We start from the raw sequence: 57,671 nt of genomic DNA on the forward strand, positions 1-57,671 counted from the left end.
AAGGGCTGTTTTCCCATGGTCCGTCTACCGATTTGGAGCGAGCTACCACCGCCATGTGGCTGGTGGGTGCCCCTGCAGTACCGCCCTGTGCATTCAGAAAATAGTAATATTCGCCAATCTTCTTCATCTTCGGACCTTCAAGTGCCATGCCTTCCACCGTCCAATGCTGTGGGATAGGCCAGCCATCATACACTTTCTCCAACTTTCCAGCTACAGACAGCCCGTCATCCGTCAATTTCACCCGATGCCCACCGCTAAGAAACAACCACCGCTGGCCAGTACTCTCATCCACTACATGACAAGGGTCTATCCAGTACCCAATCTTCAAGTCCACCGGTTCACTCCAAGGCCCCTCAGGTGAATCGGCATAAACCACATGATTGCTGAAGCGATCATTACCCTGTGACACAGTGAAATAAATGTAATACTTTCCCTGATACTTACAGATGTCCGGCGCCCATACAGAACCCAAATAACGGGTCAACGCTACACTAACAGGTTGCCAGTTTACAAGGTCGCGTGAGTGGAATATAGTCAGTCCGGGGAGATAGTTAAAGGCGGAGTGTGTCATATAGTAATCTTCTCCACTTCTGATGATAGTAGGATCCGGATAATCACCGCCAAGAATGGGATTCCTGAAAGTATATTTCACATCCGCCATCTCCTTGCTGTCCACCCAGAGATTCTCTACATCTTTGCCCACACGGAACAAAGGACGTTCCTCGGCCTTCTTCGGCGTAATGTGGATGTTTTTGAAATAGATATTCTGTGCATGGCGCACATAAAAACCGAATGCTGGCAAACCGTTCCGACGGAAATCCTGTGCATCGGGATAACCACCTTCCAATTCCGGCACTTCCAATGTTGCCATCTTTTGAGTGCCGCCACCCACAGTTTCAATATCCATGTTGCGAATGACAACGTTTTCTACCGGATATTCCTTGATACCCGAAATCAGCGAGCCTTGCAGACGGTTGTCCGTACCTTTGATGTTCTTGATTACCACGTTCTTCAAATATCCGGGATGCTCCATCTTCTCGTTGAGCCGGCGTCCGCGATTACCGATACGGAGAAAGATGGGGCAACGGCTACGGTTTATCTCTATATCTTGTATCAAGATGTTCTCGATGTTTCCTCCGTCCACGGTAGCCAATGTGATACCGGTACTGCAGTCATCGCGGTTACGAAAAGACTGGGAAGCATCCGGAAGGCCACCCAGCACCAACTTGCGAGCGATGATGTTACGGTAATCGCCTTGAGTATCTGTACCCAGTTTAAAAGCATTGCAGGTGGAGTAGAAGGTAGAGTTTTCTATCAGTATGTTTTCGCAAGGTTTGGCACTGGCACTTTTCAGACACATGGCATCATCGTGCGAACTGAAAAAACAGTTTCTTACAATGACATTCTTACACCCGTCCGGGTCAAGTGCGTCATTGTTGTGATTGGCATGGTTAAACACGGTAATGCCATCGAATATTAAGTCGCGACAATAAATATAACTTTGCATCCATGCGGCAGAGTTGCGCAGGGTGATTCCTTTCAGGACCACGTTGTTGCACTCTATCATGCGGATGCCGAAAGGACGTCCTTCCAATGCTCCGATGGTCTCTGGTCCCGGAAAATTCTTTGCTTCGCCGCGAAAGTATATCTCACCCTCCCCGCAAATGCCCACACGTTCCGCCCGTTCGGCATAAATCAGCGAAATGCGGTATTTGTGTATCACGTTCATCACACTTTGAAAGCGTTCCACCTTGTCTGGATAATCTTTCAAATTCGTGCTACCCAGTAAGCGAGCACCTTTGGCTACCTCCAGCATCACACCGGATTTCAATTCTATAGTGCCCGTCACGTATTCTCCTCCTGCTATCCGTACGGTTCCTCCACCTGCGACAAAGCAAGCGTCGATTGCCTTCTGTATAGCAGTGGTGTTCAGCGTACTCCCATCACCTATTGCTCCATACTTCCGTACATCGAATATAGAAACGGGGACTATCCAAGGTTTCAGATGCTTGGTTAGTGAATCTGCCACTAAGGTCAGTTTATGTACTAATTTAGTTTCTAAAGAAACACCATTTTGTCCTTGCAGATTATAAGGACAGAAAATTATAGAACATATTGCAATAAAAAAATTTCTTATCATCAATCTCATAATAACACATTTGTTGTACCCTTACTGATTATCTTTCCCGACAAAACTTTCAGTTTCTCCCCATTTATCACTAGGAATAGAAAATATAGCTTCCGGTATCAGCCTCAGTCACAGCCGGAATCTAATATTCCCGACTCGCTGCCCGGTGATTATTCGGTTCCAACAAAACTCATGAACCAAAGTCGGCGAAATACAATCCCCCCAAAACAAACCGTATTTCGCCGACAAATAATACTACATATACTTTATAACCTATTGAGTATCTTATTCTGTCTTGTCTTCATCAGCCACGGCATCCTCCCAATTCTCCCACATCGTGATGTTTGGATCGTAACCATCGTAGCCGAAATTCTGACGCATTTGCCTGCCTGTGTTTTTCTTGATGTCCTCGTTGGGAACCGGCCAGTACAGGTTGTGCTTACCTATTTCGTAGTTGAATACACGTCCATTGGCATTGATTGGTTTGCCCGTGTTGTACAAGCCACTGTAATGCACTATCCGCTGATACCAATAGCTACCCCCGTTGGCATCAGTACCTTCTTGCCGATCGTAAGTATTCACATCATAAACATTCCCCCATTCATCAGGCTTTCCACTCAGTGCAAGGCAGTAGGAGACACGGCTTAGTTCCACCTGACGCAACTCTTCGAGATAGAGTTCACGGGCACGTTCGTTCATGATGTCTCCGATGGTAACAGTGGTGTAGTGTTGTTCGCAATGTGCCCGCTTCCGCACTTCATTTACATCGTCTGCCGCACCGGTTGCATCGCCCATGTAGAATTTAGCTTCGGCGCGGAGCAGGTACGTCTCAGCCAAACGATAGATATACCAGTCGGCGATAGACCCTTTGGTTGCGCCTTTGAAGTTGTTTTCTTGCGGCTTGCCTTCAGCTACTACATCCTTTAAATAGATTTTATACAGAGGAAAATCGAACCAGGAACGGATGGTGTCTTGCGAACAATCCGGACGTACCTCTGCGTACGTCTTGCCATAATAAGCCGATGCCGGGTCATTGTATTTCAGCGAATCCATGGGGAACCAGTTACCCACCTTAGCACTATGGCGCAAGTCACCTTTATCGTCCATACCATTCACCTGCCACAAAGTGTGGGTGGCGAAGTAAGTGGGACGGATATTGGCTATACCACGACCTATGACCCGCACAAAGTCATACTTTTTGTTATACTTGGCGTTGTTACGGGCAAAATTCGTAGCACCAGGTTTCCCATCCGGTCCCTTGATTTTAGCATCTGTCCAAAACGGTCCGAAGGCACGCATAGTATGAAATTCATTTAAGGATTCTCCCGATCCACGGCTGACAATGCCATAGATTACCTCCTTATTGGCACTCGTCAGCTTGTTCTCTGCACGATGCAAATCCCAGATAACATTACGGGTTATCTTCCAAGTTTCAGGCTCCCCACTCTCTACAAAAGTACCGAAAGGTTCTTTCATCAGTTCATAACCGGATTTATCTATAAGGATATCAGCCTGTTCTTTTGCCTTTTCCCATTGCCCGGTGGCCAAATAGCACTTTATCAGGAGTTGGCGGCATGCGCCCTTGTTCACTTGGCCGACCATATCCATGTCCTTTTGCTCGGGCACCCATTCCACGGCAAACTCCATATCTTTGGTTATCATATCCAAAATGGCCTTGCGGTCAGTAGTAGCGTAATTCTGTTTAGGTACTGAAATGACTTTGGTCAGCAGAGGAATGTCCTTGAACTGGAACACCAGATTCAGGTAACGGATTGCACGATGAAAATATGCACGGCCTATATAGGCATTCTTGGTGGCTTCTTCAAGCCCTTCCACCCCGTTGATGTAGGTCAAAATCGTATTGGGAAACTTGATGCCGGAGTAATAAACATCATTCCAGAACCATCCGGTCTGGTCGCGCATGTTGGTAGGTGTCAGCGTACCGTTGATGTCACAAAAAGGATTGCTTTCATCCGTTTTCCCGTTAGCCGCCAATTCCGAAAGGCGATATTCCAAGGCAAGAGCATTGCTTTCACCGTTTATCCAAATGTCACGTAGTTGCTTGTCGGCAGCTGCCATGGTGGCTTGCAGACCGGCTTCTGTGGTAAATGTGGTTGTCGGGTCATAGAAGGAAAGCGGTTTAGGCTCCAAAAAATCCGAGCATCCGCAGAGAAGAAGCAGGCCGCATGCAGCCGCTGTTAAACCAGACAGTCCTTTTTTCTTATTGTTTAATCTATTGTTGTTCATAATGAGTGCTGTTTTATAAAGTTACATTTATACCTAAAGAATAAGTGCGAGGTGCAAGACCACCGGTCTCTATGTCGTTCAGTTTCCAATGAGACATGGTCCAAAGGGCAGCATTACGGATGGTGCCATAAACCTTCAAATTAGAAAGTCCCCATCTGGAAACAATGGATTTCGGGAAGGTATACCCAATCGAAATGTTTTCGAGACGGATGAACGAGCGGTCAATATACCTTGCCGGTGAATTTACTCCCGTAGGTCCTTTAGAATTGAGCCGTGCATACGTGTTGGACTGATGCTCCGGAGTCCAGTATTCTTTTATACTCTGATTCAAGCCATAATCTATTTCTGAAGCGTTCACTTGGTTCAGGTAGGAGGTGTCTTTCATCTTGGAACCGATACAGGAATAGAGATTGAAGGAGAAGTCGATATTTTTCAGGATAGTGAAGTTGTTCCGCATGGAAAGAATGTAAGGAGAAGTAGTTTGTCCCAAGAACTCCTTATCCTTGTCGTTATAAACAGGGGTACGACTGCCATCGGAATTGATGATGTCGTCTTCCGTGTAGTTGTTGGCCACTTTGGGGTCACCCGGTAGCTGGCCTACTTTCTTAGCTTCTTCAATCTCGTCGGGTTGCCAGATACCGGTGACACGGTAATCCCATATCGCAGCGATGGGGCGTCCTATCCACCATTTGCCATATTCGTCTTTTTCCTTGCTACCCACAATGTTTCCGTTGGCATCGAGCACATCTTCATATTCGCCATAAAGGTGCTTCACTTTATTATCCATGTAAGCAAAGCTGAAACTGGTGTTCCACTCAAAGTTCTTTGTTGCCATATTCTGTGAGTTGATGATTAGTTCCACACCTTTGTTCTGTACCTCTCCCAAGTTGGTGGCAATGTCATTGAAACCGGTGAAAGGAGGAAGCGTACGCCCCATAATCATATCCTTGGTTTTTATCACATAGCCTTCCAAAGAACCGGTGATGCGGTTGTTCTGGAAACCGAAGTCCAAGCCCACGTTGTAGGCCTCGCTCTTTTCCCACTTCAGGTTGGGATTTGCCATACGACCGATTTTCAGGTATTCCATCTCTTTCAGATTACCCGAAGCATCCAAGTAACCAAACATTTTGGCGCCGATATCGAGTGTGGCAAGTGCCAGATAGGGGTCGTTAATGGCACGGTTTCCGTTCAATCCCCACGAGAGTCTCAGCTTACCCATGCTCATGGGTTCCCATTTAAAGAACTTTTCGTTGGTAAAAGTCCATGCCAGGGCTACAGAGGGGAATGTGGCCCAAGGTTCTTTCTCTCCGAAGGCCGAATAGGCATCTCGGCGGATGGATGCAGTAATCATGTAGCGGTCGTCGTAAGAATAGAACAGGCGCCCCAACAGCCCTACAGCTGTGCGATAGCTGTCAGACGAGGAAAAGCTGCTCTCCAATTTTCCTGCCGTATTCACATAGTGGAATCCCAATACATCAGTGGGCTGGAAATTACGGGCGGCAATACCTTCCGACCATGACTGGTGTTTTTCAGCTTCCTGTACCAAAGTCAGCATGACATGGTGTTTTTTAACGAAAGTATGGTCCCATGACAAGGTGTTATTGATAGACCAGTCGAATTTTGAAGCTGTATTGCGGTTGGCACCGTGGCTTACCGCATCCCAATCGGGATGTTCGGATGACTGGAACCAGCGGTCGTAGAACCACTGGAGGCGCGGAGAAGCATTGAATGAATAGTTAATGTTAAACGGCAGTTTCAGTTTGGCTGTGAAAATGGAGTTCAGCACGTAATATCCCTTTTCAAGTTGCTCATATTGATGGTTGAAGTCGTAGTTATAACCCATGTTGTAGGTGTTCTTCTCACCCATGGGATGTACGGCAAGGTTTCCATCTGCATCGCAGTAGTTGGCAAAGGGACTGTTGGCGAGTGTGGAGCCTTCATTCAATGCCAGGTCGCCATCACTACGGCTTTGGAAGTTGACATTACCGCTGACTTCCAGCCAGTCAGTAATGTTGGTAGTCAATTTCATATTGGCACGGATGGCTTGGTATTCAGTACCCCGAATGACCCCTTCATTACGAAGATAGCCTACGGACATATAGTAGTTCATTTTCTCGCCCGCTCCAGAGACACTGGCATTATAATCCTGGTTGATACCGGTTTGATAAGCGCTGTTGTACCAGTCGTATGTTCTTCCGGCAAGGAAGTTGTCACGTATCAACTGGTCTGTCTGGGTCAACACACGGTCAGCATAAATACCGAGGTCTGACTGCCCTTCGGCATTGACCGAATAGTTGCGCCAGTCTTCGATGGAAACATCGGCAGGCAAGCGGTCGGGACGGTCATAATAACCGGGCTTGATAGTTCCCGTCTGGTAGGCCTCGTAACGCCCGGTTTCGGGATTCATTCCGTAAGTAGCGGTCTTGTACCAGTCTTCACGGTACTTCATATAACCGTCACCATCATATACTTCTTTATAATTGGCTTTAGTTACGAAGCCCACCTTTGCACTGAAGTTAATGACAGGTTTGCCCATCTTTCCTTTCTTGGTAGTGATGATGACCACGCCATTTGCCGCACGGGCACCATAAACGGCTGCTGCCGAAGCATCCTTCAACACGTCTATCTGCCCGATGTCTTCAGGATTGATTTCAGACAACTCACCATAAAATGGCATATTATCAAGGATAATCATCGGAGAGCCGTCCGTCAGGCTGGACAGCGAGCGGTCGCCACGGATTTCGAGTGAGCCGCCGCCTTTGGCCGACGTGTCGAGCCCCACCTTCAGACCCGGTGCGCCGCGAAGCACGTCTTGCACGGTCTTGGGGGCTTCGTTCTGCATGGCTGTGGGGCGTATCTGTACGACGGAGCCGGTGACATCTTTCCGACGCATTGTGCCGTACCCCACAACAACCACCTCGTCTAGCATCTCGCTGTCTTCCGTCAAGGTCACATTCAACGGTTTTCCCGGTACAGCCTTTACCTCTACGGTTTTATAGCCGATGTAGTGGATTTCCAAAGTGGCACCCGGTTTCACTTTGAGCGAGAAGTTTCCATCAATATCAGTAATAGTTCCATTTCCTCTGTTTCCTTTTTCAATAACATTGGCACCGATGACGGGCCCCATGGCATCACTGACCGTACCTTTCACTATGACTTGCTGTTGCTGCACAGCCTGCACAGTAGTCACGCCGTCCTCTGCCCACAGGGCAAGCGGGTGGCTCGCTACGAGACCGGTACAAAGCAGTAAGACGGCTGTCGCTTTACTCGGAAGTCTGAATGAGTTTGATTTCATCATTTCTTAAATTTAATTAGGTTAAACATTTGGGTTAATTCCTTTTAATTTCCTCTTCTTAAATAAGAAGTTCTTCGGACTTCAGACAAAAAAAACGCTTAATATCAGTGAAGCAACTGACTAGCTTAGTCAAAGATCTCGACTACCTATGGTCGAAGTTTTCGCTTACCTTAGTCGAGAGCTTCGTCCGAAGTATGCCCGAAGAAATATGTTATCCTGAATACTTTCTTATACCTTAATTATACCTATACCTTACTTGTCTATATTGCTTACACAATAAATGATTTTTATCCTAACGGATTCTCTTCCAAATTCCCGTCACTGCCATCCGGTTTCTCCGTAGAACCACCAGCTTCGGGTGCCTCGCCTATATAAATGGTATGAGAGGTACTACGGGGTGTTTTCAACAGAGCACCGCCACCGCCTCTGTACTGTGTGGTCACTGTAAGCATATACTCGCCGTCTTCCAACGATGCAGGCAGCAAGATAATGAGTCGCGAAGGCTCGTTCAGCACAATCATGGCGTTGTCTATCTTTGTCACAGTTCCTGTGATAGCGGAAGTCAGCATAACGCCCACCGAAGGGTCAGTACCTGCCACCGTGAGGTTCTTGCCGAAAAGGGTGAAATTGCGACCTGCCGTGGCGCTGAAGTCCGTTGCGCGAGTAGCGGCATCCCGTCCGCTGCCGATGTAGAATTTTGTGGGACGTTCTCCCAACACGTCCACACGTGTATCCTTAATAGCCTCGCGAAGCGTCTTGCCCTGAGTGAACGAGACATAAATGCTGTTGGTTACTGCATTCCAGGCGTTCTGCTTCGCTACGCCGCGAAACTGTGCCACACCACGAAACAGCCCAGTGTTCACACTCTCACCATTCATCAACGCTTCGGCTATCACCTCTTCCATCAGTTCGATGCCTAATGCCATCGTCTCGCGCCGCACACCAGGATTCTTTGCCACCATGCGGTCCAAGATAATATTCTTGTCGATGCTACGGGTGGTCTCCAGTTGGAAAATCTTGTCCGTCTTGTCATCGGTAGTCACCGTGTTGTCTACCAACCATGCCCTTAATACATTTTTTGCCATACTTTCATAGTCTTTTTGTTAACATTGGTAATATAATATTGCATTATTGATATGATAAAATTATCTATTATATCAAAATAGAATAAACTAATATGTCATATCAACGCTGCAAATATATAGAAAATGAGAGGTACGAATGAGAGGTAAATCTTCCTTATGCCGCTACTATTCTTTCTAAATATTTATCGAAGCATGACGACAGATGGAAAAACAATAACGGTAACGATGGAAATCTTTCACAAAGCGATGGAAATCTTTTTTTCTTCGACACAAGTATGGCAGACAATACTCTTCATTTCCATTTTTTTGTTCCTTTCACCATGAAACATTATCTTTGCCATTGTCAAAGCAATATTTGTCTACATAAAAAGAAAAGATAATAAAAAATAGCCTAATCGAATATGTTATGGCAAAAGTACTAATACTATTATTTCTTACAATTTCATGTATACCCATCATCGCACAGTCTGACTACTTGTTTAAGAACATCAGTAGTCGCGATGGGTTATCGAATGATTTTGTACGGGATATGGACGTGGACGGAAAAGGGTTTATTTGGATTGCCACTGAAGAGGGACTGAACCGATGGACTGGCAACGGAAATACCATATACCGGGAAAACAACTCCGGATTGGCAAGCAATGAATTGACAACCGTGTACTATGATGCGAAGAGCAATAGCGTATGGGCAGGCTCCAGACAAAAAGGCATAAGCATATTCGACTGCCATACATCGCAATTCAGCCACCTGAGTACCAAAGAAGGACTTGCCAGTGATGCTATCACAGATATCATGCCTGCTGGTGATGAAGGTTTATGGATTACTCATGTGGATAACGGAATAAGTTATTACAACCGAAATACGCACAAGATATATGTCTATAATTCTTCTACACTATCAGGATTGAAAGACTGCAATCGTTGTTGCAGAGATGACAACAACGGTTATTTGTATGTAGGACATATTACTGAAGGGATGAGCATAATCAACCTGAAAAATAAAACGGTGAAAAAATTCTATCATGATGCCCAAAATCCCCAAAGTTTGCCAGGAAACAATGTACGAAGCATTTACATAGACCATAAAAAAAATATATGGGTAGGGACAAATGGTGGGCTTGCATTATTTAATCCGATGACAGAAGAGTTTACCTCCTTTCGCCATGAAGACGACAATCCCCAATCTTTGGTTGGAGACAATGTACATCATATCACGGAAACAACAAACAATGTATTGTGGATAGCCTCGGATTTAGGAGGAATCAGCACACTCGACTTAAACAATTTTGAGCTAAAGAGACAGGAAGACCAATTACACCTTGAGAACATCACTCACATCAATAGCGGACTTTCATCCCCCAACACGCGTGTCATAATGCAGGATAAATTCGGCCATATCTGGATAGGTAACCATAGTACTGGCGTTGACTTCATAGAGAACAACCGCCCCCTTTTCCATACCCTGCCCTTCTATAGTGAAAAGGATGGAGTGAAAACACCCAGCCGAGTGTATAGCATAGAAGCGAATAGCGGAGGGGAAATATGGCTGGGAGGAGAAAATACGTTAACCTGCTGGCAGGGCAACAAAGTAAAAAAGCAATGGAATGTTTCTTCACACTTGTCACATGCTTATTCCGTTATTTATAGTATGAAACAAGACAGCCAAGGTAGACTTTGGATGGGTATTGATGACGAAGGAGTACTACGCTATGATCCCAAGAATGATACTTTCAAGCGTATTGATTTGGGTATGGAGAATATAGATGTACGCACTTTTTACGAAGATGAACAAGGACAAATGTGGATAGGAAGTGAGGAAGGAGTCTATATCAGCCACCATGATAGCATCCAAAGATGGAATGTACCGGAGTGGAAACGGTGGAATCCGATTGCATTCGCTCTTATGCAAGATAAACAACGAAAAATATGGATAGGGACATTGGGAGTAGGAATCTACGTTGTTGATGCAAACCATAAACAATTGACAAGACTGTATGACGGCAATCGCCTGCGTACCAATAACATCAATCAAATTTACCGAGACCGGGATGACGGACTGTGGATAGCTACATATAATGGACTGGTCTATGTGAAAGATACCGACCAACCGGAACAGACTATATTATACGATGAGGCGTATGGACTTGCCGACAACCATATCCGAGCCATCCAGCAAGACAAACTGGGTAATATTTGGGTAAGTACCTATACGGGGATTGCCTGTTTTAATGTTTACCGCCAGAAATTCTACAATTATGATTATCACAACGGGATACCTGCAGGAGGCTTTATCGAAGGCTCGGCAACTATCTTGCCGGACGGAACTATCTGCTTCGGTTCTTTACATGGTGTCTGTTCTTTCAATCCACAACTTATCAATAATACGGATATTGTCTCCCCTATCCAACTCATCGCTTGCGAAAGTTTTGACCGTAAGGTAATAAACAGAAAAGCAGAAACAACAGTTCCCAATGACAAAGGGGTAATCAGCCTGCCTTATTACCGCAATACATTCCGCTTTTTATTCACCGTACCAGATTACGCACAAGAAGGTCTAGTTGAGTATGCCTACCAAATGGAGGGACTGGACAGAACGTGGTATGATACCGAAGGAGAACAACAAATAACCTTCCGAAACATAGATCCGGGTAAATATATCTTCCGAGTTAAAGCACGGCTGAAAAATGGTGAATGGGATGAAAAAAATACTGCATCCATACACATTGTCATTAATCCGCCGATTTGGGCAACATGGTATGCCAAATCATTATATACCTTATTAATATTGTGCATTATTTATCTCATCTTCCGTTCATACAAAAAAAGACTGCTGCTGAAGAGTTCTTTAAAGGTGGAGAAAAACTCGCTGGAGATGGAAAAGAGAAATCGGCAGAAAGAACAAGAACTGCACAATGAACGGCTTCGCTTCTATACAAATATCGCACATGAATTACGTACTCCGCTTACGCTGATTATCGGTCCGTTGGAGGATTTAAAGGATAACAAAGGCATACCCGCCGCTTTCCGTACAAAAATACAGACCATATACCGCAGTGCCGTGCAACTGCTCAATCTTATCAACCAACTGATGGAATTCCGCAAGACCGAAACTCAAAACAGACAACTGACTGTGGGTAAAGGCAACCTGAGCAATCTGATTACAGAAATAGGATTGAGATATAAGGAGCTGAATCAAAATGAGCATGTAAGAATCAATGTCAAAGTGGAACCTGTACAGGAAAATATCTATTTCGATGCGGATATCATCACGATCATACTTAACAATCTGTTGTCCAATGCCATCAAATACACTCGGGCAGGACATATCACACTCTCCATGCACCGAATAAAGGCAAATGGCATAAGCTATGTAGAAATGATAGTGGCAGATACTGGCTATGGAATTGACGCAGAGTCCTTGCCGCACATTTACGACCGATACTATCAAGCGAAGGGCAAGCACCAGGCTTCGGGTACCGGTATCGGGCTGGCATTGGTGAAGTCGCTCGTTGATTTGCACCACGGTTCACTGGAGGTGGAAAGTGCCGTGGAGAAAGGAACGACTTTCCGCTTCCGCATACAAACCGATTACAATTACCCCGAGGCATTGCACAAGGAAGAAAAAGTGGTTACTGTTGTAAAGGAAATGGCAGAAGATGCCGAACCGGAAAGTGCATTCCCTATTCTGTTGGTGGTGGAAGACAATGCTGACATCCGGGAATATATAGCCAATGAATTACAAGATACATATAAAATATTGCAAGCCAATAACGGAAAGGAGGGTCTGATTTTGGCGTTAAGATACACTCCAAATATTATAGTGAGTGACATCATGATGCCGGAAATGGATGGCATAGCCATGTGCAAGGGCATCAAGGAGAACATGAATACCAGCCACATCCCTGTCATCCTCCTTACAGCCAAGGACTCCATACAAGATAAAGAAGAGGGGTACGACAGTGGAGCCGACTCTTACTTGACCAAACCTTTCAGTGCGAAACTATTGAGGAGTCGCATCAAGAACTTGTTGGAGATGCGGAAACGCCTTGCCCGGCAAATTGTGGAAAATGTTCCGTCTACGGTGGTCAAGAACACCGAAAAGCGACAATCTACTTCATCCCCTCATCCGCAATTGAACAGATTGGACGAAGCCTTTCTCTCTAAATTGACTTCATTGATAGAAGATAATCTGGATGTAGAGAAAATAGACACCGCTTTTATGATTGATTGTATGAACATGAGTTATTCTGCCTTCTATCGTAAAGTAAAAGCTTTGACAGAACTTAGTCCCAATGAATTTGTTCGAAAGATTAAGCTAAGAAATAGTGCACATCTATTACTTACAGGAGAACATAATGTGTCAGAAGCCGCCTCAATGACCGGCTTTAACAATATGGCACACTTCCGCGATTGTTTCAAAAAAGAATATGGCATTCCTCCATCCGAATATCAGAAACGATATAGACAGGGGTAAACTTGATACCGGAGGAGGGGCAGAAAGAAGTTAGGAAGTTAAGCCGATACATTGCTGCCAATATATTGTCTATTGACTTTAACTTCTAAGCTCGCCCGGAGCGGGCGACAACTTCTTCTAACTTCTTAGCCCTTGTGAATATTATTCATTCTTGACAACACAATAGCACAGCCTTCAGCGCCATCTTTTCCGTGGTTTTGTCACCATATCCGGCCGAATATGAGAATAACAAATACTATCCAATGTAAGTCCTGTAATATGATGGCTCTGATTGGGGACTCCCTTGGAATTATCCACTACAATGTTTCGAATAGTAATGTCCTTGGGTGGCAACCTTTCGTCACCGCACAACTCATAGACAAAATCCGCGGAACCACACCGAATGTCCTTCACATGAATTCCCTCGATACGGGTAAGACGTTCCTCATAAGTAGGAACCAACTCCCGCCATTGATAGAGAATATCCATGTCCAACCCAACCAAATATTCAGTATCCTTGCACGTAACATCTTCCAAGTAGATGTTTTCCACAATTCCACCCCGCCTTCGGTTGGTTTTGATAAAGAATAAGCAATGCACAGATGCGGGTACATCACAATGATGCATATAAACGTTTCGCACACCTCCAGACAGTTCACTGCCAATGCCCAATAGAGTATGTCCTTCCATTACCTGACAATTACGTACAACGATATTCTCACAAGGGGTGCCCAATCTCCACGCATCTCGGTTTCGCCCCGATTTAATAACTACAGCATCATCTCCCTGGTCAAACTTGCAATTCTCTATCAGGAAATTACGGCTCATTTCCAAATCTATGCCATCGTTGTTGTGGCCGTTCGCCTTGACATCAAGACCACGGACAATGCCACCCTTGCACATATAAAGGTGTATAGTCCAAAAGGGACTTTCCCTGATCTTAAAGCCGTCAAGCAACACATTCCTGCAACGGTTCAGATGAATCAGATGAGGACGGAGGTTATTCTCACCAACAGCCATTTGCCTTTCTTCCACAGGAACATCAGTGGAAGCCATTGTATATAACTTCCTCAAAGCCTCCATGTGAGCTTGCGGACGGGCAAACCATATTCTCCATGTATCCATCTTGGGAGCCAATACTCCTTTTCCTGTAATGGCGATGTTTTCGCAATCAGATGCATAAATTAGCGGAGAGTAGTTATAACACTCCATGCCTTCCCATGAGGTCATTACCGCCGGAAGATAATCCGAAGGAGTGTCTGTAAAACGCAATACCGCTCCTTCCTCCATGTAGAGGTTTATATTGCTTTTCAAGTGGATAGGACCAGTCAGCCATTCTCCTTTGGGAATGACTACACGACCGCCACCTACCAAATGACAGGCAGTGATTGCCTTGGCTATTGCCTTTGTATTCAGTTTTTTTCCTCCTGCCTTAGCTCCATATTTGGTTATCAAGAAATCCCTCTGTGGGAATATACACAAAAATACAGAGTCCATAGGGAAAGGAGCCTCTACCTCCACCGGCTGAAGCTTCACCCCTTCAGCCCATGAGCAAATGGGAAAGAAGATAACAAGAAGCAAACCAGCAAATAAATCTTTTAATGTTGTCATTCTTACTGCTATTATAAAAATTAGTGTACTTTTATCGTTATTGTTTGTTCAGGAAGGCCTTCTACGCAAACCTTTACGCTCATCATCCCCTTACTTCGTCCAGCCTGTATCACCAGCATGCACCTGCCCTGATAAGTAGGAAGCTCATGGCTGTTGAAACGATATGCTCGACGCATTTCTCCACTATCTATCCCCAGCAATTTTCCAGTGCCTTCCACTGTTGCATTTACCACACGGTCGTTTATCCTTACAGGCACCCCATTTTCATCAAATAATTGTAAAGCAATGAAAGCAAGGTCTTGTCCGTCTGCTTGCAATACGGTTTTGTCAGGTGTAAGTGTGAAACATGCTGCTTTAATTTTACTTGTCTGAATGCTGTCGCGGCACACCTCTTTACCATCCTTGTATCCGATAGCAACCACCTTCCCAGGTCGATAAGGCTGATTCCAAATAATGGTATTATTCAGATAGTCTTTCGGTTTGCGCGGTCCATATTTCTTTCCACGTGGATCTATCAGTACCACTTCGTCACAATTAGATGGGGTATGAATTGGCAACACACGTGAATCGGTATATGGAAAAGTCCAGTCATGCACCATAGGCGGTGTCTGCCAGTGGTCCTTACCCGGATCTTCATCTATGCTATAGTCCACGACAGCCATTTTCAAGACAGGCTTGTCTGTCCACATCGCACGTAAATAGGCGGCACGAGGCTTCTCGTCCATGCACATATCGAAAAGCGTAGCAGCCCATCCCTTACTCGGCCAACCCATGCTTTCTCCGATATAATCGACTCCGGCCCAAACAAACGATCCACAAAAGTAATCATTTTCCATCACATAATTCCACGGATTCTTGGGAGAGTAATCCCTTGCCTCATAAGGTCTCAATCCGCTATAATAGGGATAACTTTCACTTATCAGGCCGATTCGTTCAGGATGCTTTTTCTTGTCCTCTATATAAGATAGTTCGCTATAATTATACCCTACCACATCAGTTACTGAAGCAAACTTATCTTGGTATGCCGGTGCCAGTGCCAACATGGTTGGACGTGTCGGTTCTAATTTATGTACGAAGTCACGCAACAAGGTGGCACGTTCCACACCCACGTTGTCCTTACGGGTGGCTTCTGCCAATTCATTGCCGATACTCCAAAGGACGATGGAAGGATGGTTACGGTCGCGCACAATCATGTCACGAATATCTTGTTGCCAACATTCATCAAAGAACTGCTCATAATATCCCGACTTCCACTTGTCGAAAGCCTCGTCAACGACTAAGAAACCAATGGAATCACAATAATTCAAGAACTCCGGTGAAGGCGGATTGTGTGAACAGCGGATGGCATTTGCTCCAAACTCCTTTAAGATAGTCAGACGGCGTTCGTATGAACGGTTTGGAACGGCAACCCCCAAGCATCCAGCATCCTGATGCAGGCACGCACCTTTCATCTTGATATTCTTCCCGTTCAAGAAGAAGCCTTTGTCCTTATCGAAACCGATGGTCCGCACCCCGAAACGGGTCGTGTAACGGTCTATCACCTTTCCCTTTTGTTTCAATATTGTTTCCAAACGATAAAGATAAGGTTTTTCCAAATTCCACAATTGTGGGTTGGACAGCGTGAAAGACTGTGCAATATCTTTTGTCCCGTTTTCCGGCATCACAACCTCTGTTCGGGCTGCATACTGCTTGCCGTTTATCTTCAACAGATTGCCTTGTGCATCCACTATTCGTTGCATAATTTCTATTTCACCGGTCAATGCCGAAGTATTGGCTACAGTTGTTACACAAGATACGATGGCCGATTCTGCCGACACTCGGGGAGTGGTAATATATGTACCCCACATCTTGACATGTATCGGATTGGTTACTTGCATCCATACGTGGCGATAAATACCCGAGCCAGTGTACCAGCGCGATTTCTCCGAATGATCTACCTTCACGCTCAATGTATTCTTTCCTCCATATTTCAAGTAAGGAGTCAAGTCAGTTTCAAATGAAGTATATCCGTAACGATGGTAATCTACCTCCTGTCCGTTCAGATAGATGGTAGCTTTATGATAGATGCCATCGAACACAATGCTGACCCGCTTACCTTTGTAAGACGCAGGCACATTGAAATCTTTCTTATAATAACCTATACCCCCCGGCAAATATCCACTTTCAGGACCCACCTCTTCGTTAAAGTCCAGTTCAATACTCCAGTCATGCGGAAGCTGGACAGGTTTATAGATACCTTGTTCTCCCAAACGGAACTGCCAATCGAAATCAAAATTCTGCCGGATACGTTCGGCAGACCATCCTATTGTCCCGGTAAACAAGAATAAAATGATTATTAATAAATTACGTTTCTGCATAAGTGATTAATATTATGATATGTTTCAACTCTTTCATAGTATCTGTATTTCATCGATATTTCCTGCAGGAGCTGGCACAACAACCCTATTAGGACGATAATAGTTACCTGTCGTTTCCAAATGAATGGTATTGTTTTTCCCCTTCTGCAACGGTACAGAAATACTGAAATAATTATATTTAGTGCCTCCTCCTGTAGGTTCCAGTTTTATCCGATAAGATTTCCCGTTCACAGTCAGAATATGGCTGGCCTGCCGGTTGTCCTCCAAAGAATAACGGATGCGGATGATATGTTCGCCCCCTTCCTTACCGTCCAGTTGTTCCCAAGTAATATATGCACCCTCATGAGAAGGCAATTTCACATAACCATTCCCGGCAAACCCAATATTCTGGATGTCATATTCCGCAACAGCATCCGAACTGAGCGATACAAACTCTGCCTGGACTATCTGATAAGGTTTCGGGAACAAGGTCCCTTTGCATTTCAGTAACACGGTAGTGCCTGCCTCCACGAATACCGACGGATTTTTGTCAGATGCCGTGTCGAACAATTCCGTTTGTCCCAAGCTGACGTTACCTTGTCCCACCCACTGATTACCTTTATCGAAATAACCATACGATGCGCTTTCCACTTGCATGCCAACAGGCAATGTGAAACGTCCTCCACCGGTGCTCATCAAAACTACCTCCGTATCACTACGCAGAATACTGATACCTTGCGATGTCGGATAAATAGGGGAGTATGATATTCCGCTGTTGGCAGTACTCGTACCTCCATCAACGCCTTCCCAATTGTGTACAAACAATCCGTAACCATGCGTCTTGGTAGCAAGGTCCACCGGGTCGCTCTGTAAAATCTTGTTCATGCGCCGTATGTCGTCCAAGTGCCCTACCAGCGGAACAATCTTGTTCCCATTCCTGCCATAGAGCGCTTCTATACTATAATAGTCGAAAGCAGCATTGCCCGACAAGGCAGCCAAATGCATCTGGGCAGAGATAGGAATACCCGAATTGGTTTCCATAATCATCCGGAAATTCTTGCCAACGTATGGGACATTGTTACGCATACTGGCAATGAATGAGGCATCCGAAGCAAAATGATGCCGGTAAGTGTCAATTCCTACAAAATCAAGATTAGTCTTTTCCCCTGAAAGCCTGTGGGCTTCATTCTCTTGGATCCGTCCGGCAACGTTCCAAAACACACAATTGGCACGGGTCCATACAACATAATCCGATTGTTTCACCGCACCGGCCACTCCATTCAGATAAGAAATAGCTAACGAATTGGGAAACGTGGTTCGCATCCCAATGAATTCATTATTGATTTGCACACCGATTACAGGATGCTTCTTCTCATTGGCAGCATCCCAATCGGCTATGTGGTTCATTACTTCTTTCAACACATAGGTTTCCCTTTCGCGCAAACGGTCATCTGCAATATCCAACGTGTAGTCAGACATATCTCTCCGGATGGTAAATTCACTAGTTGTTTCTTTAGAAGATGGTGAAGGGGAATAAAGCACATAGTCCGGTGTGCGTAAGTGTACGGCATTTTTATTAGGACGTCCCAGCCATTGCACATGCCCTCCGCTGTTTGCACCAAACCAGAGCATTTCCATTTTTAACCCATATTTATTCACCAGCTTCAGATAACTGTCCAGGATAGTCCAATCGAACCGGTCCTTTTTCGGCTCCACCTCATACCAATGTACCGGAACAGACACTGTATTGAATCCGTCTGCCGCCACTTGCGCAACAAGTTTTTCACACAAGTCCATGCTCCATTCTTCAGAATATCTCAGCAAATCCAGCCGCAACTGTATATTGGTCATATAAAACGGCGTACCTGTCACCCGAAGCACATACTTCTGTGTACCTTCAAGGCTTGTGTCTACATTTGAAATGACCTGTTGCTTCCTTTCTGTAGGAACAACATTTTTCGCGTTTGCCATTGCCGACCAGTTCATGCAGCAATAGCATAATGATAATACTACCAATCTGTGTTTCATACTTATTTCAATTCGTGACATTAATAAAGTTATACATGATATTGTTTCTGCAAAATTATAGAAGGAAGAAGATATGAATAGGTGGAAAATCCGTCTAAAAGGGATGGAATACTACCTAAATACCGGACTAATAACAGAAAGGTTGCTAATCTGCTCTTATAAACGATATTTTCTCCTACCTATTGGCAGAATCAAGTTCGAGATAAATTCCACCAACGGGATGTTCCTTTAGCTGTGCTGGATTATCAAAAAAAACTTATTCTTATAGTTCCCCCATACGGATTGAAATCAAAGACCTGTTTATCATCCCGTTTTTTTTACTAACAGTCTCTTTCCGTTTTGATACACCTTCACTTTTCCCTTTCCTTTCTTATTCAGCACCATTGTCAAAGGTTCATTAAATAATTCCTTGTCCAGTAACAAACGAGGTATAACTGCCCACTGCGATTCCTTTTTCACAATATCCAGTTGTACATTCCTCCGCTCTTTAACATATGCCGCTACCTCGCGAAAAGTACCTACCCAAATATCGTATTCCTGATTTTTCACTCTACGAAAATGTTCCCATAATATATCCGGGGAAGTGAAGGCATCATAACCGGTAGAAATTCCATGTATCATAGTCACTCCCCAATCATTGGAAATCATGAGCTCCTTTACCCATTTATCCAGCGATTCAACCGTTGATTTTGATTTCTCACCTCCTATGGCATATTGTTTGATACGTGTACCTATTCTATTTTCTGAAACAATCCGCCGTACATCTTCATTATAAGAATTAAACGGATAACAGAAGGTTAGCGGCCTTTCGCCTATTTCAGCCTGAATAATGCTATCATTCCTGCCAACTTCCGCTTTCACTTCTTCCAGACTAAGATGCCTCAAATCTGCATGTGACCAACCGTGACTGGATATTTCATGCCCTTTATCAAACATTTCTTTCATTTGCGTCCAAGTCATACGTGGTTTATCTTGCTGCTCCGTCACATTCTCTATCCCTTTTCCCCATATCCAAAAAGTCCCTTTGAAACCTACTTTTTCCATTTCCGGGAAAACAAGCGTATAGTGTTCTTCCAGACCATCATCGAAAGTATAGCTGATAGCACATTGCTTATCGTCCTTATAATCTGCCACATATACTTCCGAATCGTGAGAACGCATATATGCAGCTAGTTCCGGCACAACTTTGGCAACAGCTTCCATCGCGATTCCCGCCACCACCTTTCCACCAGAAATGTTCAGATGGGTGTTATCAATTTTTCCTTTTGGGCAGAAATCATATATTCCCGTAGGTACCCACATGAAAAGGCTTTTTGACTTCTCTACCCCCATACTGACTACCAAATCATACGTCAGCTTATTCAAATCTACAAAAGGAACATCCATTTCTTTTGCCACTCTTCTTGGTGATTCCAAATACTCTCCATGAGTGTCTACCAATGTGCTTCCCTCCGTCTCATAACTGCCTTTATGCCCAATGGTCCCTTCCGGTGGAAAATTCCGGCGCACAATTGAATTAAACAGCACCGGATAAGCTCCCTTTGCTCGCGTCTCCCTTACAAATCTACGCAAGTTTTCATCGAAAGTGCTTCCGGGAATAGTATGTAGCTCTTCGGCAGATTTCTCATCATTATGACCGAACTGGATAAATACATAGTCTCCGCTCTTCAATTTGGAGAGTACGACATCCCAACGTCCTTCATCGATAAAACTCTGTGAACTCCGACCATTCATGGCATGATTGTCCACCCGTACATCGCCAATCAAAAATTCAGGAAGCATCTGTCCCCAACCACGTTCAATATTTCCATTCTTCAGACTTTTATTCGCCATAGTAGAATCACCTATCATAAAAATGGTGATTATATCCTTCTTTCCGCTAGTAAAAGCGGAAAAGAAAAGAAGCGCACAAAATACATATAGTAATTTCGAATTCAACTTTCTCATGATATATTTTTTTACAAGAAAGAACATAAAAATAAGATATATGATAATGTACAATTACAGTTCATACGGCAATAGCATAATGATAATACTACCAATCTCTATTTCACATTTATTTCAATTCGTGATATTAATAAAGTTGTACATTATATGGTTCCTGCAAAATTATAGAAGGAAGGGGATATGAATAGGTGAAAAATCTGTCTAAAAGGGATGGAATACCACCTAAATACCGGGCTAATAGCAGAAAGGTTGATAATCTTCTATAAAAGATATCTTCCCTTATGGTGGTAGTCGGATTCTCAATTAAGACAGAAATAGAGACGAGGATAAATTCATCTCTATTTCTGTCTTGACTGGGAATATGTTTTCCAAACACCATATTCTATTCTATCACACGTATGCTGTTAAGCATATCTATTTTTCAGCTGAGGCATCAGCCTTGATTGGCCAGTATGGATTCTGATAAATGACGGATTCTTCTACATTGGTACCATCCGGTGAAGTCAGCAGGAACTGCTTTATAGGTATCGGATACAGATAATGAGCCATGTTCCAAGTAAATCCACCATATCCTATCTGGTTCGATGTCTTTTGGAATGGGCAAAGATATTCGCTGTAGCTAGACGGCGATACATTGGAGTTGCTTGTACCATCGGATACCAGAGCCGATGTACCGTCACTATTGTCATACCAATGCTCCATCGGCGTATTCCACAAGTGAAATCCTTGGGGTACATAGGGGCTGGTTATCAATTGATCCATTGCTCTCCAACGGCAGACATCCATGTTGCGCAAAGCTTCGGCCAGCATTTCACACCGCCGTTCGCGACGGATGTTATACAATGTCTTGTCAGTAAGTAGCTTTCCACCGGAATAAGCCCCCCAATCGTTCTCTGCTTCCTTATCCATCTCGGTAGCTGCAATGGTGGCATCGATGTCCGTGCTTATCCCGGCGCGACTGCGAATAGCCTGCCAGTAGCCGAGAGCAGTGGCATCTAGTGTCCCAGTCCTTTCGTAGCTTGCTTCCATATAGTTAAGCAAGGCCTCAACAGCCCGATAGCACACCAATGCAACGTATCCCTTAAGCTGTATGCAGTATTTTGAATTGAGTGCTCCGCCTTTGCGCAAAGCATATCCGGTGGTATAAGCACGTTGCATATCGCCTACGATAATATTAGGTACGGGTTCTATCAAATTGAGGCTCTGTCCGGGCTGGTCATCCCACACGATGTTCGTTTGCCCGGGCTCTTTCAAAAAGAGAGACAAACGACTGTCACGGTTGGTACGGACATCGGCTATCGTCTGGTCGCCCATATAGTAGCCATCACCGTCCGCGTACGTTCCATGTGTATATACGGGAGTACCGTCAGCCATCAGGAAATTCTGTACAAAAGAGCGAGTAATTCCAACGCCCCAATTCCCCATGTTGGCTGCCAAGGCAATATCATTTCCCTTGTTCATTGTATATTGTCTCCACAGCAGCACTTCGGGATAACTGGACAAATCTTCATCGCAGAACATGTTATAGTAGGGATTCTCCGGATCGTCCGCAGCCTGTTGCAGCATTCCGGTGTTGGCGGTCAGCTGCCCTTTGTATTTCTCGGCCACTTCCTTAGAGGCGGCCATTGCCTCATCCAAGAAAAAATTTATCTCGTTATCTATGTTTCCGCTCGGATATTCATAATTGGCATTGTATTCTTTGCTTTTACCTGGCCATCCTTCGCCATTGGGAACAAAAGCTGTCCCTTTGAAATATTTCAGGAATGTCCCTTCATATAGGGCTACACGTGATTTAAGCAGCAGTGCCAAGTCGCGGTTAATCCGGGTGGTGGCAAAGTCTATCCCATCCATCAACGTGGCAGCCTTGTCTAGGTCGGAAAGGATAAAACGAGCCACCTCGTTGCGCGGACTGCGTTTACTTGCCTCGGTGGTAGCCTCCATGTCATCTGTCAGTGCATGTTCAACGATAGGGAAATCTCCGAACTTCTGGTAGCGGTTAAAGTAATCGAGCGCACGAAGAAAGTAGATTTCGCCTATGTAGTGGCGGATAGATTGTAAATTGCCCGAAATCTGGTTCTGCGATCCATCTAAATTTTCACCGAATTTAGGAAGGACATTATCCAAGAAGTAATTCAATTGATAAATATTCTCGAATTTCCAGTTGCTATCGTCCTGCGGTACTTTCCACAGTGTTTTAGTCAAGCGATTAGGAGTATCAGAAGCTATCTGATTGTCCGTATGTTTATCTTCGGCATAAAATCCGTAGCTGTTTTTGCCGGAAGAGGGCAATATGGCAGAATAAAACTTATCGGCCCATGACTGCAACTGGCTAGCATCGGTAAAATATATTTCCGGAGAGATGGACGATTCCGGTTCCCGATCTAGGAAATCCTCACAAGAGATAAAAATGCTGCCACACAAAATAGATGCAGCTGTCAAAAATAGATGTCTTATCTTCATTGTATTCTAAATTTATAAAGTTAAACTTAAGCCAAAAGACCACGTGCGTGACAACGGATAAGCATTTCCTCCATTACCGCCGCTAATGGTTTCCGGATCGAACAACTTGGTCAAACCAGTCCCGGTCCAAACGTTTTCACCAGAAACGAATATGCGCAAACGGTTTATCCCGAACTTATTTGTAAATTTAGCAGGTAGGGTGTAACCAAACTGCAAGTTCTTCAAGCGTATGTAGGAAGCATCCTGCACATAACGACTCTGTACCTTTTGATTCTTTGCTCCGAAGCTGGTTCCATCGGATGAATCGGAGAAAATAGGCCGTGGATAGTACGAATCGAGGTTAGCGGGAAGCTCATGCCCTTCCAGCCCGGCGGGTTCTGCACGAAAATAATCTTCATGCTGTTTGAATCCTCGTGTATGCCAGCGGCTGTATCCGCCGCGTACACCGAACAACATGCCAGTGAAGTTTCCACTACCCCAATAGTCGTGTTTCAAAACGCCTTGGAAGAAAGCCCGGAAATCGAATCCTTTCCAATCGGCATTCAGATCTATTCCAAAGAAGTAGTGCGAATAAGTGTCTCCCAGTATCTTCAAATCGCCATGATCTCCCAAGGTACGTGCTCCCTCGCTGATTTTGCCATCACCGTTCAAGTCTTTATACATGATGTCACCGGCTGCCCATTGCGAGCCCACTGCATCTTGTCCTCCTTTAGGCAGAGAAGCCAGGTGTGCCTGCATTTCTTCATCGCTTTTGGCTATGCCGATGGTTTCATATCCCCAAATAAGTCCATCCTTGTATCCTGGCAGATAGGAGTCGATGGACAATGTCTTGTTGTCCGGATAAGAGTCAATCATCGTGATTTGATCTGACAATGACAAGTTAATGCCATATCCCAAACCATTTTTCAGACGGTCTTTCCAGCCAATTGACACTTCCCAGCCTTTCGTCCGTAAGTCGCTGTTGTTGAAACTGGGAGTTGATATGCCCAATGTTGCAGGCAGTTCGGCAGAAGGGCCTACCATACCTTCTGTGAAACGGACAAAGTAATCAAAAGAACCGGTCAAGCGATTATTGAATAGTCCGTAATCCACGCCAACATCCCATGTACGGACCTTTTCCCAAGTAAGAGCCGTATTTATCAGGCCGCCGACAGATGAAGTATTAGGAGATAATCCATTTTGCAACCAGTCTCCATTCAGTGAACCAATAGAAATTGTTCGATAAGTAGGATACCAATTGTTGATATTCTGGTTTCCCAGTTCACCGTAAGAAAAACGGACTTTCAACAAGTTGGCTATATTCTCTATTGGTTTCCAAAACTCTTCTTGCGCTATGTTCCACCCTAAAGAGAAAGAAGGAGACAATTGCCATCTGGAACCTCGACGAAAGCGAGATGTCCCGTCATAACGCATATTCACTTCCGCCAAATAGCGTCCCTTATAGTCATAGTTGAGACGGCCGAAAAAGCCTACCGTAGCCCATTCATTATGATATCCACTTACTTCCGTGTCTTTCTTGTTTCCTGTACCGTCCAGTCCGGTAGTCAGGTCAAATTGGGGGAGACCATTAACCATCAGACCGTATTTCTTAGTGGATGAGAAATCGTATTTCGTTTCTTCTGACTGAAATCCGAGCATAACCTTCAGGTTGTGCGTGTCATTAAAAGTATGCGAATAAGACGTATAAGCATTGAAATTCAAATAGTTTTCCTTTGTATCTTCCTGGTACAGGCTCGAATTCGCTTTTGTATCATCGACGGAACCATCCGGCAAATGGTTGTATGCGGGCAATGTAGTCTCCTTGACACCGCCGTCCGTAATGCGATAATTGAGTTCGATATTAGTGACCCAATTTTTTATCGGTTCGATAATCAACGTCGCCTGATGGTAGTGCCGATCAGTTTGTACATCGCGTTGCCCGCCTTCCGCGATATTCCTAACCTCTCCGTATGGATACCCGTTCGGATCGTACATAGGCATATTTGGCCAAGTCATACGGCCAAAATAGTCATAAAACTGTGAGTTGAAGGATGTCGGTCGCCAAACATCATTACGCGTAAAACGTGTACTGTAATTGAATTTCAGCCATTTTGTGATATTGGCATTGATTTTAGCAGCCACGTTGTAGCGGCTCAATCCATCTTCACCGTATTCCAGCAAACCACCCTGATCCAAATAATTGAAAGAAGCATAATAAGTCACCTTTTCCGATCCTCCGTTCACGCTTACATTATGCTCCTGAGAGAATACGCTGCTTTTAAACATTTCACTGTATATGTCTACGTTGGCATACGCATTGTACCACGGATAGTTCCATGCATTCGGATTTGCCGGATCAGAATCCATTCCTCCGGTAAGTTTTCCGGCTTGAAAATCCAGCATCTTCTGCATCACCTCGTCCGTAAAAACCTGTCCACTTCCCTTTTGATTTTTGTAAGCTTCATTGAACATCACGGCAAAAGAGTATGAATCCATCGATTCCGGCATATTGATAGGGCTGCCTATACGGAAGCTGTTGTTGTAGTTTACGGAAGTTTTCCCGGCTTTACCACTCTTGGTCGTGACAAGAATCACACCGAACGGTGCACGTGAACCATAAATGGAGGAAGCTGCCGCATCTTTCAAAACAGATATGTTCTCAATATCTTGTGGATTGATGGTGTTCAAGTCCCCTTCCGTGCCGTCAATCAATATCAACGGGCTACCACTTGAATAGCTGCCTACAGTTCCTGTACCACGGACAGAAATACTCATGTTCTTATCCAACTCTCCGGTGCTCGTACTGATTTTCAGACCGGGGACTAGACCTTGTAAGGCCTGAACCGCTGATGTTACCGGACGGGATTCTATTTCTTTGGCTGTGGCAATGCCAACCGAGCCGGTCAGATTGACTTTCTTCTGCGTACCGAAACCCACCACAACCACTTCGTCCAGCATCTCATTGTCTTCTTGCAGTGTAACGTTAATTGCCTTGCCGACAGTGGCCGTCACCTCTTGTGTCTTGTATCCTATGTACGATACGACGAGTACAGTTCCCGGCTGCACCGACAAGGAGAAATTACCATCCATGTCGGTAATCGTACCATTGGAAGAGTTGCCCTTTTCCACAACGCTGGCCCCGATGACGGGTCCCATGGCATCGTTCACTGTGCCTTTCACGGTGATTTTCTGTTGCTGTACAATCTGCACGGCACCGGAATCATTCTCTGCCCACAAGGATAGCGGCTGGCTTGCCACAAGCCCCGTGCAGAGCAATAAGGCTGTCGTCGCCTTACGGGAGAATTTAAAAGTCTCTGTTTTCATTGTTCTGGTATTAAAATTAGATTAATAAATTTGGTTCCTGTTTGAACGCCCCTGGATTGGTCAAAGGTCGTGACTACCTTAGTCAAAGTGCTTGACTACCTTGGTCAAGAATCTGCCCCGAAATATAGCGGAAGCAAAGTGTTATCCTGAATACTCCCTTTTACCTTTAAAAGCCTATGTCTTATCCTATTATATTTTTTGTCTATACGATGAGTGTTTTTTAGTCCATCGGAGAGTCATCAGAATCTCCGTCACTGCCGCCCGGTTTCTCGGTGGAGCCACTGCCTTCAGGTGCTTTACCTATGTAAATGGTATGGGAAGTGCTGCGGGGTGTCTTCAGCAGGTCGCCGCCACCGCCCCTGTACTGCGTAGTCACTGTAAGCGTATATTCGCCATCGTCTCGCACCGCACGCCAGGATTCTTTGCCACCATGCGATCCAGTATGATTTCCCTTGTCGATGCTGTGGGTAGTCTCCAAAGAGAAAATCTTGTCCGCCTTGTCATCGGTAGTCACGGTGTTGTCCACCGGCCATGCTTTCAATACATTTTTTGCCATATTTTCATAGTCTTTTGTTAACGTTGGAAATATTATTTCAAGTTGTGACAAAATTAGTTATAATAAGCACAAGCCGTAATTTGTAATGTTTCTAAAAAGGTTTCATTTCTTTCTAAATAAAAGGGCACAAAAAAGGATTGGGAATCTTTCGCTATCATGAAAGATTCCCAATCCTATCATCTATGTCTGTTACACCATTCTTACAGATTCTTCATCACCTGTAGCCAATATACCAATGCCCAATCTTGGTCGTTGGCATAAGGGTCATAGAAATGCGCTTTTTCTCCATTGACCTTATGCGGATACATGTAGGCGCAGGAAGCCTTCCCGTCTTCAAAAAACAAGCAGAGGTTATTGCGCACAATCTCTTCGGCCAACTTCTGATAAGATGTATCGCCGGTACACAAAGCATAATAATGGTAAACCGATGCAGTAACCGTACTCCAATAGTGAGGAAAAGTATCGCCAAAAAGCTCGTATTTGCCAAACCAATGCCCGTCCCAATGGCGGATAGCTATCTCGTTCAGGTGGAAACTGGGCTGAAAACCGTTGAACGCCTCCACAACGGGAAGTTGCCGCTTGACCTCGTCCAGATATCTCCGCTCCTTGGTTTCCAAATAGACTTGAGCGAGCAGTTGCAGGGCCGGGGCCACGATGCTCTGTTCATAATTCACTTCACTGGCCGGATAGTTCACCCCGTTGGCTATGAATTTGTCACCAATCGTTTTGAAGTCATCCAGCAGTAGCTGGTGTTCGTTCTCCATCTTGGCTTCTTTCAAACATTGCAACCCTAAACATACCGGATAACCGATGCCGTAAAAGCCATGACCGAACTGGCGAAACATGGAACGAAGCGTTTCGTAACCGTCACGGACAAACTGTCTGTTTCCCGTAGCCCGATACATATAGAAATAGAATTCGGCAATCCAGACATAGTTGTATGCCCGGTTCCGGTTCTTTTGATCCACACTGGAATAGGTGACGTATTCGGGTGTCTGCAAACGGGTACGGAGAAATTTTGCATAGCGGAGAAGAGAGGATTTCAAATCATTGTCTTTCTTGTCGGACAAGAGGTATTGCTTGGCCAACAGCACGCCCATACCTACACGCTCGGCACCTTCGTCACGGTCCACCGGGTTACAGTTGGGCGTGTTGTTCGGATAAATGCTGTCGGCCTCGCAGTCATAAACCATATACGCCCCGTCGCGCAAGTCGCGAGGATTGTTCATCTGCTGACGATTGCGGATAAACGATATGCGTTTGTTCACCAAATCTTTTACATTATCTATTACCAGTAAGTCGGCATGGGTTCTCTTTCCGTTGCCATAGCAGAACTCCACCCTCATTTCTCCCGCCTGCTCCATTTTGTGTTTTACCGTCCATATGCCGTTTGCATGATAGACTTTGACGGGGATACCATTTATCTTTGCAGTACAGTTTCGGAGCGGAGAATTGCATCGCATAGTAACGTAAGCCATTTCACCTATTTCATATACATATTTATCTGATGAGACAAGCACACCGCCTTTGTCCAACATTTTGTCACGAAAGTCCGCTTTTCCCCCATGCGAGAACAACCGCCATTTCAGGCGATACGACTCTCCCGGATTCAGACGCATGTCCGGCAGGTTCATGGCAAATATACCACGCATGTGCGAACTGCTCGTTTTCCTGCCCCGTCCCCATATCTCATAGCTGTCAATGGCTCCTTCGGTCAGCATCATCCCTACATGGGGGGCTTCAAAACCCATTCGCAACGCATTGACGTATGCACCGCTTCCGCCATTCCATACATGCGCATGGCAACGATTGGTGATGCAGGTTTGAGAATTCGGATAATTATCATTAAATGGAGTGTAAATGCCTATATCGTACAACCAGATCCGCTCTCCGCCCTTGTTCGTAAAAGTGTACTCTTCTATCAAATCACCACCATCCATGCTGCGTTCGGCACGGATAAGTACGTCACCCTCCTTATAGAGAACCTTTTTTCCTTCGTCCTCTACTACAAGAGGGCGCATCCATTCCTTTTTCAGGCTTTCATGTCCTTTTACTTGCGTGAAATAGCCCAATCCCCAACTGTATCTTTCCGTAATCCAAGGGTATTGACTGCCGTCAGTTTTCACTATCCAGTTCATGTGATGCTTGTCGCCTTCAACAGTCAATTCGTCAATGGCACCGGTAAACGGATTGACCGCAAACCGAACGGTATCGGACACATCCAGCTTGTCATGTCCGAACAAACCAACTGAACGGGCATTGATACCCGTTGCAAGCAGGAAGCTGAGAAATACCAGCAATGTTTTTCTTGTCATAAAATATATGTATTAAGAGTTATGTCAAAAGTGACCCTACAAAATTATAGGTTTTACCGTGAACAAGGGGGATGGAAAGTTCTTTTTTGAAGTTAGTATTCTTTCTAAATACTATTCCACGCCTATAAAGGCGTTAAAGAAGATGGAAATCCATCTTTTAGGGTTGTTTTTCTTTCTTTATTCAAATTATTATGCCATATCAATGGCAAATGCTTAATTTTGTATCATTGAAAAATACAGTGCATGAAGAATCTATTGACATATCTTATCATCAGCTTGTCCATACTCCAAAATTTGGCCGGACAAGCAACTTACAACTTTAAGCACATCAGTTCGCAAAACGGCTTGTCCAACGATTTTGTATTGGATATGGCAATTGACCAACAAGGATGTGTTTGGGTTGCAACGGAAGCGGGGTTGAATAAATGGGTCGGCAATGGGAGCAATATTGTATATAAGGAAAGTAATTCCGGACTGGTAAGTAATGAACTTACCTCCCTGTATTATGATCCATCCGAGAATATACTATGGGTTGGCTCCAGACAAGAAGGTATCAGTCTGTTCGACTGCCGGACGCAACAATTCAAAGATTTCACAACAGATGAAGGATTGTCCAGCAATAGTGTAACCGACATTATGCCGGCAGCTGGGGATAAAGGCGTATGGATTGCATATTTAAGTGGGGAAATAGACTTCTATGACAAACAGACAAAGAAAATCATCTCATACAATAGCCGAAACATTCCGGGATTGACCGGAAGAAACCGCTGTTGCAGAGATGACAAGAACGGAGCTTTATACGTAGGTCACATAGGGAATGGAATGACAATAATCAACTTAAAGGAGAAAACTGCAAAAAAATATCTTCATGAACCAGATGATCCTCAAAGTATTCCCGGAGATAATGTACGCTCCATCTTCATAGACCACCTGAAAAATATATGGGTGGGAACCAATGGCGGACTGGCTTTGTTCAATCCGATGACAGAGACATTCACCTGTTTCCGACACGACAACAAAAATGAGCATTCACTGGTAGGAGACAACATTCATTGCATCACAGAGACGAAGGATGAAAATCTTTGGATAGCTTCCGATTTAGGAGGAATCAGCCTACTGGATTTACATAATTTTAGTACTCAAAATGTTGAGAATTTAGAGTTTAAGAATATTACCCATCTTAACAGCAGTCTGTCTTCTCCCAACACACGAATGATACAAGAAGATAAATTTGGCAATGTATGGATTGGCAACTACAGTTCCGGTCTTGATTTTATCAGCCATAACCAATCAAACTTTCATATCATACCTTATTTCTATGAAATAGGTGAAACAAAAATCCGGAAACGAATTTATGGAGTAAAAGCCAATCCGGATGGCACTGTATGGTTGGGAGGAGAAAATGAATTGTCCCTATATGACGGACATCAGATATCCAGACGCGTGAATCTTTCCACATATATGTATCGTTCCTATTCGGTCATTTATACCATAGAAAAAGATAAAAACAATAATCTTTGGCTGGGAATCAACGATGAAGGAGTCATGTGCTACAATCCACAAAAAGACTTTTTCAGCCATGTGGATTTGGATGTGGATAACTTGGATATCCGTGTTTTCTATGAAGATGAGGACGGGACAATGCTGATAGGCAGTGAAATAGGGTTATATACTTATAGTAAAGGGACTATAAACAAGATTGCGATGAATAGCTGGAAAAACTGGCCACCTACAGTTTTTGCCATAATGAAGGACAAGCAACAGAAGACATGGATGGGCACATTAGGTTCCGGTATATACATTCTTGATGCCAATAATAAAGAGCTTATACATCTGCATGAAGATAAGAATTTCTGTTCCAACAACATTAACCAAATATACAAAGACAGGCAAGGAGGATTATGGATTGCAACTTATAAAGGATTAGCCTATGTAAAAGACTCCAACTATCCGGAGCAAATAGAGGTCTATGATGAAAAAAATGGGTTGGCAGACAGTCATATCCGGGCCATTCAACAGGATAAGATGGGGAATATATGGGTCAGTACCTATACCGGCATAGCCTGTTGGAATGCTTATCAGCAAAAATTCCATAATTATGATTATCAGGATGGAGTTCCTATGGGAGGATTTGTAGAGGGCTCGGCAACCATAACACCAGATGGCACTATCTATTTTGGTTCGTTACATGGAGTTTGCTATTTCAATCCGCAAACAATTGAAGCCAACGAAACCGTTTCTTCTATAGAAATCATATCCTGTGAAAGCTTCAATACACAAGAGGGAGGACGAAAATCGGAAACAATGACACCGGACAACGAGGGATTCATTCGTTTACCTTATGACCGGAACACATTTCGCATTTCATTTTCCACAGCAGACTATGCACAGAATGGGCAAGTGGAATATGCTTATATGATGGAAGGAATGGATAACTCTTGGTATAATACAGAAGATGACAATACCATTACTTTCCGCAATGTCACGCCAGGCAAATATACATTCAAGATAAAGGCACGCCTAAAAAACGGAGGATGGAATGAGGACAACATTGTTCCTCTACACATCATCGTCAATCCTCCGTTTTGGAGAGCCTGGTATGCCTATTTGTTTTATACATTGCTGGCATTGATTTTGATATATTTCATTTTCCGCTCATATAAAAAGAGACTTTTACTGCAAAATTCTTTGGACATAGAGAAAAAGTCCTTGGAAATGGAAAAAAAGAATCGGCAAAAGGAACACGAACTGAACAGTGAGCGGCTGCGTTTTTATACAAACATTGCACACGAGCTACGCACACCGCTCACGCTGATTATCGGTCCATTGGAAGATTTAAAGGACAACAGAAGCATGCCTACTCCTTTCCGCACAAAGATACAGACCATCTATCGTAGTGCCGTACAACTGCTCAATCTTATCAACCAGCTAATGGAGTTCCGCAAGACAGAAACTCAAAACCGCCAACTGACAGTAGTCAAAGGAAATCTAAACAACTTGGTTACAGAGATAGGATTGAAATACAAAGAACTGAACAGGAATGAACATGTGACTTTCAACATCGAAGTAGAACCTATGAAAAAGACTGTCTATTTCGATGCTGAAATCATCACCATCATACTCAACAATCTACTGTCCAATGCCATCAAATATACACCGGCAGGCCAGATAACTCTCTCTATGCACCAGATAAAGGCAAACGGCACGAGTTATGTAGAAATGGTCGTGGCAGATACCGGCTATGGCATCGATGCCGAGTCTTTGCCACACATCTACGACCGATACTATCAGGCGAAAGGTAAGCACCAAGCTTCGGGTACCGGCATCGGACTGGCATTGGTGAAGTCACTCGTTGATTTGCATCATGGCTCATTGGACGTAGAAAGCGTGCTTGAAAAAGGAACCACTTTCTTCTTTCGCATAAAGACTGACTATGATTACCCCGAGGCACTGCATAAAGAAGAAGAGGATTCAGCAATTCCTGCAAAAGAAATTGTGGAAGAAGACCCCGAAAACACACTTCCTATCCTACTGGTCGTGGAAGATAACAGAGATATCCGGGAATATATTGCAAACGAACTGCAAGATACCTATAGAATATTGCAAGCCGATGACGGGAAAGAGGGGTTAGCCTTAGCATTGAAATATACTCCTAATATCATAGTAAGCGACATAATGATGCCCAACATGAATGGAATAGCCTTATGTAAGGCTATTAAAAGCGACATGAACACCAGTCATATACCGGTCATTTTACTGACAGCCAAAGATTCTATACAAGATAAAGAGGAAGGTTATAACAGCGGAGCGGATTCTTACCTGACTAAGCCTTTCAGTGCTAAACTACTAAGAAGCCGGATCAACAATTTATTGGAAATCCAGAAACGCTTAGCCAAACGGTTTATAGCAAACGTCCCAACTACAATAACAGAAGAGTCCAACGATTTGCAAACGCCATCTTCCACCCAGCCACAATTGAACAAACTGGATGAGGCTTTTCTTACCAAATTGACTTCTTTAATAGAAAATAATCTGGAGCAGGAAAAAATAGATATTGCCTTTATGACAGACCGCATGAATATGAGCTATTCGGCATTCTATCGTAAAGTAAAAGCATTGACCGAACTCACACCTAACGAGTTCGTCCGAAAAATCAAATTAAGAAATTGTGCCCTTTTATTACAGACCGGGGAATATAATGTTTCGGATGCAGCCTTTAGAACAGGCTTTAACAACATGCCCCATTTCCGCGACTGTTTTTTCAAGGAGTTCAACGTATCTCCGTCGGAATATATCAAACGCCATAGAAAATAAAAGATAAGAGCCTAATTAAATTTTATTTAGCATTCTTTTGAGAGTTCTTTTTGAGGATGTTTTTCTGTTTTACGAGAAGCATAGCAAGCTATTTAACGAATAAAAAGAGGAAAACAGACCGAAAAGAAACTTAGGAAGAAACAGAATAAAAAACTTTTTGAAGAAAATTTAAATAGACTCTAAATAAGTTCTTTAGAGATAATTAATATCAAACAAACAACTAGAAATCTGTTGCATAATATTAACAATTAACGCAATATAGTCTATTTGAAATAGACAGATTTGAATTAGTTCTTTGCTGGAAAATCCAGTGTAAGCTGCCCCCTAAAACCAAGCGATTCTGCCCCCTTGTGCTAAAATAATCCTACCCCCTTGATTCCAATATAAAAATACCCCTGCTTGGCAATGCCCGGCAGGGGATTTTTCGTAGATTTGATTCCCGTCTTGACCGGTGGGATAAAATCATTTCTACTATGACAACAAAGATAGCAAACATCCTCCAATGTTACGCATTGGGGATGGGGATAAAGCAGATAAGCAGGAGCTTTGAGCTTTCCCGCAACACGGTGCGCAGATATGTGCGCCTGTTTCAAGAGTGTGGTATACCGATAAAGGAGTTGGCCGCCATGCCTTCCGCTCGCATCCAGGAAATGTTCTCTGAAGGTGTTGGCCGTAACAGGGAACCGTCACAACGCCAGCTTGAGCTTGAGGCACTCCTTCCTGAGTATGCTGCCCGGCTTAGCCGCCGAGGCGTAACAGTGAAAACCCTGTACGAAGAGTACCGCGAGACCCATCCTGACGGATACAGACATGCCAGTTTCGGCAACTATCTCATGCGTTACCGTATGGTGACACATGTCGTAGGCCATGTCGAGCATTATGCCGGAGACCAGATGTATATCGACTTCGCCGGTGACAAACTGGAAGTCGTTGACAGTGAAAGCGGTGAATGTCGCAGCGTTGAAGTGTTCGTGGCCATACTTCCGTGCAGCCACTATACCTATTGTGAGGCGGTCTGGTCCCAGTCAAGACAGGACTTGATTAAGGCGTGTGAGAACGCGCTTCATTTTTACGGCGGGGTTCCGATGGCGATCGTACCAGACAACCTCAAATCGGCGGTAACCCGCAGCGACCGTAACGAGCCGGTAATCAACGAGGAGTTTGCGGCATTTGCCGAACACTACGGATGTACCGTATACCCCACACGGGTACGTCATCCAAAGGACAAGGCCTTGGTGGAGAATGCCGTGAAGCTACTTTACCGATCCGTCTACGCTGACATCGAGGGTCTTGTATTCCACTCGCTGGAGTCTCTGAATGCGGCCATATCCGAATCGCTCTCGGCCTTCAACGGACGCAGGATGAGCGGGCGTCCCCAGTCCAGACGGGAACAGTTCGAGCAGATTGAGTCCGACTGCCTCCGCCCGCTTCCCGCCATACGCCATCAGATGAAAGAGCGACGCTCCGCAACAGTAATGCGTAACGGCTATGTCACCTTCAGGCTTCACCATTACAGCGTACCGAAAGAGTATATAGGCAAACGTGTCGAGATTGTCTATGATGCGGACACGCTGGAAATATATCATGGCCTGCGTCTGGTGACCACACACCAGCGCGATGACACGCCATACTCCTATACGACCAAGGATGCCCACGGACTGCCCGGACGTCATGGAAGTTATGAAAAGGATCTGGAACAGATTTACGAACGGGCCGGCCAGACAGATAACGTCCTGCTGCTGTATCTGCGCAAGGTGGCGGAACTCAAGAAGTATCCTCCCGCGGCGTTCCGTTCATGCAGAGGCATCATGGCGTTGGAGAAGACCTTCGGGCTGGAACGGTTGGTGGCGGCAAGCGCATGCGCCACGCAACTGCGCCTATACGGATATCAGGAGATAAGGCGGATCCTTGAACGCGGGGATGATGCAGACTTCCTGTCAAAAGACGACATTGACGATGAGGTCCCCGTAACATCTATCCACAAAAACATCCGCGGAGCAGCCTACTTCGCACAATTAAAACATTTAAATAGAGACAACAATGGAAACAAATAATCTTACCGCACCGATAGCTGTCGAAAAAGACCGCAACACGTTGACAATCGAACTGATGAACCGTATGAAGCTGCACGGCATGGCCGCCGCCTTCACTGAAAGCCTAACCTCCACTATGGCAGAAACAATGACAATCGACTCTTTCCTGCACATGTTACTTGCCAGGGAATGGGACTACCGTGCCAATGCAGCCATCCAACGCCTTATACGCGGGGCGGCGTTCCGCTACAAGGCCTGCCTCGAGCAGATAGACTATGCAATCCCGCGTGGCCTTGACCGCAATCAGATGGAGCGGCTTGCATCGCTGGAGTTCATCCGCAAGGGACAGAACCTCTTCATCACAGGGTCATCCGGTACCGGGAAGAGCTTCCTTGCCACAGCAATGGGGTATGAAGCCTGCAAGAAGGGCATACGGACATATTATGCGAATGCTCCGAAACTTATGGGTACGCTTAAGGTGGCAAAAGTAAAAGGCACACTGGAATCGGAACTCAAGAGAATCGAACGGAGCACGCTGCTCATATTGGATGACCTCTTCCTTGTGAACCTTGATGCCAAGGAACGACCCATCCTGCTCGATATAATAGAGGACCGACATGGGCGCAAGTCCATCATCATCACCTCGCAACTGCCAACGGACAATTGGTATGATGCAATCGGAGACCCTACAGTAGCAGATGCCATTATGGATCGTATTATACATACGGCGCACCGGATTGAGCTGACAGGAGAAAGTGTCCGTAAAATGGCTGCATACAGAGGGAAATAAACTAAAATAATAATAACCCCATCGGTCAAGACTTTTTAAGGGGGCATTGTTGAATGTTTTAAGGGGGCAGAATCGCTTGGTTTTAGGGGGCAGCTTACACTGGATTTTCCACCATTACCCAAAGGTTATAATAGACTTCTCATTGTTTTTGCTTGTCTTATTATTGTTTATACCGTACATGAATATCCTGAAAAGGTTAACACTTTTTTCTTCACGCTGCTAGTTGAGATTATTACTTATATAGCTACTATATGGATTTATCGTGGATTTAAAGAATTACCCTAAAATAAAAATATGAAAAGACATAATTATAATATTGCAATAGCTATCACAATTAGTTGTATTCTTTTTTTTATTAATGGTTACCATAACTATATAAAAGATAAAAGAAAAGATAACTTAGAAAAATATAAAGCCGGATACTATGACAATGTAACGGTCAAAAACAAAAATATAGAACCTAGTACAACAAAAAACTATGTTCCTCCCAAGAATTGGACTAAATACATAATAGCAAATGCTTTTTCTATTAGTGTACCTCCTACTGTTGAACTAAGAAAAAGTAATGATTCATACACTAAAGATATTAAAAATCTGAATTGGCATGGACACAAAATAAATAGCAATAATGTTGTTTTTCAACAGAAAGGGTTATCTGTTAATACCCCCGAAGCGCATCAAACATATTGCCGAATTATAATAGATATCCAAAAAGGAAGTCTAGGAGAATACCCTAAATTTTCAGATTACGAAGATTTGACTATAGAAGACATCCATACATTTCAAGAACTAGCAAAACAGAACTCTTATGAATATAAAATTTTAGGTCAACCAGAAGTGCGCTGGATTAAGATTGAAGATACTTACGGAATAGAAGTTGAATATGTGCGAAATGGAGCAAACAATTCCCGTACTCACGTCTGCAATTATTATTTCTTTAATGACAATCTATTTGCAACAATAATATTATCATATAGACAAGATGATATAAGAAAATGGGAAACAGATTTTTCAAATATAATTAAAACATTTAAGTGGAATAATAAAAAATGAGTTATGGAAAAAATTAGTTTTATGCGAAGATTATCAAGTTCTTTAATAGACAAAGTCTTAATCCTGGTATTATTTATTATTAGTGCTTTATGTATATCTCCCTACGGAATGGCTTCTCATTTAGGAAGTTATTACGCCCTATTAGATGCAGTCCCATCATCTTATCCCGCTCAGGATACATATAAAGCAATGCATAGTGTTTATGACAATACTATTTATGAAAGTACAGAAAAATGGGTTCAATGTTATAAAGAAATATCACAGAAGCCTGAATTAATAGCTCCACATAAGGGTGAAACCCTATCTTGGGATTTACAAATAACGGGGCTTTTTATAATTGTAAATTTTATATATTATCTTTTATGGGAATGGATATTTCGCGCATCACTAGGCAAATTTCTATGTGGACTTACTGTTGCTTCCGATAATAATCAACCAACAACAGAAAAAGAAATTATCAAACGCTGTTTCTTATTACTACTCTTAATGATAGCCGCAGTAGGTCTAAGATTTACTTTCGACATCAATTATTACATGACTATTTTATTGTTTTTCCTGATTGTAGACACATCTGTAATCATAAAAGGGAAATCATTAATTGATATTATGACTAACACATATATCACAAAAAGAAAAATCTATAAAAACGAAAATCTTAAATAAAACAAAACACCCAGTTTTACATTATAGGGTGTAAAACTGGGTGTAAATCTTATAAACCGCTAATTATCAAGGTTTATTGCGGAGAGACAGGGATTCGAACCCCGGGTGCCTCGCAGCACAACGGTTTTCAAGACCGCCGCAATCGACCACTCTGCCACCTCTCCAAAACTTCTTTTTCAGAAGTGCTTTTCTTTTAAAGCGGTGCAAAGATACAAATCATTTTTTATTCTACAAACTTTTCTGCACAAAAACAGAGCAATTATACCAAAATTCTTGTTTATACCCACTACGGAACGAACATAACGGCATTTAGGCTATTTGTTGAAATTTATCAAGGGCAAGACAGAGTTTTATAACTTACTGGCTATCAGTATATTTACAAAGAGCCACATTCAGTATACGATTGAACCCTATTCAGTATACGACTGAATGGCATTCACTATACGACTGAATTAGGTTCAGAATACGACTGTTCCTTAAACCTACATCATTTGTAAATAATGCAGATTATTATTCGGTTCTTGTTTCAATTCATAAACCACATATAAAGAAAGTATTAACATCTCTACTCCCCCGGACATTCACTACCTAATAATAGTTATTTTATGCTGTTCAACATAAAAAGAGAAGTATCTCTTATAAAATTACGGAATTTATTCAGTATTTTTGCGCGCTCTAAAGGATAACATTATCTAACCTACTAACAAAAACAAATTTTATGGAATTGAACAAAACCTTTACCAATGGGCTTTGGAATAAAGAAATCAATGTCAGTGATTTCGTCAGTAAAAACATCGCACCCTATACCGGGGATGCATCTTTCTTGCAGGGACCTACCGAACGTACCAAACGTATCTGGGACATCTGTCTGAAGGCTCTCGAAGAAGAAAGGAACAACAATGGCGTCCGTTCACTGGACAATACCACCGTATCTACCATCACTTCTCATAAAGCCGGGTATATTGATAAGGACAATGAACTTATTGTCGGTTTGCAGACTGATGAACTGTTGAAACGATCCATCAAACCTTTCGGAGGCATCAACGTGGTAGCAAAAGCATGCCGTGAAAACGGAGTGGAAGTGGACGATAAAGTAAAAGACATCTTCACCCATTACCGCAAAACACATAACGACGGCGTATTCGATGTATATACCGAAGAAATCCGTTCCTTCCGCTCACTGGGATTCCTTACCGGATTGCCCGACAACTATGCCCGCGGACGTATCATCGGCGACTACCGCCGATTGGCTCTCTACGGCATCGACCGTCTGATTGAAGCCAAGCAGGAGGACTTGCGCAACCTCACCGGCCCGATGACCGAAGCACGCATCCGTCTACGCGAAGAAGTGGCAGAACAAATCAAAGCTTTGAAGGACATCAAGGTTATGGGCGAATATTACGGACTCGACCTCAGCCATCCGGCTACATCAGCTCAAGAGGCCGTGCAATGGGTATACATGGCATATCTTGCTGCCATCAAAGAGCAGGACGGAGCAGCCATGTCACTGGGTAACGTATCTTCGTTCCTCGATATATTCATTGAATACGATCTGGCTCACGGAAAAATCAATGAGACGTTTGCACAGGAACTGATAGACCAGTTCGTCATCAAGCTGCGCATGGTACGCCATCTGCGTATGCAATCATACAATGATATCTTTGCCGGTGACCCGACTTGGGTGACCGAAGCCATCGGAGGACGCTTCAATGACGGACGCGTGAAGGTCACCAAGACTTCTTTCCGCTTTTTGCAGACGCTATACAACCTCGGTCCTTCTCCGGAACCGAACTTGACCGTATTGTGGAGTCCCGAACTGCCGGAAGGCTTCAAGGATTTCTGCGCCAAAGTTTCTGTAGATACCAGCTCCATCCAGTACGAAAACGACAACCTGATGCGTGAAGTGCGCAACTGCGACGACTACGGCATCGCCTGCTGTGTATCCTACCAAGCCATCGGCAAACAAATCCAGTTCTTCGGCGCACGTGCCAACCTTGCCAAGGCCCTGCTGCTCGCCATCAACGGTGGACGTTGCGAAAATACCGGAACTGTCATGGTGAAAGGTATTCCCGTATTGACCGGTGAGACATTGAAGTTTGAGGAAGTTATGGCCAACTACAAGAAGGTACTGACTGAAATAGCCCGTGTCTACAACGAGGCCATGAATATCATCCACTACATGCATGATAAGTATTATTATGAGAAAGCCCAGATGGCATTCATCGATACCGACCCACGCATCAATCTGGCATACGGTGTTGCCGGCCTTTCCATCGCCATAGACTCACTGTCCGCCATCAAATATGCCAAAGTCACTGCACGCCGCAACGAAATCGGCCTGACCGAAGGTTTCGACACTGAAGGTTCATTCCCCTGCTTCGGCAATAATGACGACCGTGTGGACCACCTGGGAGTAGACCTCGTTTACTATTTCAGCGAAGAACTGAAAAAGCTGCCTGTCTACAAGAATGCCCGTCCCACCCTTTCCTTGCTGACTATCACCTCCAACGTGATGTACGGCAAGAAGACCGGTGCCACTCCGGACGGACGCGCCAAAGGTGTTGCCTTTGCTCCGGGTGCCAACCCAATGCACGGACGTGACAAGAACGGTGCCATCGCTTCCTTGAGCTCCGTAGCCAAATTGCGCTACCGCGACTCGCAGGACGGCATCAGCAATACGTTCTCCATTGTTCCCAAATCACTGGGCCCGACACCGGAAGAACGTGTAGAGAACCTGGTAACCATGATGGACGGCTACTTCACCAAAGGTGCCCACCATTTGAACGTAAACGTACTGAACCGCGAAATGCTGGAAGATGCCATGGAACATCCTGAAAAGTATCCGCAACTCACCATCCGCGTTTCCGGCTATGCCGTGAACTTCGTGAAGTTGAGCCGCGAGCATCAGTTGGAAGTCATCAGCCGTTCATTCCACGAAAGAATGTAATATGATAAATGTACACTCCTACGAAAGTATGGGAACATTCGACGGGCCGGGTCTCCGGCTCGTCGTTTTCCTGCAAGGATGTCCGTTCCGTTGTCTGTATTGTGCCAATCCGGATACGATTGATGTAAAAGGAGGCACTCCCACCACTCCGGAAGAGATTCTGCAAATGGCTATCAGCCAAAAGGCATTCTTCGGGAAGAAAGGAGGTATTACTTTCTCCGGCGGTGAGCCTACCCTGCAAGCAGAAGCGCTGATTCCTCTTTTCAAGGAGCTGAAGGCGAACGGCATCCATATCTGTCTGGACAGTAACGGAGGCATCTGGAATGAAAAGGTGGAAGAGCTCTTTAGCCTGACTGACCTCGTGCTGCTGGACATCAAGCAATTCAATCCCGAACGCCACCGTACGCTGACGGGACGAAGCAACGAACAGACACTCCGCACCGCTGCCTGGCTCGAAGAACATGAACACCCCTTCTGGCTGCGCTATGTACTGGTCCCCGGTTACAGCGATTCGGAAGAAGACACCCGCCTGCTGGGTGAAAGTCTTGGCAAATACCAGCAGATACAACGGGTGGAAATACTTCCTTATCACCGTCTGGGTGTTCACAAATACGAAGCCATGGGATGGGATTACAAATTGAAAGAAGTGAAGGAAAATACTCCGGAACAACTGGAACGGGCAGAAAAACTGTTCAAAGAGTATTTCACGAATGTGATAACCAACTAAAACAGAAAAGCAAGGCTGTCCGGATATGATTCCAGACAGCCTTGCTTTTCATTTATAGGGTAAGAATCCTATTCTTTCAAGTTATAGGTAATCTGCTGTACATCATCACTACTGCCACCCACCATAAAGACGAAATCACCAGGTTCTACCATATAATTCATCTCATTGTCATAGAATCCCAGTGCATCGTCAGTTATCTGAAAAGCTACAGTTTTGCTTTCACCCACATTCAGATGAATTTTCCTGAAGCCCTTCAATTCCTTTATCGGACGCGTAACAGAGGCTACCTTATCCTGCACATACAATTGAACTACTTCCTCTCCTGCACACTTACCGGTATTAGTCACTTTTACCGACACCTCCGTATGGACGCCTGCAGCCTTGCCCGGCAGCAGTTTCAAATCAGAATATCCAAAATCCGTGTACGAAAGCCCATATCCGAAAGGATAGGCAGGCTCAGTGGAAGCATCGATATAAGATGCCTTATAGGTCTGTTTCAATGCGGTAGGGCGGCCGGTGCTCTTATTCTGATAATAAATGGGAATCTGTCCTACGTGTGCAGGAAATGTCATGGGCAATTTAGCCGAAGGATTATACTCTCCCCACAACACATTGCATATGGCATTGCCGGCCTCACTTCCCAGCCACCAAGTACACAGTACCGCATCAGCATGTTCCCTTATCTCATTGAAGATTACCGGACGCCCACACATGACAAGAGCAATGACAGGTTTTCCAGTCTTTGCCAGTTCCGACACCAGCTTCTGCTGCCCCTCGGGTATGGCTATATTCACTTTGGAAGCCTTCTCGCCACTCTGACCGAATCTCTCGCCTACCGCCACAACAATGACATCCGAAGCCTCAGCAGCCTGTAATGCTTCCTGCAATCCGGTCAACTGATTGCTCTTCATATCATAGCCTTCAGCATAGCTCACCTCCAGTCCTTTCCGGACCAATGCATCATATAAGGTCACCACTTTGTTCCGGTCCGTAGTGGCAGCCCAAGCACCTGCCATATCGTACTGGGATTTTGAGAGTCCTCCTATCAAGGCTATCTTCCTCGTCTGTGCCGTCAACGGAAGCACAGATTCCCTATTCTCCAGCAATACAACGGAACGCTCGGCCATACGGAGCGAAGCATTACGGACTTCGGGCGCATTGAGTATTCTGGCCGCTCTTTCCGGATTACAGTAGCGAAAAGGGTCCTCAAACAATCCCAACTCATATTTCTTCTCCAATATACGCCGTACTGCATCATCAAGCACACTCTCCTTTACTTTCCCTTCTTGAACAAGCTCCTTCAGATAAGTCAAGTAGCAGGTACTTACCATCTCCATGTCCAGACCAGCATTCAGCGCTTTGGCTGCGGCATCTTTCTTGTCAACAGCATAACGGTGGTTCACCAATTCCTCTACCGAATTATAATCGGACACAACAAATCCCTTAAATCCCCACTGCTCTCTCAATAGCCGGTTGAGCAAGAAATCATTGGCAGTACAAGGAATATTATTAAAATCATTGAAAGCACTCATCACGGTAGCTGCTCCTACCTTTATGGCCGCCTTATAGGGAGGCATATAAAAATTGGCAAAGTGGCCCATTGACATATCCACACTATTATACTCCTTTCCTGCTATCGGTGCACCATATCCGGCAAAATGTTTCATACATGCCATGACAGTCGTCGTGTCTGCCAAATCGTCTCCTTGCAAGCCTCTGACACGCGCCTCCGCTACCCGAGAACCATAATAAGGGTCCTCACCGGCCCCTTCCATGACGCGTCCCCAACGTGCGTCCCACGAAATATCCACCATCGGGGCAAAAACCCAGTTCAAACCATCAGCGGCACTTTCCAAAGCATTGTAGCGTGCAGCTTCCTCAATCATGGCCAAATCGAAACTTGCAGCCTCGGCAAGCGGAAGCGGAAATCCGGTACGATAGCCGTGGATAACATCCAGTCCGAAAATTAAAGGAATGCGCAAACGCGATTGCAAAGCAAGCTCTTGATAACGGCGTATATCCTTTACTCCTATCACATTCAGCATAGAGCCTATTCTGCCTTGCCGGACATACTCTTCTTTAGGAATATTTCCACCGTCGGGTCCGGTAAAATTCCCTCGGTAGGTGCATTGTGCAAGCTGGCCTATCTTTTCATCCAGCGTCATCTGCTTCATCAAGCTTGAGATGAATTTCTCCTTCTCCGTAGTTTGTGCCGAGGTAAAGGTGTTACCAAGTCCCCACAGACAAACCATCAGTATTATTATCTTTTTCATACTGCCATTCTTGTTTTGATATTTATTTTATCATAAAACAACAGTTGCCTTCAATGGTAAATCAGCTGAAGAAGGACCTGCCAGAATCTCAAAAGTCCCCTTTTCCACTACAAACCGATGTGATTCCACATCATAGTAGGCAAAGGCTTCCTCATCCAGCAATATCCGAACGCGCTTGGTTTCACCCTTCTTCAAGTAAACCTTATCGTAGCCTTTCAACTCCTTCAATGGACGCGGAACAGAACATTCCACATCCCGCACATATACCTGAGCCGCTTCCGCAGCATCCATCTTTCCGGTATTCTTGATGTCAAAGCTTACCGTAACCCGGCTTCCCCCCGTCTTCTCAACACTCAGATTACTATATTCAAAACTACTGTATGACAGTCCATACCCGAAAGGATAGAGCGGCTGCTTTCCGTTCCGGTCATATCCCCTATAACCTACGAAAACACCTTCGGCATACTGCACCCGTTTATGAGGTACATTGCGATTGTCATAATAATTACCATATACCGGATTATCTTCCCATTTTTCCTCGATGCTGACTGGTAGTTTGCCACTTGGCGAAAGCTTGCCCGTAATGATTTCGGCAAGGGCCTTTCCACCCTCCTGCCCCGGATACCATGCCATCAAAATAGCTTGTACACTCTGCCCCCAATTGCGGAAATCTATTCCACCTCCGGCATTCACCACCACAGCCACATTATCATGAAGTGAAGCCACTTTATTAATGAGATATTCCTGCCCGTATGACAATGCAAACGGACGGTCGAACCCTTCACCTTCTGTACTGCTGTTGAACCCGGCACATACAATAACATTCCTGGCATGCTTCAGTGAAGAGGCCAAACGCTCCTCATCCATCATTCCTGCCTGGAAACTGACAGTCGCCTCACCCACATTATCAAAATATTCAATACGCAACCGGTATATCTCCCCTGCACTGACCTGCATAAATGCACTGCGGGTACTGAATGAATGGTTCCCCCAATCTCCGGTAATCAGCTTATCGTTTACAAACAGACGGTATCCGTCATCGCCAGCCAGCTGGAACTTGACAGTTCCATCCTTGTCAGCCTTGTAAACTCCCGTCCAACGGGCAGAAAACTGATCTACCGGCATGCCGTCGAACGGTGCACCGTATTTCCAGGCATGGTCTATGGCAGGCTCTATGGCAGCTTGAAAGAGTTCTCCGGTAAGATTACGAGTATTATAATATTCGCCCTTAAAACCGTTTTGCGTAAAACTGCCATCCGTATAAATCTGTTGGGACATATCCTTATAAAGAATGCTGTCAGACAGCAGCTCTATCTGTCTGCCGCCCTTCAACTGAACCATACCGTCATAGAGTGACACTACCGAATAAGGGGTGACAAATCCGCTTCCTCCTCCTGTGGGAATAATATCGGCATTAGGCCCGATTACCAATGTTCTACCGTTCCGGTAAGGCAACGTACCGTTATCATTTTTCAATAAGACTACTCCTTCTCTCGCCAAGTCAAGTGCAATTTCCTTAGACTGTGCATTGTCTTTATCGATAGATTTATCTTCTCTCGGAGTATCAAGTGCTCCAAAAGCAATCAATGTCTGGAGTATATGCCGGACTTTGGCGTCAATGGTCTCTTCCTTCACGATACCATTCTCTATTGCCGGAATAAGAATTTCCCTGGTCATGAATTTACCGACGGGCATTTCCAAATCCAACCCTCCATTAGCGGCTCCCACACCAGAATATACAGATGTCCAGTCAGACATCAGGATACCTTTAAATCCCCACTGCTTGCGTAATACATCAATGTTCAGCCAGCTGTTTTCGGTGGCATGTACCCCGTTCAGCGGATTATAGCTATCCATAACCGCCCCTACTCCTGCTTCCTGCACAGCTTTTCGGAACGCGGGAAAATAAATTTCCTGCAGCGTGCGTTCATCCACATCTGAGCTGGCATGATGTCTGCTCCACTCCTGGTTATTGGCCGCAAAATGCTTCACCGTAGCCATAACTCCCTCTTCCTGCACTCCCAAGATATATTCTTTAGCAGTTTCGCCCGTCAAATAAGGGTCTTCACCAAAATACTCATAGTTTCGCCCGCATAGAGGAGAGCGGTAGATATTGACTCCAGGCCCCAACAGAATACTTACCCCACGGGCCTTTGCATCCCGGGCCAAACCATGTCCCAGCTCTCTAGCCAACTTACGGTTCCATGTCGAAGCCGACAAGATGCCACAAGGATACAAGGTACTTTGAGTATTGTTACGTATGCCTTGCGGACCATCGGCCATCCTGATTTCGGGTATGCCAAGCCGGGGTACAGCCCGGATATAAAAAGATTTGGGACCGGAAATGTAATCGATTTTTTCTTCCAGCGTCATTTGAGAAACCAACTCCCTGGCACGCTGCTCCACCTGGGGAGTAATACACACTTGTGCTTTTGCCGTGATTGCACAACAAAGCAATAGCCCGCTTAAGGCTACTTTCTTTTTAATCTTCATTTTGTCTATTTTACTACGTGTTTGTTATATTGCCGGGCATGTCCCGACCTACTTTCTTTCTTCTCAATCAATAAAAAACCGTGTCCCTTCATCCACCAACGAAGAAACACGGCCGAAAGTTATTAAGAAAATTCTGAATCTACAAGAAAGTGGACAAAAACATGTCTGTCCTGCTATCAATAAGTAAGACGTATACCGGCCTGCAACGTAAAGTTACACGGGTTCTCCTTGCGTATAGTCTGTATCGACGAACCGTCATCAAAGAAATAAGATACTCCCGGTTCCACATACAGGCCCACCCTATTGCTTATGTTATACTGGGCACCGACAGCACCCATGACAGAAAGCTGTACCGGTTTCACAGTCTCACTCTCAGTACCAATCTTGCCATACACACATTTTTCAATGGCACCCCCCGCCGAAACGTACATCGTAAAGTTCTTTGCATCCACAAAGTTCCAGTTGGCCCGTACCGGAATGCCAATATAATGCAGCTTCTGGCTTATCTTTTCCGAGCTGCCCTCATACCTTACGTCAGAAGCAAGATAGGTATACGTCAGCCCGCTTTCCACAGAGAAACCCTTCGCCAAGTTTTTCCGCACCGAAACACCGAAACTGAGCGGTTGTTTATGGTCTATATCCGCAATTTTCTTTTCGCGTCTTTGCAGATAGGGCATACCATCCTTAAAAACCAGTTCCTGCCCGTCGGGAATAGTAACAATGCCATTGGCCGTAGAGGATAAATCTACGTTACCGCCATAAATAGGACTTCCAGGCATGTAGTCCGACATCACATTCGCTTCCCCTTCATTCGCCAATGAAAAACCTCCCGTATTTCCTACGGACAAGCCAACCGCCCATCCTTTAGCATCCCTACCAGAACTGTTTTTTTCCGGAAGATGCAGTTTGTCCCGGCCTGACGGACGATAGCGGTCTTCCCTTGTCTCCGGTTCCTCGGTCTGCATTGTAGTTTCATGGTCCGTATCTTCCACTACCGGTTCTTCCGCCTGCTGTCCAATACCGACAACCTCATCTGCAGTTTCAACCGGCAGCATTTCCTCCTGCTGTTCTTCGCCAACCGATATTCTGATATGTTGTGCAACCAAAGGGTGACTTGCCTCCTTATTGGGCGCCGATGCATTTCCATGTGCCCGATAAGCAGGCTCTATGGAATTAGTCCGTATGGCAGGTACTGTCTGTTCCGGCAAGACGTCCGGAGCCACAGCCAAAGCGGGCACTGACGTATGCCGCATTTCATTCCCTACCGGACTCTGCAACAGCCACAGACTGACGGACGAAACCGCCACCAGCAACACAGCTGCCGCGGCCACCGCCCAGCGACGGAAAGGTATCATCCTATGCGGTCCGGTTATCGGAGCTCCGGAAACGGACAATTCCTTCTCCAACCGCTCCCATCCGGCAACCGGCAGCGGTTCGGAATAGTCTTCCAGCTTGTCCTTTATCTTTTTCAACCACAATTCATCTTCCATACGTTCCTTCATTTAATCATTTCTTTTCATCCACTCACGTACTTTTGCCGCTAAAGTCGCTTTAGCACGCGTCAACTGCGAGGCAGAGGATTTTTCATTAATTCCCAATAGTCGAGCAATCTCCTTATGGGATTTCTCTTCAAAAATATATAAGTTGAATACGGTACGATAGCCGGCAGGCAATTCACTGATAAACTGCATTAGTACCTTTTGAGGAATGACATCTATTGACGAACCTTCCGGTTCCTCATAAGCTTCAGGTGCATTCTCCAAGGCCGATGACTGATTCATCACATCATTTTTCCGCAAATACTGCAACACCGTATTCACCATTACGCGTTCCATCCATGCCCGCAGAGAACCCTCTCCCCGCCAAGTGAACTTATCGAAAGAATCAAAAAGTTTCAGAAAACCGTCATGCATCAGGTCTTGGGCAGTCTCCCGGTCACCTGCATAACGAAGGCATACGCTGAGCATGCGTCCCGCATAGCGCTCATACAGTTCTTTGCGGGCAAGATTGTCTCCTTGCCTACAGCGTTCTGCCAATTCCTGTTCTTCCATTCTCTCTTTTAACACGTGTTTACCCTATAAATGCAATCGGCGCAAAAATACTGCATCAGGCAGAGAAGAAAATCATACTTTCATTTCTTTAACAGTATACTACGCAGTATTTAGCTTTTCACCGCATTTTCTGAATACAAAAATAAGTTTTAAACAGAAAAGAGCTAAAACCTACCACTTATGAAGAAACTGAGAATGACATTGGCAACATCCATGCTTTTATTCCTGACTGCCATTGTATTGCAATCATGCCTGGACGATTGGGATGACAAATATGACACTTTGTTCGCCGTAGGTACGGTAAAGGTCATCGAAGGAAAAGACTACTATTTCTCACTGGACGAAGGCAGTAAACTATATCCCAGTGACACAACCTATGTTCACGACTATGCCGTAACAGACGGCCAGAGGGCTTTCATCTACTTCCGCGAACTGGAAGAGAAACTTCCAGGCTACGAATACAATGCCCAAATAAAGCACATCGAAAATATTCTGACCAAAGACATCTACTCCATGCCTGCCGAAAAGGCGGACAGTATCGGAGACGACAACATCAACGCCACGGATTTATGGATTACGGGTGAGTATCTGAACATCAAGTATCAATTCTACCACAGTAACAACGAAGATAAGAAGCACATGCTGAACCTGGTCATCAACGAAGCATCCACCGGCGAGAACGACAAACCGGATTACGTCAATCTCGAATTCCGCCACAATGCCTACAATGACAGCCAGCTCACACTGGGCACCGGACTGGCCTCCTTCAAGCTGGACAATATAGCGGAACAGCTGAAAGAGAAAAAAGGACTGAACATCCGCGTCAAAAGTCTATATGACGGTGAACGGTTCATGACCATAGACATTAAAAAAGAAAACAACTAAATCTCCTGAAAACACATTTTTCAACATCTCAATGAGAAGCGGAGTAACATTTCAATATGTTGCTCCGCTTTGTTTTTCCATAACTTATCAGAATTCATTGTTCAAGCAAGTCAGCCTCAACGAAGCGTTGAACGCTTCGGCAGACAATCGCGTCCTGACCTGTACCTGCACGCTGCTCTTCGGCTGGACATCAAAATAATTGTCGCTATATACACTTTCATTGTCAGCAACGGACAAGCATACGGCACGGGCAAACTTGTCTGTTGATACCGTCACTTCATATCCGCCTTCAATGGAACGGACTTCGGTCTGCAAATCCACTTTCGGATAATTCATATTCTTCTGCTTGTCCAGACAGTAGTTGTTATGGTACACCCTGCCCGATTTGTCCGTATAGTCTACGCGGACATATACCGTTCCTCTATCTGCCCCCTCCAGCAGCTTGGCAAGCGGTGCGGAAAAACAGACACGGCTGTCATTACCGGAAATGCCGACAGATTTGTCCCAGTGATAAACCACAGTGCCGTCGAACCGGCAGACCTGGAGCTGCAGCCGGCCGGAAGTATTCTCCAAGCGGTCGGACACTGCATATACTTTCAAATCATCCCCCTCCACTACCGGAGAAATCAGGATGTCATCATAGACCTTGCGAGTATAATAGTGCTGCGCCTTCCAGCGTCCGTAATAGTCACGGCTCGCCCAGGAAGCTACGGGCCAACAGTCGTTGTGCTGCCAGAAAAGCGTCCCCATATTATACGGCATCTGGCGGCGGTGCGACTCGATGGCCGTCTTGATGGCATCTCCCTGCAGCACATGGTTCATATAAAGGAATGCCCGGAAATCACGCGGCTTTTTATATTCATTCAATAGGTAAGTCTCAATCAGCCCGTTGGCATGGTCGCCACCACGCTGATGGGACATCATCACCTCGGAACGTATATCCCAGTCTTCGGGGTAAGGAGCATAGCGCTTGACGGAGTCGAACTCTGGAAAAGACTGAAAGCCGTACTCGCTGAAAAAGCGGGATTTCTCGCTGTCATAATCGGAAATGGGTGCTTTACCATGCCAGACACTCCAATAGTGACGGTCCCCGTCAGTAGTACCGGACATCTCTCCCTCGAATGCGAACGGAGAAGAAGGCCAATAGAAGGTTCCGGGTGCATACTCCCTGACCACCCCGGGTAAGGTGACATGATACTGCTGCCGGTACTGTGCCCAAATCTTGTCGGCATATTCCTTGTTCTGCCGTTCTATCTCGCACTTCCAGCCCCAGCCCAGCCAGGCATCCTGGCATTCATTGTTTCCACACCACAAAGCAATGCAGGCATGATTGCGCAAACGTTTCACATTGTCCACCGCCTCCTGATGGATATTATCGAGCAGGGCGCCTTCTGCCGGATACATGCTGCAGGCAAACATAAAGTCCTGCCAAATCATAATTCCATGCTCATCACACAAATCATAGAAGACATCGTTCTCATAGATACCTCCGCCCCAGACACGCAACATATTCATGTTTACACCGGCGGCATCGAGAATCGTCCTTTTATAATTCTCGGGAGTGACGCGCGGCAGGAAGTTATCCGAAGGGATGTAATTGGCTCCTTTGGCAAAAACCGGACGCCCGTTCAGCTCTATATAGAAAGTATGCCCGTCCTTATCCGGCTGATGCACCACCTTCAAAGAGCGTATGCCCACCCTTTCGGTTTTAGAGTCCAACAATTCCCCGCCTGCAATGATATCCGTACGGAAACGGTAAAGGAAAGGCTCCCCCAGTCCATTACTCCACCACAGCTTCGGCTTGTGAAGGACGAAATCAACGGTCACCCGATTGGTGCCTCGCTTCAAATCCGCTTGCCACTCGCCAAGCACTCTTCCGGTAGCCTCGTCTGTTATCGTGACCAGCACTCCGTCCATATCCTTATCGGCATCCAGCTCCACATGTCCGGCAATCACGGCCCTGCCTGCACCGACTTCCTTCTGCTCGATAAACACATCGTTGATTCTCAAATCGCTCCAAGCCCTGATATACACCGGACGCCAGATGCCGGAGGTAACCAGACGTGGGCCCCAGTCCCAGCCATAATGATAACCCGCCTTACGGGCAAAAATGCTTATCTTCTTGTTGAACAAGCCTCCGTTTTCAGACTGGTCATTGGATGCCGGATACTGGTAAGGAAGTGCATCCCATTTGGGGACGTCTATCTTTACCGGCGAATGGAAGTACACCTTCAATATATTATTCTCCTCCCTGATGTACTGCCTAACGGGGATAGACCAGCGGCGAAACATATTGTCCGCTTTCAGTATACATTCATCATTCAAATAAACGTCAGCGTAAGTATCCAGCCCCTCGAACACAAGCTCCATATTCTCTTTCCGCATCATGTCGGCAGCAAGAGTAAAGCAAGTTTCATAAACCCAGTCTTCCTTGTCAATCCATTGCAATCCCCGTTCGTTCAACCGGAAAAACGGGTCTTCAATAATCTTGTTCTGCAGTAAGTCCGTGTGGACTACTCCCGGAACTGTAGCCGGATACCAATTGGTCAGTCTCGCCTGCCGGAATTTCCAGCCTTCATGAAGGTTCTTTACCGCTGTTTTTAGTTTCATACGAGTGTGTTTCATAGTTTTCTTTGACTACTCTAAATTACGGATAGACAAAAATACGACATTCAAAGGATACTTTATAATATCTTCTTAACGAAACATGATACAATCCCGTACACACCTACCGGGTCAGCGTCGCTGCACATCTGCTGCAGTGTGACTGCAAACGTGTTGCAGCGCTACTGCATATATGCTGCAGTGACACTGCATATGTGTTGCAGCGCCACTGCAAAGCTGAATGCAGTAGCACTGCAAAAAGCATGCACTTGCTTTGCAGTGGCAATGCATTATCCCATCGCCTTATTATGAAAGGAGATGTCATCCAGCTTTCATTATCTATAATTAATTTACAAAGACATAGTTTCCAAGTCTTTCAAAGCAAACGGAGTACAAGCAAAAAAGGTCTACAAATCATAGATTTGTAGACCTTTACCCGCTAGTTTTCCATCTTATTCAGAACTGTTGCGGAGAGAGGGGGATTCGAACCCCCGATACCCTTTAGGGGTATACACGCTTTCCAGGCGTGCCTCTTCAACCACTCGAGCACCTCTCCTTGTTCGGGGCGCAAAAGTAAGGGAAGTTTTTGGAATTACCAAATGTTCGGGCAAATAATATTAAAAGTCCGTTCAAGCAACCAATGCCGGAACGGACTTTCAACACTCAATAAAACATACTTATCATTACCGTGATCTGACTTCCCGTCTCATGAATATGACATACGAAAGAGCAAAACAGATGACAGTAGCTGCAATCAGTCCGGTGAGCTGCGGCCACACCACCAAAAGACTCTGTCCCAATGGCAGCGGACTGGGAATGGCCCCCTGAACCTGCTCCATAGTAAGCGGCCCCAAACTTCTGACGGAAGGCATCAGCAGCGTTGTGGTCGCCTCATTGAACAGTTCGCTAGGTGCCAGACGCATCAGACCGAGAATAAATTTCTGGTAACTGACTATCTGATAAGGAGATGCCAGCTGCGAAGGGCTCAATGCCTTGGCAACCAGATTGACAATCATCGTATAGAACACGCTGAAAAACAACCATACCGCCACCGAAGCCAATGCCGAGGTGGCCGCCTGACGGAAGCAAAGCGAAAACAGAATGGCCAGATTCAGCCAGAATGCCACATAGAACACACTGATTATGAGAAAGAATACAATCCTCCAAAATTCTTCTGCTGTGGGAGGAATGCCTATCGCTATCAACCCGCAGCCCATTACGAGGAATCCCAGTACAAACAGCATGATACCTATCACAATCAATGCAGCCACGAACTTGGCATTGATAATGCAATCACGATGAACAGGCTGTGACAGCATACGGCTCAACGTCCCCTTGTTCTGTTCCGAATTTATAGCATCGAATCCCAGCGCAATCCCCAACAACGGCCCCAGAAAGTTGATAAACTGCACAAAAGAAGGCAATGTGCCATCCGAGGCTGTGAATAACTTCAAGAAAAGGAACGAACCGTCCGGGTCATTGGGCTTGATGGCGGCACCTATGTTGGTAAGCGAGGTATAGAGTGAGCCCATGCACGTAAGCAAAATGATTCCCATCAAGATAATGAACCGCCAACTTTTCACATGGTCGGATATTTCCTTGTTGACGACTACCCGAAAAGGATAATTGACTTTATTCATGCCTTTCTCCTCCTTCCTCCATATAATGGTTATAAATATCAGACAATTCCTGATGCTTGTCCTTCAAATCAGACATATCAATCAAGGTGACCAGCTTCCCACTGTTGAACAGTCCCACGCGGTCGCAAACTTTCTGCACCTGGTCCAGGTGGTGGGAAGAGAACAAGACGGTCAGTCCCTCCTTCCGGCTCAACTGCCTAATGAGCTCGATGAACTCCTGAACACCGGCAGGGTCTATTCCCGAAGTAGGTTCATCCAGGATTATAATTTCCGGATTTTTGATAAGCACGTCTGCCAACCCCAATCGCTGGCGCATACCGCGCGAATATTTCCCGGTCTTCTTTTTCATCTGTCCGGCAAGCCCCACATGCTCCATCAGCTCCAGCGCCTTGACTTTCGCTTCGGCATCCGAAATGCCATTGAGACGCGCAGTATATATAAGGTTTTCCGAACCGGTCATGTCATCATAAAACCCCACATCTTCGGGCAGATAGCCTATTTTCCGCTTTACCTCGATAGGATGCCTGGTAGAGTCGATACCGCAAATCTCCACAGAGCCGGAAGTGGGTTCCGTCAGCCCCAGCATCATCAGGATGGTAGTTGACTTGCCGGCGCCGTTTGGCCCCAATAATCCGAAAATCTCCCCTTTACGAATAGTCAGGCAAATGCGGTCTACGGCAGTGAAGCGCCCATACTGCTTGGTCAAGTCTGTCAATGCAATCACTCGCTCGTCCATGCTCACCTCCTTCCATATTTACGGAACAGATAGCATACGGCACCTATGGCAACGATTATTATCAAAACGCCCACCCATCCCCATATCATCGGGGTTTTCACGGCAATGCGGAATTGGGCGTCTGTATTCACTTCAGGAGTTTTGGCCGTCATGGTAGCCACATAATCTCCGGGCAATGCCTTTTTGGATGCTTTCATGGTAGCTACGACATTGGCCGTTTCCCCCGCCTTCAGCATATCAATCTTCGAAGGCTCAAAAGACACTTCCCAGTCCACGGGCTTATTGGCAGAAAGCTGGATATCTTTCAACAATGAAGAACCGGTATTCCGAACCACCAACTCGATACGCTTCACATCTCCCGCTGTGATTTCGGTACTCAACAATCCTCTGGGCGTGGACAATTCCATCTCGTAGGAACCCGTGACAACAACTTCCAGCTCCAAGTCGGCAGAAGTCGTACCGGTAGCCGCACGTACCGGAATCTTGTAATTGCCGGCTTCCACATTGGCGGGAGGGACAATCTCTATACTCACATTCTGGCTACTGTTCGCTTCCACCTGGGCAGAAGTGGCCTGCTTATAGTTAGGCTTGAACACGACACTCCAGCCTCTGGGGGCATTGGCCATCAGCGCATACAGCTGCTGGTCGGCCGTCTGGTTTTTCAAAGTGGCATTGAAGGTAAAGGTGGACTTGGAATTGCCCTGCATATTGGGCTGGTCGGTAGTGAACTCGGTCTGGTAAGTTCCTTTCTGGGCCACGACCACCTCCAACGGCAGTTTGGTTTCTCCGGCAAATACTGTGAAATGATAACTTCCTTTATTTACTTTTAGAGGAACTTCCACTTTCAAATTGAACGTTTTCTTTTCCTTGGACAGTACAGAAAGCTGGCTGAGGGTCCAGCCGCCTGACTTGATTTCATGCTTCCAACTGCCCGGCAATCCGCTGACCGAGAGATTTGCATTTGTAACCCTGTCCGTGTTGTTAATCAAATCAATGCTGTAATCAATGGACGCTCCGGGCGTCACGGAAATTTTTGTGTAAGGAGTGTACAGAATTATGCTTCCAGATTCATCGGCATGTACACGATTTAAGGGAAAGGCTCCCAACAAAATAACTAACAATAAAATACAATTTGTTCTCATAGTCATAAAAAAGTTCTTATGGTTGTTTAATTATGAATATTTTCCAAATTTGTGTGTTGCAAAAATAAAAGATAGCTATATTAGTAGCTGTTAAAAGAAACAAAAGAATATAATTGCGGACACGATATACCCTGCGATGACCTGCTTTTCTTATCTTTGCGATTCCTATTGATACAAACGAATACCATACCGACATGAGAATCCCTGAAATACGCTTACAGAACCAGCAACTGTCCACTCCACTCTTCGGCCACCCGAAAGAACTGATCTCCTGGATGGGCGCCATGCAGGCACAAGACTATACAATGGTGAAATGGGCCGTAGGTATGCGGCTGAAGTCACCGGGAATTCAAGCCGTGGAAAAAGCCCTGCATCAAGGGGAAATACTGAGAACCCACGTAATGCGTCCCACATGGCACCTGGTAGCAGCAGAAGACATTCGTTGGATGCTGAAACTCTCTGCACAACGCATCAAATCCGCCAATGATTCTTATGCAAAAGGACATGGTCTGGAAATCACGGAACAGCAATATGACAGAAGCCATACCGTACTTGGGAATATCCTCAGCGGGAAGCGAAGCCTGACGAAACAAGAGATTGCGGAACATTTTGAACGTTCGGGACTGCTTGCAGACAACTACCACATGACCCGCTTTATGTCGCGTGCCGAAGTCGAAGGAATTGTGTGCAGCGGAGAATGCCATGGACGGCAACACACCTATGCCCTTCTGGACGAAAGAGTTCCACCTACCCCCGAACTGACGAAAGAAGAAGCGCTGGCCCGCCTGGCTACAGCCTATTTCCGCAGCCATGCCCCCGCTACCCTGCAAGACTTCTCCTGGTGGTCTGGTTTGCCTTTAACGGAAGCAAGGCAAGCCATTTCTCTGATAGAACCGGAACTGATGTCCGAACAATGGAACAGCCAGACATGGTACATCCATGACTCCTGCCGGACATCTGGAAAGGCGACCGGTAACCTGCACCTTCTTCCCTCCTACGACGAATACCTGATAGGATACAAGGACCGGACGGACGTCCTACCCAAAGAGGACTATTCCAAAGCTTTCACCAACAACGGATTGTTCTTTCCGGTACTTCTCTATAAGGGGCATGTAGTAGGAAATTGGAACAAGGCGTCCAAGAAAAAAGAAATCTTCCCGGAGCATTCGCTTTTCCGGAAAGACATCTGCCTGAAAGAGGAGTTGCTGAACCAGGCTAAAGAAAAGTACGTCCGGTTCCTAACACATTAAAGGCGGTCATCGAAGATTTTCATTGAAGAATCTCTCTATTTTGCCGAATGGAATTACCTCTATATTGTCATACAAGTCTACATGGTTTGCACCGGGAATAATCAGCAGTTCCTTATTATCACCCTGCAACTTTTTAAAAGCATCTTCACTGAAATAACGTGAATGGGCCTTCTCACCGTGCAGCATCAACACTGCACTACGGATTTCATCACTATATGAAAGGATAGGCATATTGATGAACGAAAGCGGTGAAGTCTTGTTCCATCCGTGGTTAGAGTTGAGTGACCGCTTATGATAGCCGCGCGG

General features: G+C 45.2%; 30 protein-coding genes, 2 tRNA genes and 1 pseudogene (2 of these 33 cut by a window edge). 10 read left to right on the forward strand and 23 right to left on the reverse strand.

The features are described 5' to 3' along the window. The 4 genes from NQ510_RS17095 to NQ510_RS17110 form a co-directional block, all read right to left on the reverse strand. Positions 1–2,029, reverse strand: the 5' portion of a protein-coding gene (locus tag NQ510_RS17095; RefSeq protein ID WP_167320996.1) for a family 43 glycosylhydrolase. The gene continues 791 nt to the left of window position 1, outside the view; the window shows 2,029 of its 2,820 coding nt (coding positions 1–2,029); the start codon lies at positions 2,027–2,029; its stop codon lies off the left edge, out of view. Positions 2,030–2,413: 384 nt separating this feature from the next. After that, positions 2,414–4,375 carry a RagB/SusD family nutrient uptake outer membrane protein gene (locus tag NQ510_RS17100; RefSeq protein ID WP_005831621.1) on the reverse strand — a complete coding sequence of 654 codons (1,962 nt, stop codon included), beginning with the start codon at positions 4,373–4,375 and terminating at the stop codon, positions 2,414–2,416. Between the two features lie 13 nt (positions 4,376–4,388). After that, positions 4,389–7,670 (reverse strand): SusC/RagA family TonB-linked outer membrane protein, encoded by a 3,282-nt coding sequence (locus tag NQ510_RS17105; protein WP_032845404.1) that lies wholly within the window; start codon positions 7,668–7,670, stop codon positions 4,389–4,391. A 287-nt stretch (positions 7,671–7,957) separates the two neighbouring features. Further along, positions 7,958–8,755: a DNA-binding domain-containing protein gene (locus tag NQ510_RS17110; protein ID WP_005831625.1), complete on the reverse strand. Its 798-nt coding sequence runs from the start codon at positions 8,753–8,755 to the stop codon at positions 7,958–7,960. Positions 8,756–9,161: 406 nt separating this feature from the next. Here NQ510_RS17110 and NQ510_RS17115 point away from each other — a divergent pair, with 406 nt between their 5' ends. Beyond that, positions 9,162–13,229, forward strand: coding sequence for a hybrid sensor histidine kinase/response regulator transcription factor (locus NQ510_RS17115; protein WP_005831632.1), 4,068 nt, complete (start codon positions 9,162–9,164; stop codon positions 13,227–13,229). Between the two features lie 174 nt (positions 13,230–13,403). Here NQ510_RS17115 and NQ510_RS17120 read toward each other — a convergent pair whose 3' ends face one another. The 8 genes and pseudogenes from NQ510_RS17120 to NQ510_RS17155 all read right to left on the reverse strand — a co-directional run bounded on the left by NQ510_RS17120 (position 13,404) and on the right by NQ510_RS17155 (position 29,764). Next, positions 13,404–14,819 carry an alpha-d-galacturonidase gene (locus tag NQ510_RS17120; protein ID WP_005831634.1) on the reverse strand — a complete coding sequence of 472 codons (1,416 nt, stop codon included), beginning with the start codon at positions 14,817–14,819 and terminating at the stop codon, positions 13,404–13,406. 20 nt (positions 14,820–14,839) lie between these two features. Continuing rightward, positions 14,840–17,176 carry a glycoside hydrolase family 2 TIM barrel-domain containing protein gene (locus tag NQ510_RS17125; RefSeq protein ID WP_005831635.1) on the reverse strand — a complete coding sequence of 779 codons (2,337 nt, stop codon included), beginning with the start codon at positions 17,174–17,176 and terminating at the stop codon, positions 14,840–14,842. A 33-nt stretch (positions 17,177–17,209) separates the two neighbouring features. After that, the gene (locus NQ510_RS17130) at positions 17,210–19,183 is read right to left on the reverse strand and encodes a DUF4978 domain-containing protein (RefSeq protein WP_011965490.1); all 1,974 of its coding nucleotides are present in this window, start codon (positions 19,181–19,183) and stop codon (positions 17,210–17,212) included. A 245-nt stretch (positions 19,184–19,428) separates the two neighbouring features. Next, a pseudogene (locus NQ510_RS17135) lies at positions 19,429–21,130 on the reverse strand (polysaccharide deacetylase family protein). A gap of 414 nt (positions 21,131–21,544) precedes the next feature. Continuing rightward, positions 21,545–23,590: a RagB/SusD family nutrient uptake outer membrane protein gene (locus NQ510_RS17140; protein ID WP_005831644.1), complete on the reverse strand. Its 2,046-nt coding sequence runs from the start codon at positions 23,588–23,590 to the stop codon at positions 21,545–21,547. 12 nt (positions 23,591–23,602) lie between these two features. After that, the gene (locus NQ510_RS17145; RefSeq protein ID WP_005831646.1) at positions 23,603–26,893 is read right to left on the reverse strand and encodes a SusC/RagA family TonB-linked outer membrane protein; all 3,291 of its coding nucleotides are present in this window, start codon (positions 26,891–26,893) and stop codon (positions 23,603–23,605) included. 220 nt (positions 26,894–27,113) lie between these two features. Then, the gene (locus NQ510_RS17150) at positions 27,114–27,449 is read right to left on the reverse strand and encodes a hypothetical protein (RefSeq protein ID WP_005831648.1); all 336 of its coding nucleotides are present in this window, start codon (positions 27,447–27,449) and stop codon (positions 27,114–27,116) included. Between the two features lie 200 nt (positions 27,450–27,649). After that, positions 27,650–29,764, reverse strand: coding sequence for a hypothetical protein (locus NQ510_RS17155; RefSeq protein WP_005831652.1), 2,115 nt, complete (start codon positions 29,762–29,764; stop codon positions 27,650–27,652). Positions 29,765–30,007: 243 nt separating this feature from the next. Here NQ510_RS17155 and NQ510_RS17160 point away from each other — a divergent pair, with 243 nt between their 5' ends. From NQ510_RS17160 to NQ510_RS17180, 5 genes are all read left to right on the forward strand, one after another. Next, a complete protein-coding gene (locus NQ510_RS17160) occupies positions 30,008–34,078 on the forward strand; it encodes a hybrid sensor histidine kinase/response regulator transcription factor (RefSeq protein ID WP_005831654.1) in 4,071 nt (1,356 codons plus the stop codon). Positions 34,079–34,551: 473 nt separating this feature from the next. Then, positions 34,552–36,132: an IS21 family transposase gene (gene istA, locus NQ510_RS17165; protein WP_005829261.1), complete on the forward strand. Its 1,581-nt coding sequence runs from the start codon at positions 34,552–34,554 to the stop codon at positions 36,130–36,132. Beyond that, positions 36,119–36,901, forward strand: a complete 783-nt coding sequence (gene istB / locus NQ510_RS17170) for an IS21-like element helper ATPase IstB (protein ID WP_005824105.1) — start codon at positions 36,119–36,121, stop codon at positions 36,899–36,901. Before istA ends, istB begins: the two co-directional genes overlap by 14 nt. 294 nt (positions 36,902–37,195) lie before the next feature. Next, on the forward strand, positions 37,196–37,954 hold the full coding sequence (locus tag NQ510_RS17175; protein WP_005831655.1) for a hypothetical protein: 759 nt from the start codon (positions 37,196–37,198) through the stop codon (positions 37,952–37,954). Positions 37,955–37,957: 3 nt separating this feature from the next. Beyond that, complete coding sequence (locus NQ510_RS17180) at positions 37,958–38,617, forward strand: RDD family protein (protein WP_032602313.1); 660 nt, start codon at positions 37,958–37,960, stop codon at positions 38,615–38,617. A 79-nt stretch (positions 38,618–38,696) separates the two neighbouring features. Here the strand turns inward: NQ510_RS17180 and NQ510_RS17185 are convergent. Then, positions 38,697–38,781 (reverse strand) — tRNA-Ser (locus NQ510_RS17185). 554 nt (positions 38,782–39,335) lie between these two features. Here NQ510_RS17185 and pflB point away from each other — a divergent pair. Next, a complete protein-coding gene (gene pflB / locus NQ510_RS17190) occupies positions 39,336–41,564 on the forward strand; it encodes a formate C-acetyltransferase (protein WP_005831658.1) in 2,229 nt (742 codons plus the stop codon). 1 nt (position 41,565) lies between these two features. Beyond that, the gene (gene pflA, locus NQ510_RS17195) at positions 41,566–42,291 is read left to right on the forward strand and encodes a pyruvate formate-lyase-activating protein (RefSeq protein ID WP_005831659.1); all 726 of its coding nucleotides are present in this window, start codon (positions 41,566–41,568) and stop codon (positions 42,289–42,291) included. Positions 42,292–42,359: 68 nt separating this feature from the next. On the opposite strand, the gene bglX is transcribed toward pflA, so the two are convergent. The 4 genes from bglX to NQ510_RS17215 all read right to left on the reverse strand — a co-directional run bounded on the left by bglX (position 42,360) and on the right by NQ510_RS17215 (position 49,108). Beyond that, on the reverse strand, positions 42,360–44,564 hold the full coding sequence (gene bglX / locus NQ510_RS17200; protein ID WP_005831660.1) for a beta-glucosidase BglX: 2,205 nt from the start codon (positions 44,562–44,564) through the stop codon (positions 42,360–42,362). 30 nt (positions 44,565–44,594) lie between these two features. Beyond that, positions 44,595–47,057: a beta-glucosidase gene (locus NQ510_RS17205; protein ID WP_005832495.1), complete on the reverse strand. Its 2,463-nt coding sequence runs from the start codon at positions 47,055–47,057 to the stop codon at positions 44,595–44,597. A 176-nt stretch (positions 47,058–47,233) separates the two neighbouring features. Next, positions 47,234–48,559 carry a porin family protein gene (locus tag NQ510_RS17210; protein WP_005831667.1) on the reverse strand — a complete coding sequence of 442 codons (1,326 nt, stop codon included), beginning with the start codon at positions 48,557–48,559 and terminating at the stop codon, positions 47,234–47,236. After that, positions 48,560–49,108 carry an RNA polymerase sigma factor gene (locus NQ510_RS17215; protein ID WP_005831669.1) on the reverse strand — a complete coding sequence of 183 codons (549 nt, stop codon included), beginning with the start codon at positions 49,106–49,108 and terminating at the stop codon, positions 48,560–48,562. A 180-nt stretch (positions 49,109–49,288) separates the two neighbouring features. Between NQ510_RS17215 and NQ510_RS17220 the strand changes: the two genes are divergently transcribed. After that, positions 49,289–49,993: a NigD1/NigD2 family lipoprotein gene (locus NQ510_RS17220; protein ID WP_005831671.1), complete on the forward strand. Its 705-nt coding sequence runs from the start codon at positions 49,289–49,291 to the stop codon at positions 49,991–49,993. 87 nt (positions 49,994–50,080) lie between these two features. On the opposite strand, the gene NQ510_RS17225 is transcribed toward NQ510_RS17220, so the two are convergent. The 5 genes from NQ510_RS17225 to NQ510_RS17245 all read right to left on the reverse strand — a co-directional run bounded on the left by NQ510_RS17225 (position 50,081) and on the right by NQ510_RS17245 (position 56,121). Then, positions 50,081–52,618, reverse strand: coding sequence for a beta-mannosidase (locus NQ510_RS17225; protein ID WP_005831673.1), 2,538 nt, complete (start codon positions 52,616–52,618; stop codon positions 50,081–50,083). Positions 52,619–53,065: 447 nt separating this feature from the next. Beyond that, positions 53,066–53,153, reverse strand: a tRNA-Ser gene (locus NQ510_RS17230). A gap of 127 nt (positions 53,154–53,280) precedes the next feature. Next, a complete protein-coding gene (locus NQ510_RS17235) occupies positions 53,281–54,237 on the reverse strand; it encodes an ABC transporter permease (RefSeq protein WP_005831677.1) in 957 nt (318 codons plus the stop codon). Beyond that, complete coding sequence (locus NQ510_RS17240) at positions 54,230–54,973, reverse strand: ABC transporter ATP-binding protein (RefSeq protein ID WP_005831681.1); 744 nt, start codon at positions 54,971–54,973, stop codon at positions 54,230–54,232. The genes NQ510_RS17235 and NQ510_RS17240 overlap by 8 nt, the downstream gene beginning before the upstream one ends. Before the next feature lie 2 nt (positions 54,974–54,975). Beyond that, a complete protein-coding gene (locus NQ510_RS17245) occupies positions 54,976–56,121 on the reverse strand; it encodes a COG1470 family protein (protein WP_005831683.1) in 1,146 nt (381 codons plus the stop codon). Between the two features lie 188 nt (positions 56,122–56,309). Between NQ510_RS17245 and NQ510_RS17250 the strand changes: the two genes are divergently transcribed. Beyond that, positions 56,310–57,365 (forward strand): winged helix DNA-binding domain-containing protein, encoded by a 1,056-nt coding sequence (locus NQ510_RS17250; protein ID WP_005831685.1) that lies wholly within the window; start codon positions 56,310–56,312, stop codon positions 57,363–57,365. Positions 57,366–57,371: 6 nt separating this feature from the next. On the opposite strand, the gene NQ510_RS17255 is transcribed toward NQ510_RS17250, so the two are convergent. After that, positions 57,372–57,671 carry the end of an alpha/beta hydrolase gene (locus NQ510_RS17255; protein WP_008664986.1) on the reverse strand. Its footprint extends 777 nt past the window's final position, so the window shows 300 of its 1,077 coding nt (coding positions 778–1,077); its start codon lies beyond the right edge, outside the window; the stop codon is at positions 57,372–57,374.

The organism is Bacteroides uniformis, assembly GCF_025147485.1.
GTDB lineage: Bacteria > Bacteroidota > Bacteroidia > Bacteroidales > Bacteroidaceae > Bacteroides > Bacteroides uniformis.

Coding starts and splice junctions, on each gene's coding strand:
- pflA (WP_005831659.1), top strand. CDS start 41,566: ATGATAAATGTACACTCCTACGAAAGTATGGGAACATTCGACGGGCCG.
- NQ510_RS17180 (WP_032602313.1), top strand. CDS start 37,958: ATGGAAAAAATTAGTTTTATGCGAAGATTATCAAGTTCTTTAATAGAC.
- NQ510_RS17205 (WP_005832495.1), bottom strand. CDS start 47,057: ATGAAGATTAAAAAGAAAGTAGCCTTAAGCGGGCTATTGCTTTGTTGT.
- NQ510_RS17235 (WP_005831677.1), bottom strand. CDS start 54,237: ATGAATAAAGTCAATTATCCTTTTCGGGTAGTCGTCAACAAGGAAATA.
- NQ510_RS17175 (WP_005831655.1), top strand. CDS start 37,196: ATGAAAAGACATAATTATAATATTGCAATAGCTATCACAATTAGTTGT.
- pflB (WP_005831658.1), top strand. CDS start 39,336: ATGGAATTGAACAAAACCTTTACCAATGGGCTTTGGAATAAAGAAATC.
- NQ510_RS17225 (WP_005831673.1), bottom strand. CDS start 52,618: ATGAAACACACTCGTATGAAACTAAAAACAGCGGTAAAGAACCTTCAT.
- NQ510_RS17125 (WP_005831635.1), bottom strand. CDS start 17,176: ATGCAGAAACGTAATTTATTAATAATCATTTTATTCTTGTTTACCGGG.
- NQ510_RS17120 (WP_005831634.1), bottom strand. CDS start 14,819: ATGACAACATTAAAAGATTTATTTGCTGGTTTGCTTCTTGTTATCTTC.
- NQ510_RS17210 (WP_005831667.1), bottom strand. CDS start 48,559: ATGAAGGAACGTATGGAAGATGAATTGTGGTTGAAAAAGATAAAGGAC.
- NQ510_RS17240 (WP_005831681.1), bottom strand. CDS start 54,973: ATGGACGAGCGAGTGATTGCATTGACAGACTTGACCAAGCAGTATGGG.
- NQ510_RS17155 (WP_005831652.1), bottom strand. CDS start 29,764: ATGACAAGAAAAACATTGCTGGTATTTCTCAGCTTCCTGCTTGCAACG.
- istA (WP_005829261.1), top strand. CDS start 34,552: ATGACAACAAAGATAGCAAACATCCTCCAATGTTACGCATTGGGGATG.
- bglX (WP_005831660.1), bottom strand. CDS start 44,564: ATGAAAAAGATAATAATACTGATGGTTTGTCTGTGGGGACTTGGTAAC.
- NQ510_RS17105 (WP_032845404.1), bottom strand. CDS start 7,670: ATGAAATCAAACTCATTCAGACTTCCGAGTAAAGCGACAGCCGTCTTA.
- NQ510_RS17160 (WP_005831654.1), top strand. CDS start 30,008: ATGAAGAATCTATTGACATATCTTATCATCAGCTTGTCCATACTCCAA.
- NQ510_RS17215 (WP_005831669.1), bottom strand. CDS start 49,108: ATGGAAGAACAGGAATTGGCAGAACGCTGTAGGCAAGGAGACAATCTT.
- istB (WP_005824105.1), top strand. CDS start 36,119: ATGGAAACAAATAATCTTACCGCACCGATAGCTGTCGAAAAAGACCGC.
- NQ510_RS17220 (WP_005831671.1), top strand. CDS start 49,289: ATGAAGAAACTGAGAATGACATTGGCAACATCCATGCTTTTATTCCTG.
- NQ510_RS17110 (WP_005831625.1), bottom strand. CDS start 8,755: ATGGCAAAAAATGTATTAAGGGCATGGTTGGTAGACAACACGGTGACT.
- NQ510_RS17250 (WP_005831685.1), top strand. CDS start 56,310: ATGAGAATCCCTGAAATACGCTTACAGAACCAGCAACTGTCCACTCCA.
- NQ510_RS17140 (WP_005831644.1), bottom strand. CDS start 23,590: ATGAAGATAAGACATCTATTTTTGACAGCTGCATCTATTTTGTGTGGC.
- NQ510_RS17145 (WP_005831646.1), bottom strand. CDS start 26,893: ATGAAAACAGAGACTTTTAAATTCTCCCGTAAGGCGACGACAGCCTTA.
- NQ510_RS17115 (WP_005831632.1), top strand. CDS start 9,162: ATGGCAAAAGTACTAATACTATTATTTCTTACAATTTCATGTATACCC.
- NQ510_RS17150 (WP_005831648.1), bottom strand. CDS start 27,449: ATGGCAAAAAATGTATTGAAAGCATGGCCGGTGGACAACACCGTGACT.
- NQ510_RS17100 (WP_005831621.1), bottom strand. CDS start 4,375: ATGAACAACAATAGATTAAACAATAAGAAAAAAGGACTGTCTGGTTTA.
- NQ510_RS17130 (WP_011965490.1), bottom strand. CDS start 19,183: ATGAAACACAGATTGGTAGTATTATCATTATGCTATTGCTGCATGAAC.
- NQ510_RS17245 (WP_005831683.1), bottom strand. CDS start 56,121: ATGACTATGAGAACAAATTGTATTTTATTGTTAGTTATTTTGTTGGGA.